Below are 57,671 nucleotides of genomic sequence, written 5' to 3' on the forward strand. Positions count from 1 at the left end.
AATGCCGGATAACCCGCGCGACCGCAACTTCTGGAAATTCATCCAGCAATACGAAATTCCAGTAGAAACCTATGATTACGTGTTTTACATCGTCTCGGCGGCGGTGATAGGCGAAGACCCTAAGCATTTCGGTTTCGACTTCAGCCCGCCACTTCTACAGCTAACTCAGGCCGTCAATTGAGTTTCTGTTTTTGTTCCAGCGCAACGCCCTATGATTTTGCATAGCCTAATGAACAGGCACTAAAGCGGAAATTTTTGCCAAGCTGTTTTATCATGGTGCCGACAAGGATGTGTTCGCTCCCGAGCTGGTCTCGGGTGTTTTTGACCGACAAGGATTTGCGATGCCTCCCTGCGCTGTATTCATTCGGCTGTTTTCGGCCTCTACTTGGTTCATTTTTCCCTGTCTGCTGGCAATAGCCGTTCCCGGTGCGAGCCAGGCCGGATTAAATGACGCAACTCATAATCTCCCCATTAATCTCACGCCGCAGCATCCGGCCTTCTTGCTTGAGTTGGGCAGTGCGCCTTCTGCACTATCTCATCTCCTGCCCAGTGTCCAGATCGTGCCAGGCCAAGCGCTGCCGGAACCGCAAGCCAGCGTCAGTTGGCAAATCGAGCCTGATGCCGTCAACGTGCTGCATGCCGGGTTTGGCGCATGGCCGGTGGTGTTTCGTTTCAACCTAACTCAGTCTGTTTCTGGCGATTTTAAATTTTGGGCGCGCTGGCGGCAGGGCGGCGATCCGAATGTTTGTGTACAGACTTTTGAAGTCTGGGCGGGACCGGATGCCGGCCGGTTGACGTTGCGCGGCAGCTTTGCGCTGAAACCCAGCGGCTGGGAATACGCCTGGATGACCGGTGATAAGCCGGTGCCGCTGAAAGCCGGTGATAATGTGATCGAAATTCGCAACAGCGGCAATGGTCACGACGCCAAAGTGTTCGATGCGTTTTTGTTGGCGTCGCCGTGGGCGGCGTTGCCCTGGGAGGGGCGAGCGGATCAACCGGCAGTATTGTTGGAATTAGGCAAGGCGCCAATCTTGGCGGCGTTGCCCAAGCCGCGCTATCTCGACGTTGTGACTGGTAGCGCCACGGCGGGCCGCAATACCGGCGCACTGAGCACCGAGCAGGATGAAGCATTACTGTTTCATCAGGGATTTGGCGATTGGGGCGGTAGTTTTCGTTTTGCATTGCCGACAGCCCTTAAGCCCGGGGAATATCGATTGCTGGCCCGCTATAAAAGCGGCGGCGAAGTGTCTCAGGTCAAACAACACTTTATCGTCAAGGCCGGTGCAAAACCTGAAGAACTGGCGGCTCGCAGCGAGTTTGCGCTGACTAACAACACCCCATGGGAATACCAATGGTTGCTGGCACCTGCCGGCGTGACATTGTTGCCTGGCGACCGCTGGCTGGACATCGAAAATAGCGGCAAGGCCGACGGGGCCAAGGTTTTCGACGCATTTTTATTGATACTTAGTAAGCCGCTTGGCGAGTGGATGTCCGCCGAGCAGGCGCAGGCCAGAAATCGTTTCCTGGCGTTGACTAAACCTGCCGCCGCAGGCCCGCGACGCCTTTATCTGTTGGATGGCAAGGGCGAATATGCCGAGATGTTATTTGGCGGCTTGGCTGCGGATGCGGCTCGACCGGTCTATGAAAATTTGCCGGTCACTTATTTGCTCGGCCCCGCAGCCGAAGCGATGGCCGGGCAATTAAATATTAAGACTCTGCCCGCCGCGGTAATCGCCGACGACCATTTCACAGTGCTCGGCGTCTTGACTCAACCGGCCGCAGCAGCGGAGGTGCTCAAGTTTCTGGCTGATCCCGGCAAATTTGGCACTATGCCGATACCCGCCCAAGTGAATCCCCTGCCGCCGACACCGTTGCAAAACGGTGTGCCAATGGCTTGGCTGGTCGGAGGTTTGCAAGACGGCCAAGCCGGCGTATCGGTGTTTGGCCTGGATACGGAAACTATCTTACGGCCCAATCCTGAGCAAGCCTATCTGAGCCTGGAAATGATGGGCGGCAAAATGCGCGATTGGCGCATCGCAGCAACCCAAGCCAACGGTGACGCCGACATTGAAGCCAGCACGGCACATGCTTATGGTTGGTCGCGCGGCACCGGCTATGCGCAGCTTTACATCCACGCCCAGCAAGCAACGCCAACGCTGTTACATCTACGGCAATCCGGTATCAAATCCGCCGGCTGGCTGGATGGTCAATCTATTACGTTTAGCGATGATCCAAGCCCACCCGCCGGCTTTGCCAAATCGATGGGTGCTCAAGCCAAAACGCTATTGCATGGCTTGACCACGGAAGGCTTGCTGGTCACCGCTTCCGCCGAGCGCATGCAGTCCCCGCAAGTGGTGGCGCTAAACTTGACGCCCGGCTGGCATAGCCTGCTGCTGAAACTGGTAATGCAACATGAGAAAGGGCAGCGCTTTTATTTCTCCGGGGCATTCACCGATCCGGCCGGACAGACATCGGCAGGCTTGACAACCCAAGTTAGCGATCCCGATGCGGATCTGGCTTTACATCGGATTGCCTCAAAGTTAAGGCCCACAGTATTTGTTGATGCGCCTGCCAACCTGCTGCATCCAGGGGATGCGCTGAAGTTAAAAGTGGATTTACGCTGGCAGCCGATTTTGGAAGAAACGACTTTAGCGGCGCCGCTACTGCGCTTCCCGGCAAAATGCCGTCTGCGCCTGGTAGATTACAGCGGCAAACAAATCGCCGAACGGGAAGTCAGCGATACCTTTCCCGGTCAGATTGAAGTCGATTTTGGCAAGCTTCTTGAGCCGGGTTATTACGCGGTCTATCCGTCCTTGTATACGACCGACGGCCGCTTGATCATGCATTATCCGGCCGACGGTTTTAGTGTGGTCGGCGGCAATGCCGCCCAAAAGCAACGGCTGGTGCAAAAGAAACTCTGGAACAACGATTACTACGCGCTGGCCGACGGGGACAAAAGTTTCAGGCAATCTGGCGGCTATTTTGCTTGGCTGGAACGGATGGGGATTTTCAGAAGCTACGGCAGCTATCCGGGGTTTGCTCCCGACTATAAGCCGCTGTGGGAACAAGCCAAACAGCGCGGTTTGCAGTTATTTGCTGATTCCTCAGGCGACAGCAATTGGTTGAACGACAAACCTGCTGACGGCCAAAACTTTATCCAATCGGCGGCGGCTTACACTCGCTATTTTAAAGCCACGAACGAAATAGATATTCGCCATGAAGCCGATTGGCAAGCGCTGCGCGAGCCGGCGCATTGGGTCGAACGAGCGAAATGGGAATATCAACAAGCCCATCAAGCCCGCAGCGATGCGCATTACGTCGGCGGAAGCTTGGTCAGGCCGGGCGAGGGCGATTGGTTTAAACAGGTATTGCAATTGGGTTTGGATAACTACCACGACGCTTGGGACGTGCACGCCTATCCGCAGCAGCCGCCGCGTTTTGGCGGGCCGATTGGTAATGGTTCCAACGAAGATGAGCGGGGCGTGTTGGCAAGCTATGCCAGCCTGGGCCGCAGCAACAAATTGCCGTTCTGGCTTGGCGAAACCGGTGCCAAGGCCATGCACGGTTTCAGCGGCCGGCGCTGGCAGGCCGAGCAGGTAGCGAAAATCATCGCCTGGGTCAACAGCCGTCCGGATTATCTGGGTTTAGCGTTTTGCATCGCCCACGAATATGACCTGGCTTACGGCCGAATCTGGGACTATTCCTTAGGCCATAAGCCCGGCGAAGCGGCCATGTATACCGCCGGCGCGCTGATCGACGGCTGGCCTTATCGAGCCGTCGATACCCACGACGATAAGGTCCAGGCCGCTTATTTTGGCGAGACTTTGATGATCTGGCGAACAGATGACGCCCGCAGTGACTGGCCAATACGGCTGGACCCGAGCAAAGCCTGGGTGGCGGTGGATGTCGTCGGGCAAGCGCAGGAACTGGCCGTCGATAATGTGGGCCAGGCCATCGTCTCAATTTCCTCCAGCCCCATGTATGTATTATCGCGGGCGCATTATCTCCAGGCGATTGCCGATTGACGGACTGCGGAATGGCCGTGTTGGTGGAACGCAACACTGCTTTTTCGAAAATTGCCAAACGATATTGCGTGCGGCATTAATGCTAAATACCTTGGTTTGGCCGCACTGCGCGGCTAGACTTGCACCATTACTAATCCACACGGGATGTCCAGGTGAATAGTTCAAAGCAAACCCCCTTATACGATTTACATCGGCAACTAGGTGCCAAGATGACCACGTTTGCCGGTTACCAGATGCCGGTGCAATACAAAAACGGCATCATTCACGAGCATTTGCATTGCCGCAGCCAGGCCGGTTTCTTCGATATTTCCCATATGGGCCAGTGCCGAATATTGGGCGAGGGCGCGGCAGAGGCCTTAGAAAAACTCACGCCCGGCGGCATCGTCGATTTAAAGTGCGGCGCGCAGAAATATACCGTCTTGACCAACGCCGACGGCGGCGTTATCGACGACATCATCGTCACCCGCATCGAATCCGGCTTATCCCTCATCGTCAATGCCGGTTGCAAGGACAAGGATTTTGCTTATCTGCGCAGCCAATTACCGGCCGATTACGTATTCGAAGCGTTAGCTGAGTTAGCCCTGTTTGCCTTACAAGGGCCGGCTGCGGCAGCGGTGCTGGCCAAGTTTACGGCGGAGGTCGGCGAGCTGAAATTTATGCAAGCGTGCGCCACCGAGATTGCCGGAACCCTATGCCACATCAGCCGTAGCGGCTACACTGGCGAAGACGGCTTTGAAATATCCTTGCCGCAAGCCGACGCGGAGCGCATTGCGCGTTTGCTGTTGGCGGAAGAGGGCGTTGAACCGATTGGCCTGGGGGCTCGCGATACGCTGCGCTTGGAAGCCGGTTTGTGCCTGTATGGTCACGAGCTTAACGAATCGATTACGCCTATCGAAGCGGGTTTGCAGTGGATATTCAAAAAAGGCCACAGCGATTTTCCCGGCGCGGAAAAAATTCTGCAGCAACGGCAGGATGGCGTGGAGCGAGTGCGCGTCGGCTTACTGGTGGATGGCCGTATTCCAGTTCGGGACGGCTGTGAGATTGTGCATCAAGACCAGCCAATCGGCACGGTGACCAGCGGCAGTTTTTCACCCACTCTAAATCGGCCGGTGGCGATGGCGCTGCTGGCTCGCCGATTTGCCGAGCCGAGTACCGGATTAACCGCGCTGGTGCGGAACTCTGCTATTTCGGTGACGGTCACTTCGCTACCTTTCGTTCCGCACCGTTACCGGAGAACATAAAGCCATGTCTGCAAAAAACGCCCGTCTCGACCAACTGGAAATGCGCGGTAATTTCATTCAACGCCACATCGGTCCCAATGCTCAACAGACTCAGGAGATGCTGGCCGAGCTGGGCTTGAGCGATCTGGAACAGATTGTCGGCCAAGTGATTCCGGCCAATATTTTGAATCACGAACCGCTGAAACTTACCAATACCATCAGCGAACGCGCGGTGATCAAATACTTGCGCAAAATGCGCGAGCGCAACAAGGTGTTGGTATCGATGATAGGCATGGGTTACTACGACACCATCATGCCGGCGGTGATCAAGCGCAACGTCCTGGAAAACCCCGGCTGGTATACCGCTTACACGCCGTATCAAGCCGAAGTGGGGCAGGGACGGCTGGAGGCTTTGCTGAATTTTCAGCAAATGATCATCGATTTGACCGGTATGGACATCGCCAACGCCTCGCTGCTGGACGAAGCCACTGCGGCGGCGGAAGCCATGACCATGTCGCGGCGGCTAGCAAAAAGCCCGTCCAACACGGTGTTGATCGATAAAGATTGTCACCCGCAGACCATCGCGGTGGTGCAGACCCGGGCCGGTTCCTTGGGCTACAACGTGGTGGTCGCCGATCCGTTCGACAATCTGGCGCAACACGATTTCTTTGCCTTGATTCTGCAATATCCGGGCTCCAGCGGCGAAATCCGCGATCTGACCGAGGCGGCCGCGATTGCTCATGGCAAACAAGCATTGGTCACGGTAGCGGCTGATTTACTGAGTTTGGTTCTGCTTAAACCGCCCGCAGCCTTCGATGTGGACATCGCGGTAGGCAGCGCTCAGAGGTTTGGTGTGCCTATGGGTTACGGCGGTCCGCACGCGGCGTTTTTTGCCACCCGCGACGAATTCAAGCGTTCGATGCCTGGGCGCTTGATTGGTGTGTCCAAGGACAGTCATGGTCAGATAGCCTTGCGGATGGCCTTGCAGACCCGGGAACAACACATTCGCCGCGACAAGGCCACCAGTAATATCTGTACGTCGCAGGTGTTATTGGCGGTGATTGCCGGGTTTTACGCGGTCTATCACGGCGCTGAAGGTCTGCGGCTGATCGCCGGCCGGGTGCATCGCTATGCGCAGATTCTGGCAGCGGGTTTGGTGCAAGGCGGCCATCAAGTGCTGAGCCAATGTTATTTCGATACCGTGGTGGTCAGCGTGCCGAATCGCGCCCGCCGCATCGCCGCTCAGGCGGCTGATGTGAATATCAATCTGCGGGTTATCGATGCCGATACGCTGGGGATTGCCCTGGACGAAACCACCAACCGCGAGCATTTACGCACCTTATGGCAGGTGTTCGCTTCGCCGATTGCCGAATTGCCGGATATCGCCGCGCTGGATGCGACGCTGGGCGAATGCATCCCGGATACGCTATTGCGCGACGACGCAATTCTGAGCCATCCAGTGTTCAGTCTGTACCATTCGGAAACCGAGATGATGCGCTACATGCGCCGGCTGGCGCGCCGCGATATTGCCTTGGACCGGGCGATGATCCCGCTGGGTTCGTGCACGATGAAACTCAATGCCGCTACCGAAATGCAGGCGATTTCGTTCTACGAATTCAATGCCATGCATCCGTTTGCGCCGCTATATCAAGCCCAAGGGTATCAGCAATTATTCGCCGAGCTGGAGGACATGCTCTGCGATTTAACCGGCTTCGATGCCTTTTCCTTGCAGCCCAATGCCGGTTCGCAAGGCGAATACACCGGCCTGCTGGTGATCCGCAAATACCACCAGGTCAACGGCCAGGGTCAACGCAACATCTGCCTGATTCCGGCCTCGGCGCATGGCACCAACCCGGCCAGCGCGACCTTGGCCGGGTTGCAGGTTGTGGTGGTGGCCTGCGATGACCACGGCAACGTCGATGTCGCCGATCTGCGCGCCAAGGCCGAGCAGTACCGCGACACCTTGGCGGCGTTGATGATTACCTATCCGTCCACCCACGGCGTTTACGAACAAGCGTTTCGGGATATCTGCGACATCGTCCATCAATACGGTGGCCAAGTGTATATGGATGGCGCTAATTTCAACGCCTTGGTCGGTCTATGTCGGCCCGGCAAGATTGGCGCGGACGTGGCGCATTTGAATTTGCACAAGACGTTTTGCATCCCGCACGGCGGCGGCGGTCCCGGCGTAGGGCCTATAGGCGTGGGTGCGCATCTGGCGCCGTACTTGCCGGATCACCCACTCGTGGAAGGCGTCAATCCCGCCAAAGGCGAACACGGCACGGTCGGTACCGTATCGGCGGCGCCGTGGGGCTCTGCGAGCATTCTCACCATTTCCTGGGCCTACATCGCGATGATGGGCGCTACCGGCCTGCGCCGGGCCACGCTAACCGCGATCATGAATGCCAATTACATCGCCCGCCGGCTGGCGCCGCATTACCCGATTCTGTACACCGACGCCAACGGCTGGGTCGCGCACGAATGCATCATCGATTGCCACGCCTTTAAAAAAACCGCCAATGTCACCGTCGAGGACATCGCCAAACGCCTGATCGATTACGGTTTCCATGCCCCGACCGTGTCGTTTCCGGTGCCGGATACCTTGATGATCGAGCCGACAGAAAGCGAGAACAAAACCGAAATCGACCGCTTCTGCGCGGCGATGATCGCGATTCGCGAGGAAATCCGCGAGATCGAGACCGGCACAGCCGACCCGGAGCACAACGTCTTGCACAACGCGCCGCATACCCATCGCCTGTTGCTGGAGGATTGGCATTTGCCGTATTCCCGCCAAAAAGCCTTCTTCCCGGATAGCCATCAGCACGACGACAAATACTGGCCGCCGGTCGGACGTATCGACAGCGTCTACGGCGACCGCCACGTGTTTTGCAGTTGCCCGCTGGACTGGGCACAAACCGCCACGGAGTGCGATGCTGAAGCACGTTAACCAACCGCTGGCCTTCGTCGACCTGGAAACCACCGGCGCCACCGCCACCAAAGACCGCATCACCGAAATCGGTATCGTGCTGGTCGATGAAGACGGTGTGCGGGAGTGGAACCAACTGGTCAACCCGCAAACCCGGATTCCGTTGTTCATCGAACAAATGACCGGCATCAGCAATGAAATGGTGGCGCAGATGCCCAGCTTTGCCCAAGTGGCCGGCGAGGTGGCGGAATTGCTGGAAGGGCGCTTGTTCATTGCTCACAACGCCCGTTTTGACTACGGGTTTTTGAAGAACGAATTCAGCCGGTTGGACATGAGCTTTCGGCCGCAAGTGTTATGTACCGTCAAACTGTCGCGGGCTTTGTATCCGCAGTACCACAGGCATAATCTGGACAGCCTGATCGAACGGCATGGCCTGCATGCCAAAGACCGGCATCGGGCTTTGGCCGATGCCCAATTGATTCACCAATTCTGGACCCAGGCTTGCGAGCAGTTTTCCGAAGCGGTGGTCGATCAAGCCGCCCAGCGTCTGGTCGGCCGCTCCAGCCTACCGTCCAACATCGACCCAAACTTGATCCACGATTTGCCGGAAACCCCCGGCGTTTACCTGTTTTACGGTGAGAACGACCTGCCGTTGTACATCGGCAAGAGTGTCAACATCCGCAACCGGGTGCTGGCGCATTTCGGCGCCGATCACAAGAACAGCAAGGAAATGAGTCTGGCCCAGCAACTGCGGCGCATCGACTGGATAGAAACCGCCGGTGAGTTGGGCGCGCTGTTGCTGGAAGCGCGCCTGATTAAGGAAAAAACGCCGGTGCATAACCAGCGCCTGCGCCGCAAAAACGCCTTGTGCGCCTGGCAATTGCAACAACAGGGCGAACATCTCAAGCCGGTGTTGAGTTGGGCCGGCGAACTGGATTTCGGTGCTCAGAATAATTTGTACGGCCTGTATCACAGTCAGCGAGACGCCCAGAAAGCCTTACGCGGCGTCGCCGAGCAGCACGGCCTGTGTTTGAGCGTGTTGGGCCTGGAGAAAACCGCCGCCGGCCGGCCCTGCTTTGGCCACCAGATCAAAAAATGCCGCGGCGCCTGCGTCGGTTTAGAAGCACCGTTGGCGCACGCGGCGCGGCTGTTGATCGCCATGCAAAAACTCAAACTCGCGGTCTGGCCGTATCCGGGCGCGATTGGCGTGCGCGAAGGCGCGGAACTGCATGTGATTGATCGCTGGTGTTATCTGGGGACTGCGAAAAACGAAGCGGACATCGCGGAGCTGTTGCAGAGCGGTCGGCCGACTTTTGATCGGGATACTTATATGTTGCTGAGCAAGTCGTTGAAAAAGGCGGAGGTTGTAGTGTTGTCGCGAATGTTGGAAATGGTAGGTAAATGACTATTTTCCGCCGTTAACACTTTCCCAATTGAAAGGCGCATTAAAAATAGGATTCTGTTGTGGCTATTGTTTTACTAATGGTGTTTATCGGAATTGGGCTTGTTGTTTTGGGGTGGCGCTCTTTACTGGTATCCATAATCGCTATGATTTTTATCGTTCAAATATTACATGTTGTGAACGTAGGAAGCGGGGGGGCCGGAGGGGCAGCAGGAATCGGGGCAATTGTTATCGTTTTTGCCGTTGGTTTGGTTCTAGGTACAATCTTTCGCGTAGTAATATTTGGGCTGAATAAATTTAAAAAAAGCCGCAAGGCGCAATAACCAGCCCGTAGCCAGTAGCGTGTGGTGAGGCAACGAACCGCACAGAACGTATGTCAGTCAATTCGCGGTCGAGGGCGTGTGATAAACCACCCCAAAATGTTCGGCCTGTCTCGCCAATCGTTTTTCCAGCGTCCATAACTTTGCGCCAGACGTCATCAATACCGATGCCAACCGTTGCAAATCAATCAGAGCCATAGCGTGTGTTGAACAAAGTGACGCGCACAGATTTTCTCGTTCCCACGCGCTGCGTGGGGATGTCGGGCTTGGCCGCGCTGCGGAATGCGTGACCGCAGCGCGGAACATTTTGGTTCCCACGCAGCGCGTGGGAACCAGATAACAATAAAAAACCAGATATTGACCGCATTGAGTAACTCAACAGGTGCACCTTCTAACATCAGCACATCAGATTTAGCGCACCCTATCGCGTCAATGGGGAGCCAAGAAAAATTGACTAAGCTTTAGCCGTTCATCGGGAGGCCGTTTGTCCGTTAAATGGAGGATAGGGCTTTGCGCATCCGCCCAATGATGCGTTCGATGCTTTCTTGAATTTCTTGTTCGGATCGTTGCGAGAGAAATTCCGGCTGGACCGTGCTTTGCCCGTTGGCGAACGGCCAAGCTTGGGCGCCATAGCATGCTTGCTAAGCATTCTTTCGCGTCAATGCCATGCCTGTAAAGCTTGCCGGGTATTTATCGCTAGCCAAAATCCAGTGTTTTTCAGTTCCGCTTCACGGGAATGCTGCTATTATCAAGCTCACACGACAGACTGTTAACTTCACTGCGCGATTCCACACCAGCTGATGTCCGAAAACACCATCAAATACGCCCAACTTGTCGATCTTGCCAGTCTGCAAACGCTGATGGACGATTTGTACCGGGTGATCGGCATACCTAACGCCATTATCGATACCGACGGCGTTGTTATCACCAACGCCGGCTGGCAAGAGGCCTGCGTAAAATTTCATCGGGTCAACCACAACACCTGCAGTAACTGCATAGAAAGCGATACGGCATTGGTTGAAAGCATGTTGAAGGGAGAGCGGTTTGCGATCTACAAATGCCTGAACGGGTTGGTGGATTCGGCTATGCCGATTATCGTCGAGGGCCAGCATGTCGCCAATATTTTTACCGGTCAATGTTTTATTGATCCTCCGGATCTGGAATTCTTCCGCAGCCAGGCCAGGCGATATGGATTCGAGGAAGCTAGTTATCTGCAAAGCATCAGCAAGGTGCCGGTCATTGCCAAGCAGCGGCTGGAAATCATCACGGAAATGTACGCGCAACTCGCGCAAGCCTTTGCCAAACACGGTGCGGACCGGTTGCAGCAAAAACTGGCGGCGGCGGAACTGGCGGAGCTTAATAACGAATTGAATCGGCGCGTCGAGGAAAGAACCGAGCAACTGTTTCAAAACAATCAGCAGTTGCTGCTGGAAAAACGCGCCCTGGCCGCCAGCGAAGCACGCTTATCGGCATTATTCAAACACATGAGTAGCGGCGTGGCGGTATACCGGGCCAGTGAGGACGGCCGGGATTTCATTATCATCGGCTTTAACAAGGCTGCCGAGCAGATCGAAAAAATCACCCGCAAAGAATTGATCGGTAAAAAACTGACCGAGATGTTTCCGGGGGTATTCGAATTCGGGCTGTTGGATGTGTTGCGGCGGGTCGCCAAAACCGGGACGCCGGAGGCTTTTCCACCCTCGTATTACCGTGATGAGCGGATTCAGGGTTGGCGGGAAAATTATGTGTATAAATTGCCCGGCGGCGAAATTGTCTCGATTTACAACGATGTGACCGAACGCAAGCTGGCGGAAAAGGCTTTGCATCTGACGCAGTTTTCGGTGGATAGAGCCACTGAATGTTTGTACTGGATAACCGCTGACGCCAGATTCCAATTTGTAAACAACACCGCCTGCCAAGTATTGGGCTATAGCCGCGAGGAGTTGCTGACATTTTCGGTAATGGATATCGACAAGGATTTAACGGCGGAAAATTGGCCCGCGCATTGGCAGGAAGTCAAACAAAAAGGCGCGTTAAAAATGGAAGCTATCCATCGCTGTAAAGACGGTCGGGAAATTCCGGTGGAAGTGGCCGCGAATTATCTGGTTTTCGAAGGTCTGGAATATAACTGTGCGTTCGTGCGCGACATCAGCGAGCGCAAAGCCCTGCAAGCGGAACTGGAGCGCCAGGCGCGTATCGATTATCTAACCGGCATCGCCAATCGCCGCTATTTCATGGAGCAGGGTGAAGCGGAGCTGGCGCGCAGTGATCGTTACGGCAACCCGTTGTCGGTACTGATGCTGGATATCGACTATTTTAAAGCCGTCAACGACAACTACGGCCATGCCGCCGGCGATCAGGCCTTGCAAAAACTGGGCTGCATTTTGGTGGAAGTTTTACGGGAAATCGACATCCCCGGGCGCATGGGCGGCGAGGAATTTGCGATCTTGTTACCGGAAACCGGCTTGCTCAAAGCCCTTGAGGTGGCGGAGCGACTCAGAAGCGTGGTGGCGGAGAGCGTGATTCCGGTTGAATCGGGGTTGGAATTGCAATTTACCGTATCCATTGGTGTGGCTACCCTGACGGATAAAAACAGCAGCATCGGCGATTTGCTGAATTTGGCCGATAAGGGTTTGTATCAAGCTAAACATAGCGGCCGGAATAAGGTCTGTCGTTTTTCGCCTCAGCATTAGGTTGCATCGACTCGTCAAAACCCTCTCAACTCCGCGCCGCTTCGATAAATTGCGCCAAGGCTGCCACGGAACCGAAGATTTTCACCACGTCGTCCTGCTCGGCATCAATTTTTACCTGATATTTTTTACGTATCGCCAATCCCAGTTCCAGCGCGTCTATAGAGTCCAGGCCCAGGCCGTCATTGAACAAAGCGGCGTGGCTATCGATGTCCGCTACATCGACATCTTCCAGCGCCAGCGTGTCGATAATCAGGTGTTTTAATTCAGTTTCCATCTCGCTCATGGCGTTCTCGTTGTTGAGTAAAATAATCCTGTAAATACTGCGTTAAACGCCGCACCGCTATCGAGCGTGGTTGCAGCTCCCGGAAAGGCTGCAATTCCACATCCTCGCCGACGATCATTTGCAAATGAAAACGCCGCTGCGGGATTTGGTACCAGGCTTGAGTTTTGGTGAGGGTGCTGGGTTTACAGGTCAGCGTTACCGGCGTGATTATACTATCGGCTTGTAAAGCAATGGCTGCGGCACCGCGTTGAAAACGATAAGGCCGGCCCGGCACCGAGCGGGTGCCTTCCGGAAAAATGATCATGGTGCCGCCGTTTTGCAGCCAAGCGGCGCAATCGTTGACCATCGTTTCAGAATCGGCGTTGCTGATATAACCGGCATTCAAGATTGGGCCGCGCATCGCCGGGTTGTGCCACAGGCTGGCCTTGACGATGCAGTTGGCTTGTTTGATTCGGCTGATTAAAAACACCACATCCACCAGCGTCGGGTGGTTGGCGACAATCAGCTGGCGGGGACGGTTGAGTTTTTCCAGGCCGATCACTTCATAGCTCATGACGCCCAGTCTGTGCATCAAGCCTATAAACATATAAAAACTCAGATGCACCGTGTATTGGCCGCGGCCGGCTTTTTCGGCGCGGCTGCCCGGCCATATTGCCAAGAGCGGAAACACCAGCAGCCACAGCATTACGCCGCCGATTCCGAAGCTGGTAAAGCTGATCGCCGTGGCCAGTAAACGCCAGCCGTAATCGATTTTTTGAATTAGAGTTTGTGCCATCGCCAGCTGCGGTTCTGATCGCCGAACTGCAACATGGCTGGGTCGGCGGGCAGGAATTGGATTAGGGTCGGCAATTGTAGCGGTTACTGGCTATTGTGACGAGTTATCGACGATAAACCTGAAAATCCGTTGCGGCGTTTGTAAACCGTGCATGGATGCGATAGGTAGAGCACTCTGGGGTAGTTTCTGAGCAGAACCCCACCCTGCCTCAGGGCGAACGGGATTGGATATGCCCAACATAAATGAAGCCGCTTGGAACTATGATCTGTGTGCCATAGCCCCAAGTTAGGATGAAGCGTGGACGTTATATGCAGCCCGGCAGCGGACGGGAATCCTCTTTGCTGAACTGCGGCAAGGTGGCGAAGGCTTCTTTCAGCTTTTCGTGCCACATCTTGCGGATTTTGCTTAAGTATTCGTTGTCTTCCTGGAAGCAATAGTACTCGTCCAGCGTCAGCGTATCTCGGTGATAAATCAACAGCTCCACCGGCGCGCCGACGCTGGCATTACTGCGCATCGTTGAGTCCATCGAAATTAAGCAGCAACGCCCGGCTTCGTGCAGTGCGGTATCGATTTTTAAAAACCGGTCCAGCACCGGTTTGCCGTATTTGTTTTCGCCGATTTGCAGATAAGGGGTCTGCCGCGAGGTAGTGATGCAATTGCCTTCCGGGTAAATTAAATAAGCGCCGTGCGGCTCCTGGCCGATTTGCCCCGCCAAAATAAAAGTGGCGGACGGATTGAAGCTGTTTTGTCCGGCATCCACATGACGGCGCTGCTTTTCGACGCTGATCCGCCCCAGATAGGCGGCGGCTTCCGACAGATAGTTGACCGTGTCCAGATTCACTTCGGTCTCTTCCTTCATATCGCGTTTCAGCTGGTCGATCACAGCCTGCGTGGTAGCCAGATTGCCGGCGCTGAGCAGCACAATCTTCCGATCAGATGCGGTACAAAATGGATGCATTTTGCCGTAAATACTGACATTGTCGATGCCGGCGTTGGTTCTGGAATCCGACGTTAATACCAGTCCGTCTTTTAGAGAGACAGCAATACAATAAGTCATACGCTCTGCGCCTGAAAAATAAGGTTGCCCGCAGTGTACTAAAGAAGCTGCGTAAAGGCCAAGGACAGTATCGATTAACTGGCGGGGTAAGTTGTTAGATGCATCTCAGGCTCGGCTTTCAGTATACTGAGCCGACACGTTTAAATCAGCGGCGGGTAATTCATAGATGATTAGTAAACCAGGCCTGTATCTCGTTGGGGGAGTAGCTGCCGTTGTGCTGGTCGCCAGCGGTTTTTATCTGAAGGAGGGAAATCGGCATACCGATGCCTTGATCCTGTACGGCAACATGGATATTCGCCAGGTGGAACTGAGTTTTCACGATCCGGAGCGCGTCGAGCAGATCCTGGTTCAGGAAGGCGAGCGGGTCAAACGCGGTCAATTGCTGGCGACGCAGGCTTTGGAGCGCTTTCAATATAGCCGCGATCAGGCCGCAGCCAAAGTGGATGTGCAACAACATCAGCTGGATAAACTGTTGCACGGTTCGCGGCCGCAAGAAATCGGTAAGGCCGGCAATGATGTCAAAGCGGCGGAAGCGGCGGTGGTACTGGCTAAGAAAGAGTTGGTCCGTTTTCAGGCGCTGGTCAAACGCAAACTAAGCTCCGCCGAGTCCCTGGATCGGGCGCAAGCCCAATACGACGCGGCCAGGGAGAGTCTGCAAGCATTGAAACAGCAATATGCGCTGACTGAAATCGGCCCGCGCCGGGAAGACATCCAGGCGGCTCAGGCGCAATTGAAAGCCGATCAGGCCGCCTTAAAGCTGGCTGATAAAGTCCTAGCCGATGCACGCTTGTATGCGCCGCAGGATGGCGTGGTCCAGAACCGCATCCTGGAGCCCGGCGACATGGCCAATGCCCAAAAGCCGGTATTGACGCTGGCCTTACGCGAGCCGTTGTGGGCTAGAACTTATGTGTCGGAAGCTGATTTGGGACGACTGCGTTATGGTCTGCCGGCTAGTTTGGCCAGCGACAGCTTTCCGGATAAAAGCTATCGGGGTTGGGTAGGGTACATGTCGCCGACGGCCGAATTTACGCCTAAAACGGTGGAAACCACCGAGCTGCGCACCAGCCTGGTCTATCAAGTACGGATCTACGCCTGTGACCCGGACGATCAATTGCGGCAGGGGATGCCGGTCACCGTGAGGATAGATACCCAGCAAGCACCGTTGGCACAACCGAGCTGCGAACCCGCGCTGTGATTGCCATAGAGGCCGATGCCGCACCGGCGCCATTGACCTTCAGGTCGGTAAGCAAACGCTTTACCGCCGGTGAACGGGTCGTGCCGGCCTTGCGGGATGTTTCCTTGCGGCTGTCGCTCGGCCAAGTCACGGCCTTGGTTGGCCCGGACGGTGCCGGTAAAACTACCTTATTACGCTTGGCGGCCGGCTTGTTGTTGCCCAATAGCGGCAGCATAAGCAGTTTTGGTTTGGATACGGCCGCCGCCGGTGCCCAATTGCACCAAATAATCGGCTATATGCCCCAGCGTTTCGGTCTTTATGAGGACTTGAGCGTGCTGGAAAATCTCAATCTTTACGCCGACCTTTACGGCATTTCCCGGCAGGACAGGCAACAGCGCTTCGCCGAGCTGATGCGCATGACCAATCTGCAAAAATTCAATCAGCGTCTGGCCGGCCAGCTATCCGGCGGTATGAAGCAAAAATTGGGTTTGGCCTGCACCTTGTTGAATCGGCCAAAATTATTGCTGCTTGACGAGCCGTCGGTTGGCGTCGATCCCTTGTCGCGCCGCGAGTTGTGGCAAATTATCGAGTCGCTGGTGGCGGAGTTCGGCACCACCGTCTTACTTAGCACGGCGTACATGGATGAAGCCGAGCGTTGCCAGCAGGTGGTATTGCTGGATAGTGGCGAAATTCTGCATCAGGATGCACCGTCCGGCTTTCATCGTCTGGCGGAGGCTTGCAGTTACCAGTTGTCCAGTCCGGTACTGGGTAAACGCATGCTGCAACAACGTTTGCAGATGCATGCCGATCTAATCGACTCGGTGGTACAGGGGGACGCGGTGCGGGCCGTGGCGCGTCCCAATTGCCAGCCGGATTGGACGGCGATATTTGGTAATGCCGAGCAAGTGCGGATTACGCCGGTGCCGCCGCGTTTAGAGGATGCTTTTATCATGCTGTTGCTGGCCCGGCACGAGGAAAAGTCGCCAGTGGAAACCGCGTGTTTTGTACCCGGCAATGGTTCGCGGTTTTTGGCGACGGAGCACGCAGCAGTGATTGAAGTCGAGCAAGTTGATCGCTGGTTCGGCAATTTTCAGGCGGTTAAAAAACTGTCTTTCGAGGTGCGGCACGGCGAGATTTTCGGTTTGCTTGGTGCCAACGGCGCCGGTAAGACCACGACATTCAGAATGTTATGCGGCTTGCTGCCGGCCAGCAACGGCCGCTTGCGGGTGGCCGGCCTGGATTTGCGCAATGCGGCAGCCCAGGCCAGGGCCAGACTGGGCTATATGTCGCAGAAGTTTTCCTTATATGGACAATTGTCGGTCAAACAAAATCTACAGTTTTTCAGCCATGCCTACGGTTTACGCCATAAGCGGCGAACAGAGCGTATAGCCTGGGCGCTTCAAGAGTTTGACCTGACTGAGTTTGCCGACACCAATAGCGTCGATCTGCCGTTGGGTTACAAACAACGTCTGGCGCTGGCTTGCGCGTTGATGCACGAGCCCGAGATTCTGTTTCTCGACGAACCGACTTCCGGCATTGATCCGCTGGCGCGCCGCGAGTTTTGGAATCGCATCAACAGCCTGGCGGCGCAAGGCGTGACGATATTGGTCACTACGCATTTCATGGAAGAAGCCGAATATTGCGACCGGCTGTTGATCATGCGCGAGGGCGACATCCTGGCCGCCGGCACGCCGGCCGAGATTCGCAGCCGTAGTCAAACCGCCGAGCAAGCGCCGGCCGAGACCATGGAAGAAGCTTTCATCCGCTTGCTGGAACTCACAGAGGAGTCGGCCGGATGAGTACCGCCAGCCAGCGCCTGCTGGGCTTGATTCGCAAGGAGTTTTTACAAGTGCTGCGCGACCCCAGCAGCCTGGCGATTGCCTTTGCGATGCCGGTGTTCTTGCTGTTGTTGTTCGGTTACGGGGTGTCGCTGGATGCGCGTCGCGTGCCGATAGGTCTGGTAATCGAGCACGTCTCGCCGGAGTCGCGCAGTTTTAGCGCCGGCTTCGATTATTCGGACTATTTTCAAGCCCATTACTTCCGCGACCTGCGTGAGGCCCGGCAGGCCTTGCTGACCCGAAAAATCAACGCCATCGTGCATTTGCAGGCGGATTTCGACCAGCGCTTGACCGGCAGCGAACCGGCGCCGATTCAGGTTATCGTCAATGGCGTCGATGCCAATACCGCCCGCCTGACCAGCGGCTATGTGCAAGGCGTTTTTGAAACCTGGCTCAATGCTCGCGCCGCTTGGCAGGGACAGGAAGCGCCGCAGCCGGTGCAATTGGCCGCCCGGGTTTGGTACAACAGCGCCTTGCGTAGCCGTAATTTTCTGGTGCCGGGCTTGATCGCCGTGATCATGACCTTGATCGGCGCCTTATTAACCGCTTTGGTGATGGCCCGCGAATGGGAGCGCGGCACGATGGAGGCCTTGATTTCGACGCCGGTCAGCGTCCGCGAAGTGCTGCTCGGCAAATTGATTCCGTATTACCTGCTGGGCATGGGCGGCATGTTGCTGTCGATAGGCATGGCGGTATTTTTGTTTCAGGTGCCGCTGGTCGGTTCTTTGTGGGTGTTGCTGGTAGCGGGCACATTATTTTTGCTGGCGGCACTGGGGATGGGGTTGTTGATTTCGATAGCCGCCAAAAATCAGTTTGTCGCCGGGCAAATCGCGATTGTCGTCACCTTCCTGCCGGCCTTTATCCTGTCCGGATTCATTTTTAATATCGACAGCATGCCGTGGGCGGTGCAACTGTTTACCCATCTGGTGGCGGCTCGTTATTTCGTGGCGATTTTGCAGACCGTATTCCTGGCCGGCGATATTTGGGAAGTGATATTGCCCAACGCATTGGCCTTGTTCTTGATGGCGGCGGCGTTTTTGGCCTTGGCCCTGTGGCGAGCGCCGCGCCGCCTGGAGTGACGAGTATGTGGTGGCGCATCCAGGCTTTATTGATCAAGGAATTCCTCAGCCTGCTGAAGGATAAAAAAAGCCGCTTTGTATTGATCGTGCCGCCGCTGGTGCAGTTATTTTTGCTCAGCTATGCCGCTACTTACGATCTAAACCAACTGCCGATCGCGATTTACAACGAAGACCGTGGCAGCGCCGCCCGCGATTTGATTGCCCGCTTCAACGGCGCGCCGGCTTTTCGGGAAGTGTTGCGCATCGAGCGCCAGGCGCAAATCGCCGCTGCGCTGGACAGCAAGCAGGTGTTGATGGTGTTGCATATCGGCCAAACATTCAGCCGCGATTTGCTGGGTGGCCGGCAATCGGCGCCGGTGCAGATATTACTGGACGGCCGCGATTCCAATACGGCCCAGATTGCCTTGGGCTATGCCCGTAACGTGATCAGTCAGTTCAACAGCGATTGGGCGCGCCAGCACAACCAAACCGGGCCGCCGGCGGAATTGCGCATCAGGGCCTGGTTTAATCCCAATCTGGAAAGCAGTTGGTTTATCGTGCCCGGTATCGTCGGCTTGCTGACCTTGGTGGTGACGATGACGGTGGCTGCATTATCGGTGGCGCGCGAACGCGAACAGGGCACGTTCGACCAACTGCTGGTGACGCCGTTCACGCCGGCGGAAATTCTGATCGGCAAAGCCATTCCCGGCCTGATCATCGGTGTAGCTGAAGCCTCGTTCAGTATCTTCATGGTGGTATTTTGGTTTCAGGTGCCGTTGTTGGGCAGCCTGGCCGCGCTGTACATCGGCATCGTGTTGTATGTGTTTTCGGTAATCGGCGCCGGTTTGATGATTTCCTCGTTATCGGTCACCCAACAACAGGGTCTGCTGGGTGGCTTTCTGGTGATTGTCCCGGGCGTAATCTTGTCCGGCTACGCTACGCCCATCGAGAACATGCCGGAATTGGTGCAGCAGCTGACGTTCGTCAATCCGCTACGTTATTTTTTGATCATTATCCGCGGGGTATTTCTGGAAGGCTTGGGGATTGCCGATTTAATCGACCAATACTGGCCGCTGGCGCTGATCGGTCTGTTCTGTTTGAGTTGCGCCGGCTGGCTATTTCGCAAGCGTATGTACTGAACGATGCCTGGCGTCTGAGTTGTCTCTGAAATTGCCTGCTTTCAGGCCTTTGGGGCTTTGTCCAAATCCTGACAATCGGCCGGCGGGGATTGTGCCGTTACAAACATTAGGCGGCCGTATATTGGGGTGTTTGGTAGTTTATCTTAAAAAAGAATTTATATATCAGTAAGTTAAATTGATTTCATAACTGGCATGGCCTGTGCTTTCTCACTGCATAACCAATCAAGTGAGGTGAAGAATATGGAACTGCCAGTAATCAACGAAACTCCAGCAGCCAGCGCAGGCGGCTGCTCCTCCCATTCTTGCGGCACAAGTGATGATCAACTCGGGCATTTGTCCGACGAGATTCGCTCCAAGGTGGAAAATCATCCTTGTTACTCGGAAGACGCGCACCACTATTTTGCCCGCATGCACGTGGCAGTGGCGCCGGCTTGTAACATCCAATGCCACTATTGCAACCGCAAATACGATTGCTCCAACGAGTCGCGTCCCGGCGTGGTGTCCGAGTTGCTGACGCCTGATCAAGCCGTGAAAAAAACCATGGCGGTGGCGGCCAACATTCCGCAAATGACCGTGCTGGGTATCGCCGGCCCTGGTGATCCATTGGCCAATCCGGAGCGCACCTTCGAAACCTTCCGCCGTTTGAGCGCTGAAGCGCCGGACATCAAGCTTTGTGTATCCACCAACGGTCTGGCTTTGCCGGAATCGGTCGAGGAACTGGCTAAGCACAACATCGATCACGTCACGATCACGATCAACTGTGTTGATCCGGAAATCGGCGCGCAAATCTATCCGTGGATTTTCTGGGAAAACAAGCGCATCAAGGGTGTGAAAGGCGCGAAGATCCTGATCGAGCAGCAACAAAAAGGCCTGGAAATGCTGACTGCCAGAGGCATTTTGGTCAAAGTCAATTCGGTAATGATCCCCGGCGTCAACGACAAGCATTTGGCGGAAGTCAGCAAAATCGTCAAAGCCAAGGGCGCTTTCCTGCACAACGTGATGCCGTTAATCGCCGAAGCCGAGCACGGCACCTTCTACGGCGTGATGGGTCAACGCGGTCCGACTCAGGACGAGTTGATGGATCTGCAAGACTCCTGCTCCGGCGACATGAACATGATGCGCCACTGCCGGCAGTGCCGGGCCGACGCGGTTGGCCTATTGGGCGAAGACCGTGGCGACGAGTTCACCATGGACAAAATCGAGGCGATGGAAATCGATTACCAATCGGCAATGGAAAAACGCAAAGTGATCCACGAAGCGATTGCCGAGGAAATGCACAGCAAGCGCGCCGCGAAAGCGGAAAAAGCTGCCGGCCACGCTGACGAGCCCAAGCTGAATACCCGTCCGGTGTTGATGGCTATCGCCACCAGCGGTCAAGGCGTGATCAATATGCACTTCGGGCATGCCAAAGAGTTTCTTATCTACGAAGCCTCCCCGAACGGCGTGCGTTTCATGAGTCATCGCAAAACTGATTTGTATTGCGGCGGCGACGATACCTGCGGCGACGGCGAGAGCGTGTTGCAACAAACCATTCGTTCCCTGGCCGGCTGTGAAGCGGTGTTGTGTTCCAAAATCGGTTACGAGCCATGGGACTTGCTGGAAAAAGCCGGCATCGTGCCTAACGGCGAGCATGCGATGGAGCCTATCGAAGAAGCGGTGATGGCGGTTTATAAGGAAATGGCCGCTGCCGGCAAGTTGGACGAGGCTGCGCCGCAAGAAGAGCGAGCGACGGCATAGCCCAATATTTCCTCTCCGGCCGGAGAGGGTAGGGTGAGGTGAATCAAAAAGCTTTTGCTTATTCAATTCTCCTCACCCCAGCCCTCTCCATCTGGCGAGGGAGATTGTTAGAACTGATTAACCATCGAATACAAAGGTAACGTCATGGCCTTACAAATCATCGAATCCTGCGTCAACTGTTATGCCTGCGAGCCGTTGTGCCCCAGCAAAGCCATCTACATGTCGGAAAAAGCCGGGCACTTCAGGATCAACCCGAAAAAATGCACCGAATGCGAGGGCGATTATAAAGACACGCAATGCGCCAGCATTTGCCCGATTGAAGGCGCGATTCTCGACGCACTGGGTGTGCCTATCAACCCGCCCGGCTCGCTGACCGGTATCCCGCCCGAAAAAATGGCCGAGGCGATGGCGGAACTACAAGCCCATTAACGGCTATGGCCACCGTGCATTTCTATGAAAAGCCGGGCTGCTTGAACAATACCCGGCAAAAGCAATTGCTGAGTGCCGCCGGCCATTTGCTGGTGGTCTACGATCTATTGCAACAGCCGTGGGGCAGGGAACCGGGCAAGTTGCGCTCGTTTTTCGGCGACATGCCGGTCGCGGATTGGTTTAACCGCAGCGCACCGGCTGTCAAACAAGGGTTGGTCGATCCGAACGCCGTCAGCGCAGACGAAGCAATCGCGCTGATGGTCGCGCAGCCGTTGTTGATCCGTAGGCCTTTGATGGAGGTCAACGAACAGCGCGTCTGCGGTTTCGACCAACAACAGGTCGATGCCTGGTTGGGCTTGGCTGCCTTAGCTTCGCAAAAGGATTTGGAAACCTGTCCCAAGCAGTCGCGCTCTGAGGCCTGCAAGCCATGAACAGCGTCAGATTGGAGAGTGAAGACGGCGTACCGCTGGCGGTGGCCTTGTCGGAGCGCGTGCATTGGGTCGGTGCGCTGGATCCGAATCTGCGTACCTTCGACATCATCCTGAAGACCGCCAACGGCACTAGCTACAACGCTTACGTGATTCGCGGCAGCGAAGGCGTGGCGGTGATCGATACCGTCAAGGAAGGCTTTGCCAACGCCTTTTTCGCCCGCCTGGAAAGCGTCGCAGACTATTCGGAAATCAAAGTCATCGTCCTCAATCATTTGGAACCCGATCATACCGGCGCCTTGCCGGAGTTGATGAAACGGGCGCCGCACGCGCAGCTGTTCATTTCCCAAAAAGCTCAGTCCATGCTCAAAGGCTTGCTGAAGCAGGACGAGTTGAGCTTTACCCCAGTGCTGACCGGCGACAAGGTCTCGCTGGGCGACCGTAGCCTGGAGTTTTTGCACACCCCGTATTTGCATTGGCCGGACACGCAATGCACCTACGCGCCGGAAGAAGCGATGCTGTTTTCCGGCGACGTGTTTGGCTGCCATTTTTGCGATAACCGCTTGTACAACGACAAAGTCGGCGATTTCCGCTTTTCCTTCGAATATTACTACGCCCACATCATGCGGCCGTTCAAGGAATACGTGGTCAGGGCCTTGGAGTTGATCGAACCCTTGCCGTTGAAATTGATTGCACCCACCCACGGGCCAATCTTGCGCGACCGCCCGCAGCATTACATCCAGCGTTATCGGCAGTTATCCAGCCCTGCTTTGCATAACGAACTGCGGCCCAATCAAAAAACCCTGCTGATTTTTTACATTAGCTCTTACGGCAATACCCGGCGCATGGCGGAAGCGATATATCAAGGCGCGATGCAAGTCGAGGATGTGCGCGTATCGCTTTACGACCTGGAAGGCGGGGAAGTGGCGCCGTTTGTCGATTTGATCGAGGAAGCCGACGGTTTGGTGTTGGGTACGCCGACCATCAACGGCGATGCGGTCAAGCCGATTTGGGATCTGTTGTCTTCGCTGGCGGTGGTCAATCTAAAAAACAAACTCGGCGGCGTGTTCGGTTCTTACGGCTGGACCGGCGAAGGCGTGCGCCTAGTGGAAGACCGCTTGCGCGGCTTGAAACTGCGGGTACCGATTCAAGGCCTGCGCGTGAAGCTGATTCCTACCGACGACGAGATACACGAGTGTAAGGCCTTTGGCTTGGAGCTGGCTCAGGAGCTGACCGGGGCCAGAGAATCACGGGTGATTAATTTTGCGGACCTGTAAACCGGATTAAACAGACGCTTGCTATTGAGTCTACAGCGGTATTCGTAGGCTAAACCGATTCACGGACGGATCGGTGACCTCATCGGCTGTAAGGCCGGTGAAAATCAGGAATCGTTTCGATTCCAAACCGGTTGGTCCTCAGATTAGAGGCTGCCGAGATGACTTTTAATACCTTATGGAGTTTTTACAATGGCCAAAGCGACCATTACATTTGAAGATATAAACGTGACGGTTACCGTCCCCGCCGGCACCCGGGTGATTGAGGTGTCCGAGAAAGTAGGTTCCGGCATTACTTACGGTTGCCGGGAAGGCGATTGCGGAACCTGCATCATGAAAGTGACTGCCGGTTGGAACAACTTGACCGAGCCGTCCGTACTGGAAGACAAAATTTTGCGGGAAAACATGGCCGGCAAACACAACCGTCTGGCTTGCCAAGCGCAAGTATTGGGCGGCGAAATTTCCCTTAAACCAGTTTAAAACGCAAAAGGAGTAACACATGGCATTAGTCACATTTACCAGTCCCGAATACCGGGATAAAACCGTTTACGCCGTTGCCGGCAGTCACACCCAGACTATTTTGAAGCTGGCTCTGGAAAACAAGATCCCCATCAATTTCGAATGCGAAGATGGCGAATGCGGCACTTGCGTGGTCCGCGTCACCAGCATCGATAAAAAGCTGGAGCGCATGGGTGGCACGATGACTGAGAAGGAAAAAGCCCTGCTGAAACAAATCGGTAAAGTCACTACCGAACAGTTGGAGCAAATGATCGTCGACGACTTGCCGCCAGAATGGCGTTTGGCTTGTCAGATGATCGTGAGAGATGAAGATATTCGCGTTGAGTATTAATCGTCTGCGTCATCGTTAAATAGGCCGGAGAATTGAGTATGAGTTGCACACTTAGCATGGCATCGAATGATAGGGTAGAGCCCTTGGTTATGAAGTCGCGGCAACACATTTATGAGGATCTGCTGGCCTGTGCCGACCAGTCGCCCAACAGCGTCTGGTTGGCGCAAATCATCGCCAGTTGGTGTGTCGGCGATGGCGTGCTTCCCGATAGATTGGGCTTGAACCCAATACAATTTGAACAGCTTATCGACCGCTACTTTCCCGGCTATTCCTTGGCGCCGAAAGCCTTTTCCGGTAGCAGTCTGGATTACAGCCGCATGTTGGAAAAACAGGATTTGGAAATCCTGCTGGGGCAATTTGCCACCAATCCCGGCGCGGAAACCGAATGGCTGATCGCGCTAATCGTTGCCGCCTGTTTGGGTAGCGATCATTTGTGGCAGGATTTGGGCTTGTGGTCTCGCACTGATTTATCGGCCATGCTGGGCTACAACTTTCCGGAATTGCTGGTGCGCAACAGCAAAGACATGAAATGGAAAAAGTTTTTGTACAAACAACTGTGCGAAGCGGAAGGCTTATACGTTTGCCGGGCGCCGTCCTGTGAGGTCTGTAAAGATTATCAGCAGTGTTTCGGGCCGGAAGATTGAAGCGTTTTCGTTTGTTGGCATCCCCCCGTTTTGATGTCAGTCAGCTTGGTTTCCTTGAGCCGATGGTTTTAGATCACATCAAACCCAAAATCCGATAAGCCCCTTTCGTATTTAAAACCACAGTAACCGGCGCGCTGGATTTGTTTTCCCAATACCAGCCGTGCGAGCCTTCAAAGGGCGCGCTTAACGAGCCACTGGATTGGCTGTCGGTCGTTTCCTTATAGCTTTTGAAATAGCCGGTTTTATCGCCTTGCGGCTCGCCGTGAAAATCAAAATACAGCGCCGCGCCGTTGGTGGACCACGAATATTCCAGGTTCGCGCCTTTGGCGAGATGAAATTTGTATTCCAGTCCTTCGCCGGCCGGCACCACGATTTTTACCGTATCCTGCCATTGCGAAGCCGCTGCCGGTTGCGCGGCGCTCACCGCCTGCACCGGCTCCGAGCAAGCGCTGCCTGTTTCACTTGGCGACGCCAAGCTAGTTAAACCGGTCATTTGCCCAAACCCGGTCGGATCTATGCCGTATTCAGCGGGCAACACCGCAGTGATCAGCACAACGCCAGCCAATAGCGTTGCCGACAGGCTGGCGATGGTCAGCGATTTAATTGATTGAACTGGCGGGTTGTTGTCTTGCATCGAATTATCCATTGATGATGTACCCCGTGATTTGGTAGCCGAACAGAATCAAGCCTCCGGACATTAACAGGGTGTTGGTGGCCGTGGAAAAGGTGTAATAACTGCGGTGGCGGCGCCAAAAGTCCAGCGCGATCAAGATAAACAGCAGGGCCAGAAATTGGCCGATTTCCACGCCCACATTAAACGCCAACAAGTTTTTCCAGAGCCCGGCTGCGGGTAGTGAAAAATCCTGCAATTTGGTCGCCAGGCCAAAGCCGTGAAACAGGCCAAAAATCATCACTGCCCATTTGGTATTGGGCTGAAACCCCAATAGGCGTTGAAAACCGCCCAGGTTGTCGAAGCCTTTATACACAATCGACAAGCCGATAATGGCGTCGATCAGAAACGGATTGACCGAGATGCTGCTTAACACGCCGAATAGCAGCGTCAAGCTATGTCCCAAGGTAAACAGGCTGACATAGACCAGCACGTCGCGAGTGCGGAATAAGAAGAAAATCACCCCCACCAAAAACAACAAATGATCGTAGCCGGTGACCATATGTTTGGCGCCGATTTACAAAAACGGGCCGATGGCGACGCCTTGGTTGGCCAGCAAAAACCGTTCGGTATTGGCATCGACGCCGTGGGCGTAGACGGCGGGGCTGAGCAGCGTCAATAACGATAAACAGCCGATAACACAAGCATTACGTGATATTGCGGAAAACATGTTTAAAGGGTTGGGTTTAATGTGGCAATGATTGTGAGCTGATAGATACCAGCGCGAAGGCGGCAGAATACCCCGATTAAGCCGCTCGTGGAAAGGGGCGGCCGCTAAGATTAACGTTACTTCTTGGGTATGGCCGGATGCCGATTGCCCAAGTGATCAATGTCGTCCAAGCTCATAATAGGCGAATACATCAGATCGTTAATGTCGCTGGAGCGCTCCCATCCTAAAACCATTTGACCGATGGCGCGTTTGGTCATTTTCACGAAGCGCGATTCGAGATGCTGGCGGCTACCGGGCGAATTTTCCGGTTCCGGGTGCATGCGCGCGGCGGAAACCACCGAACAGCGGCAGACTTTGTCGTGATAAGAAAACTGGAAACGAAAATTCCGGGCCCGGCTGTTGATGTCGCGGTTGGTTAGAAAAATGAAATAGGTGTTGCTGTCCGCTTCCGGCAAACGCTGCATCACGGTTTTAGCTTGTTCGAAGATGTCTTCCGCCGCGAATTGTTGTGTGCCCTGCATGGGCATCAGGCCTTGCATGCCCATCGCCACTGTGCCCTTAACCCACAGCCCGAATTCCTTAGTCAAATCTCTGCCGATTTGCGCCGCAACATCTTCCGAGAAATCGTTTAAAGGAATCAGGTAGACATTCACCGGACCGGTTTTTTCAGCCGCTGCTGGCGGGTAGAGCGAGGCGGTCGATAGGGATTTTGGCGTTGGAGCCCGGTCGGCTACGGCTAATGGCTGGGTATATCGAGAGCTTGTTGTGCAGCCGGCCAGGGTGGCCAATAAAACAATCATCAGTGACAAATATTTCATTCGGGTTGTCCTTAAGTTTACATATCTGAATTGTCGGGGTTGGAGAAGGTGCTTCTTCAGTGATGTTTGTGGCGATGTAAATGCAGTTATTGGTATCAGGCAAATAGCAATTTTTCATTACAGGGTCTTGCGTTCCTGGGGCACGGTATCTTCACGGCCATCATTCATAAAATCGTCGGGTAATGCGGCCAAGGCGTCGAATATTGTGGCAGCGCTGGCGGGCGTTTCTCGTAAGACGATCTCATCATCCCGGTGAAATATTTCCACCTTGTTGGTATTGAAACGAAATTTATTGGGTAGTCAGTACCGTTTGGCTTGCTGGATTGAAAAACTCGGGTGTAGGCCATCTAGTTCTTCTAATGGATTGTTAAGCGAAGTATATAAGTTTTGAGGCATGCGTAATTATTGCGTGCGAATAGGATGTCAATCTGATGAAGCCAGAAGAACAGCTGCTCATGTCATTGTTGAATGGCGTGATTTATTACACGCCTCGCTAGTATCCGGCCGCAATACCCGCTAGTATCGGTCCAACAAAGTAACAGGTGGATTTGAATATGACTATTGCCGAACTACATCAGCTACCCGCCATCGAAAAACTCAAGATCATCGAAGCGCTTTGGAACGACTTAGCCGAAGACGAGAACAATCTTCCGCCTCCGGCGTGGCACGAAGCCGAGCTAAAACAGACTGAAGCCGAGTTTTTGTCCAGAGACATTGAGGCTGTGGATTGGCGGCAAGCAAAAAAAGAATTGCGCTCGCGGTTTGAATTAATGTGAGAGTTCTATGTTCGACAATCGGATAAAACATTGCAGCCTATGGGCATTTAGTGGTTTATTAGGTTTTGTACACTGCATGGCGGCAATTTGATCGTCGATGAAATCACCGGCCTGTTATAGTTAATACACGCCAATAATTAGCATGCAAATAAACAAAATAAAGTCGCCGGAAAAGTCAGAAATCATTATGGTTTTAGGTTCAACCATTAATTCGGAAGGTAAGCTATCCGAAATAGCGGTTGGTAGACTCGAAAAATGTATAGAGGTTGTAAAAAATAAAGACGACTACTTGATCGTTTTAACAGGTGGGTTTGGCAGTCATTTCAATACAACCAACAGAATGTATTCATTGTATGCATATGAATATTTAATAAATAATGGTATCGATACAGATAGAATATCTGCGCTAATTCCAAGTGTGGATACTGTAGAGGATGCCACCCTTAGCTATCGAGTTATAAAGCATCTTAATCCGTTAAAGGTTGTAATTATTACGTCAGAATTTCATCAAGAAAGGGTTAAGTATATTTTTGGTAAAGTATATAAAGATTTCAAGTTGGAATATGTTAGTTCGGCTTATATGGCTGACAATGAAACCATGCGGCAACTAGCACTAACTGAGGAAAGAGAGCTAAAGCAATTGAAAGAAACTAATAGATCAAGCATTGGTTCATCCCTGGATTGATTTTTCTTTTCTTATCTCAGTGAATAGTTTGCAAATATTTGACAAAATTTCCGGCGATTACCATAAATATCGCCAGCCCAAAAGGCTGGTGGTCAAACGCCTTCAGGCTCTAATAGCTGAGTTCGGCAATCAGAACTCAATAGTTTTAGATATAGGATGCGGTACAGGTAGCTATTTGAAAGAACTAAAATCCATTGAACCAATGAATAAAGTTGGAATGGACTTGTCCTTGAATATGCATTAATCAATGCAGAGCACCCAAAGAGGACTCGTTGCTTGTTCAAGCGGATTTTAATGCATTATTTCCGTTTGGTGACAATAGCTTTGATCTTATAATCGCGGTAGATTGCCTACATTTTTCAAAAGATTTGTCGTTAATGTTGAATGAGATTCGCCGCGTACTAAAGAGAAATGGAATATTCATAGCAGCTTTACATACGCCGGAAGACATTAAGCGACAAACTCTATCCAAGTACTTTCCGCAAGCCGAGTTATTTGACTTACAAGAAGCAAACCGACTAATACGTTTGTGTTCTATCGCAAATAGTTTAGGTATGGAATGTATTCGAACATATAATGAATTAGAAGAATTTAAGCCTGACAGTCGCTTTGTCGGAGTTTTTGAAAGAAAATGTGCTTCAGTATTAAGTAAAATTGATAACGAGGGTTTTGAGGTGGGTTTGAAAAACCTGAAATCTGACTTTGCAAATGCAAGCCTAGTTGGAGTTGAGAGTTACACAATATATTTATTTAATTGTAAAAATGGATAATCTACATAATTTAATTAGTTTGTTTTATAGTAAGCTTCCTGGCTTGTGGTCAGGGTTGTTAGACGACTTTTCTAAAGATATATTTAAATATATTGGTGGTGTATTTATTGATCGAGTCTACCTGTATATTAAGAAAAAATTTCAGCCCCAGCTGCAGCTTATTGGTGCAGATCCAGGCGATAAATGGACGGTGTATTTTGGAAATATCCCGCTGGTTGATTTTAAGCAACGAGTTGTCGCGTCTGAGGAGTCTGGAAGTAAGCAGTATATATATGGAGATATTGAGTCTACATTATTAGTTAGCGAGATATTTTGTTCTTGGTTTGATACGGCTCCAAAATATAGTAGATTTTTTCCATCCCCAGATAAACTGGAAAATGTTGTTATATCAGTTGGTGGGCCAAAATGGAACAGAATAACCGAATACCTAATCGGAGCTCTAGGATCTCCAGTGTATTTTAAGGATAGAGTAGAGAATAAGGGAACGTTTTTAAAAATTAAGGGCTTTGAAAATAAAATAGAATATAAGGAAGCTGAAGTAAATAATGTAAAATATATATCGGATGTTGGAGTGATAATCATTGGCAAAGGTGCTTCTCTGAAGGATAAAAATTCAGCTAAATCGGTCTGTGTACTGACAGGGTATTCTGTATACGGAGTAAGGTTAGCGGCAGAGTATCTTAAAAAGATCAAGTTAGAGCCAAAAAAATACGGTATAAACAAAATAAAAGAACATTCTAAAATTTGCTTATTGATTAAGGGAAATATTTCAATCGATGAAAATGGTGAGGTTATATCACCTCTAGCAGGCTGGTGAAAAACTCGAAAAGCCAAGTAAGCTAAGGCATAGATGAGCCGCCAACTGTTAAAATAGGCTACCTAAATTTGGAGCCTTTCAATGCGCGGACACGATGCCATCCAAAACAACTGGTTCAGCTACATCAACCTGGAAGACCGCATTCCCAAGCAGCATCCGTTGCGCCGTTTACGGCTGTTGGTCGATGGCGTACTGGCCTCGATGGATGCCGTCTTTGCCGCGCGTTACTCGCACACTGGCCGTCCCTCGATTGCCCCCGAAAAACTGCTGCGCGCCTTGCTGTTACAAGTCCTGTATACGGTCCGTAGCGAGCGTCAGTTGATGGAACAACTGGACTACAACCTGTTGTTTCGCTGGTTTGTTGGTTTGGGTATCGACGATGCTGTCTGGGAGCGCAGCGTGTTCAGCGCCAACCGCGAACGCCTGCTGTCCGAAGCCCTGAGTCGCGAATTTTTTGAGCGGGTACTGGCCATAGCCGAATGGCAAAATCTGGTGTCCGACGAACACTTCAGCGTCGACGGTAGCCTCATTGAAGCCTGGGCCTCGCATAAAAGCTTCGTTAAAAAAGACGGCAGCGGCCCGGACAAACCCGCCGGCCGCAATCCCGAGGTCGACTTCAGCGGCGAAAAGCGCAGCAACGCCACCCACCACAGTACGACCGATCCCGAAGCCCGGCTTTACAAGAAAGGCGAATACACCGAGGCCAAACTGCGTTACATCACCCATGCCTTGTCCGAGAATCGCAACGGCCTGATTGTCGATGTCGAAACCACTCAAGCCACCGGCACCGCCGAAATCGAAGCCGCGCAAAAAATGATCAAACGCCGCGTGCCCAAAGGCGGCAGCGTCGGTGCCGACAAAGGCTACGACCAAGCGGCGTTCGTCAACGGACTCGAGTCCCGTGACATCAAAGCCCATGTGGCCCGCAAAAAGACCGGCAGTGCCGTCGATGGCCGCACCGCGCGCGGCAAAGGTTACGCCCAAAGTCTCAAGCGCCGCAAAATCGTCGAAGAAGCCTTTGGCTGGGTCAAAACGGTCGGCGGCCTGCGCAAAACTCGTCACATCGGCTTAGCCAAAGTCGCGGGTCAGGCCTTGTTTTGCTTTGCCGCCTACAACCTGACGCGCATGCTCAACCTATTGGTGTTCACGCCGAAACCGGCGTGGAGTGCGCCCGCCTAGGGTGAAGTTCGCCTGAAAACCGTCCACAGACGGCTTCAGGCGAATAAAAAGCCCTTGAAACCGGGGCAAAACGCTTGAAACTCGATGTCATGACCGATTTCAACTCGAAAAAATCACTTACATCGTGGGTAAGGGGAAATATCGGCGGGTTTTTCACCAGCCTGCTAAGGCATAGATGAGCCGCCAACTGTTAAAATAGGCTACCTAAATTTGGAGCCTTTCAATGCGCGGACACGATGCTATCCAAAACAACTGGTTCAGCTACATCAACCTGGAAGACCGCATTCCCAAGCAGCATCCGTTGCGCCGTTTACGGCTGTTGGTCGATGGCGTACTGGCCTCGATGGATGCCGTCTTTGCCGCGCGTTACTCGCACACTGGCCGTCCCTCGATTGCCCCCGAAAAACTGCTGCGCGCCTTGCTGTTACAAGTCCTGTATACGGTCCGTAGCGAGCGTCAGTTGATGGAACAACTGGACTACAACCTGTTGTTTCGCTGGTTTGTTGGTTTGGGTATCGACGATGCTGTCTGGGAGCGCAGCGTGTTCAGCGCCAACCGCGAACGCCTGCTGTCCGAAGCCCTGAGTCGCGAATTTTTTGAGCGGGTACTGGCCATAGCCGAATGGCAAAATCTGGTGTCCGACGAACACTTCAGCGTCGACGGTAGCCTCATTGAAGCCTGGGCCTCGCATAAAAGCTTCGTTAAAAAAGACGGCAGCGGCCCGGACAAACCCGCCGGCCGCAATCCCGAGGTCGACTTCAGCGGCGAAAAGCGCAGCAACGCCACCCACCACAGTACGACCGATCCCGAAGCCCGGCTTTACAAGAAAGGCGAATACACCGAGGCCAAACTGCGTTACATCACCCATGCCTTGTCCGAGAATCGCAACGGCCTGATTGTCGATGTCGAAACCACTCAAGCCACCGGCACCGCCGAAATCGAAGCCGCGCAAAACATGATCAAACGCCGCGTGCCCCAAGGCGGCAGCGTCGGTGCCGACAAAGGCTACGACCAAGCGGCGTTCGTCAACGGACTCGAGTCCCGTGACATCAAAGCCCATGTGGCCCGCAAAAAGACCGGCAGTGCCGTCGATGGCCGCACCGCGCGCGGCAAAGGTTACGCCCAAAGTCTCAAGCGCCGCAAAATCGTCGAAGAAGCCTTTGGCTGGGTCAAAACGGTCGGCGGCCTGCGCAAAACTCGTCACATCGGCTTAGCCAAAGTCGCGGGTCAGGCCTTGTTTTGCTTTGCCGCCTACAACCTGACGCGCATGCTCAACCTATTGGTGTTCACGCCGAAACCGGCGTGGAGTGCACCCGCCTAGGGTGAAGTTCGCCTGAAAACCGTCCACAGACGGCTTCAGGCGAATAAAAAGCCCTTGAAACCGGGGCAAAACGCTTGAAACTCGATGTCATGACCGATTTCAACTCGAAAAAATCACGAACATCGTGGGTAAGGGGAAATATCGGCGGGTTTTTCACCAGCCTGCTAGTAATTAATCCGGATAATATAGAAATAATCTATGAAAATGATTTCTTAGATCCATATCCTTATAGATATTGAAATGAAAAATGGTTCAGAATGCCCATTCTGTAGTTCGTCGTTAAATGATAGAAAATTAACTGATTCAGAGCATTCCCTCGCCGTGTTAGCTAAACACGCGGTAAATAATGCTCAAGCCTTAGTCATCCCAAAACGCCACTTCACCGACATTACTGAAATACCAGCTATTGAGCTGTCCGATTTAATTAATTTAGCGAAGCGAACTGTTGCCTTATTAAAAAAAATTGATGTTGCAGATGATTTCAACCTAATTGCGAATAATGGAGCTCTGGCGGGTCAGTCTATAGAGCATTTCCATTTTCATATCATTCCAAGAAAAGAAGGAGATTGCCCGGAGCCGAAATACTGGCTTTCAGAGCATCTTTTCAACAAGCTTAGGGAAATACCAATGACCGAGCTAGTGAAAAGCTCTGAATTGTTGAGGAAAAAAATAGCTGATCTTATAGAAAATAAAGCATCTACTTGCGCTGACGAAACTTGGCTAAAGATAGCGCCTTCTTGCATGATCGAGGGCGGAGTAGTATTTGGAAATACAAATTACAAAGACGTGGAGTCCGATAAGTCGATTTTTATAGGCAATAATGCGATTATTCGATCTGGCACTGTCATGTACCACAACACGAAAGCCGGATGCAATTTTGATTGTGGGCATAATGTTTTGATACGAGAAGGCTCAAGAATCGGCGACAATGTTTATGTATATTCAGGCACGCAAATAAATAGAGATGTAATAATTGGCGATAACTGCATAATATCCGGTTATTTAGGCAATGGCTCTGTGGTTGAGTCGAATGTCAAAATGTTTGGCGATTTAATCCATAAACATGAAAATAGATTTTCGTCAGAACATGAACCCGCCCCGGTGATTAAATCAGGTGCTTTTGTTGGTTGGGGAGCTAAAGTTATTGGTGGCGTTGAAATTGGAGAAAATGCGACCGTTGGGGCGGGTGCAGTTGTTGTTGGCGACGTACCGCCTGAAACTACAGTTGTTGGCGTGCCTGCAAAACCGATTAATTCAAGGTCCTAAAGCACAATAACCAGCGGGCATCAAGCCGTATGCAACATAATTCTATTCAGGCGTGATGCTACCAGGACCTTAAGCCTTGGTAGGTACTCATTCAGCCGGCTAATAAACTCTCGTATGGTATCGCCAAGCCGTCGTGTAAGCGCTTGATCATCCTTAAGCTTAAGGGGCGTTTGCGGTTAAGGACTTCCGATACGCGGCCGCTGCTGCCGATATAGGTTTCCAGGTCTTTTGCGCTAAGGTTTTGCTGCTCCATACGGAATTTGATAGCCTCGATAGGGTCTGGCGGGGCGATGGCGTAATGTTTGTTTTCGTAAGCCTCGATCAAGGTAACCCATACCTCCATTTCATCGGCCTCCGGCGTATCCGGTTCGGCTTGGAATATGGCTTCCAGTCGTTGAAAGGCGGCTTTTAATTCATCGTCGTTTCGGATTGGCTTAATAGTCATTGACCGTCTCCACGTCAATTAGGTCGTATTGGGCATGCGTGCCAACAAACTTTATCCAGGCAATGCCGGCGCGATATTGCATTTCTACTACTAGACGGTATTTGTTGCCACCTATGTTAAATACCACGCGATTATTATTGCAGATGCTGGCATTGCGATACTGATTCTTGATTGCTTGCGGTGAGGACCAATGGGCTTTCAAGGCTTCTTCGTACCAACTTTCAAGTGGGCCTTTTGCATCGCGATGCGAGGGCTGTTCCCAAAATTTTTTGATAGTGCTTTTTGCTATGACCCGCATGGTTATAGAGTTTTATCTCCCTAATTGGGAGCAGTGTAAGCGGTGCCGTTATTCTTCGCAAGGTACAAATATTCGATTTGCAAGGTGCCTAGATTAACTGAGCATAGCGTATGTAGCTTGCCACTTGAATTGGCGCAACTAGGAATACGCCGACTGTAGCCCGGCGCATCCATTCCCAAACAACGCTACTCGTCGTCCTGGCAGCCAAAATGATATTGGTAATCCGCCATCGCGCGTCTGATGACCTCATGAGCTTCCTCGCGGCCGTAGACGTGGGTGATTTCGCAGATACTTTTTTCGCTGGGTAGGTGTTTGTAAGTCAGGAAGTAGTGTTTCAAGCGATTGATGTACGATTCCGGGCAGTCGGAGACGTCGCGCCATTGCCGGTAGAATTCGTCGCCTTTCATCACTGCGATGATCTTGTCGTCGGCCTCGCCGCCGTCCAGTAAACGGAAGCCGCCGATGGGAATGGCTTGTAACAGGATGTCGCCGTGGGTGACGCTGCGTTCGCTCAATACACAAATATCCAATGGGTCGCCGTCGCCCTTGCTGACCGGTTTGCCGGATCGCGCGGCAGCGTATTCGGCGATTTTTTCTGCGCAATAACTGCGCGGAATGAAACCGTAGAGCGTCGGAATCATGTTGGAGAATTTCTGCGGGCGGTCGATTTTTAGGTAGCCGCTGTCTTTGTCGATTTCGTATTTCACCGTGTCGGATGGCACGATTTCTATGAAGGCTGTGACGATGTCCGGGGTATTGTCGCCGGGCGAGATACCATGCCAGGGGTGGGCTTTGTGTTTTATATTCATCTAAGATTCAGTAGCTTTGGGGAATAAGGTTATAGGGATATTTACCAGGATGGGGGCAATCCGCAAGACAATCAAGCTTAATACTAGTATCTGATTGGGCTTGCGCTACACGCCGTTGCATGTGTTTGTCGACATTACTCTTCGCTGGCCACTGCCGCAGGTTTGAGTTTCATGTCTTTATTCAGCCGTTGCAGGCGCTTGATCATTTCTTTTTTCATCTGTTCGCGGCCTATCGAGTGCTTCAGGCTACTGCCCATGCCCGCAACTTGATCGGTGGAGCTGCGGATTGAGTAAAACACCAGCGTGCCGTCTTTATAAGGTAGGCCGCCGGCGACCACGTGGCTGGAGTTGTAGGAGTGGCCGACGTAAAATTGCCGGGAAACGATAAGGCCGCCGCCTTCGCTGATGGCGATGACGCGATGATTAAGTATGGCGGTGGGGCGGTCTTCCACGCGCCGATTCAACCACAAAAACTGTTCACTGGCATTGGCCGGCAACGCGGCCGGGTAGTTTAACCAGGCTTGTTGCAATTCCGGAAAGTAACGCGCCCAGGCTTTGCTGTTCACGGCGTCGTTGCGCAGTTCCGCGGCCGGGTCGGCTGTGCCGCCGTCGCGGCTGTAAGGGGCAATCCCGGCCAAGCCGCTTTTTTTATAGGCTTGCAGGCGTTGCAGCAAAAATTCGCGGTACTTTTGATTGGCGGTTTTCAGCAAGGTTTTGTTGTCGGCATCCTCCAGCCCGGCTTGCAGGCTTTTCAAGCTGTCCAGTTCGGCTTTGGAGAGGTTGAATTCGTCACCCGGCTCCGCTTCCAGAAAGGCCTTGGCTTCGTCCAGTTGCTTTTCGGTAAACGCAAACTTCTTAAAACTATCTACGCTGGCGTTATCGCCCAGCATGCCGGTGGCGACGATGTCGCTCTCGCCGGCGTTGAGTTTGCCCTTTTTGATGTAGTCGGCCAGTTGCGGTAAGCCTACCGGTATGATCATCGCTACGCCAATCGCGAGTTCTTTTTGGCTGGTTTCGCTGACGTCGTAACCGACGATTTCGCCGCGTTCCAATGGCGGGATTTGCGCGGCGCTGATGCCGAAGTTCTGTAGCGCTTGCTGTGGGCTGGGGCCGTCTTGAGCGCATGCCGGTTGCTGAATTAGCGCAGCGGCGCTCAGTAAAATAATCGGAAAAGACAGTTTGTGGATCAACATAAAAACTCCGTTTCAAATAGGTATTCTGATAAAAGTATGAGGCTTTCGGCCGCAGATTGCCGAAAGCGTTCATTCTGAAAACGTGTGTGCATCGCCGCCTGCCGTTTATTTGTCCGAACCGAACAATTTAGAAATACTGGAATCGCCGCGTCCGGCTGGTTTTGCCGGTGTTGTTGCCCTTGAGGCGGACGCCGGCTGCTGATTTTTCGTATCGAACAGCCGCACAAACTCAGCAGCAGGCAGTGGTTTGGAAAACAGATAGCCTTGGCCGTAGTCGCAGCCGGCGGCAGTCAGCAACTCCAGTTGCTGCGCGGTTTCGATGCCTTCGGCTATCACTTTCAAGCCCAGTTTATGCGCCATCACAATAATCGCTTCGCACAGCGCCAGGTCGCTGGAATCGGCTTCCAGATTGCGTACGAAACTTTGGTCTATCTTCAGATAATCGATGTCGAATTTTTTTAGATAAGACAGTGACGAATAGCCGGTGCCGAAATCGTCAATAGCCACCTGGATGCCGGCATCTCGGTAAGCAAATAAATGGTCGCGGACAATATTGTCGACATCCAGCAATAGGCTTTCAGTAATTTCGATGACGACACATTGGCCGGATAAGCCCAGCTCATGCAAATAGTCTATCCATTTGCTGTCGCCCAGATTGCTGCGGGTAAATTGCACCGGCGATTTGTTAATACCCAGTTGCAAATCCGGGAGAAATTGGGCACGCCATTCGGCAACCTGTTTTGCCGCCATCCGAAATACCCAGTCGCCAATCTCCACTATCAGGCCGGTCTCTTCCGCCAACGGAATAAATTCCGCCGGGCTGATCATCCCGCGCGTGGGATGTTGCCAGCGGATCAGTGCTTCGGCTTTATGCATTTTGCGGCTGCTCAGTTCGATTATCGGTTGATAGAACAGGCAAAACTCTTGATTGGTCAGCGCTTGGCGCAGGTCGCTGGTCAGGCGCATCCGGTTTTGCGCGGTTTGCTCCATCTCGCTGGTGAAGAAATTGTAGCGGTTGCGGCCTTGTTGCTTGGCGGAATACATGGCCTGATCGGCATTTTTGATTAATTGTTCGGCTTCCTGTGCGTCTTGCGGATAGAAGGTGATGCCGATGCTGACCGAAATGTAAGCTAATTCCTCGCCTAAACGAAATGGTTCGGCAAGCTGGTGCAGGATGGCTTGCGCGACCCGGTCTATATTGGTTTCCGAGTCCAACTCGCCCAGGATGATGGTGAACTCGTCGCCACCGAGCCGAGCCACTGTATCCACATTGCGTACGCAAGCCAAAATGCGCCGCGCCGTTTCCTGCAGCAAAATGTCGCCCATGCCGTGGCCCAGGGTATCGTTAATTTCCTTGAAACGGTCCAGATCCAGCAGCATGACCGCCAGACTGTTTTTGTCGCGCTGGGCTTTTTTGATTTCCTGGTTCAATCGATCCTGGAACATGCGCCGGTTGGCCAAATCGGTAAGCGGGTCGAAATTGGCTTGGCGCCAGATGGTTTGTTCGACATGTTTTTGCTCGGTAATTTCCGAAAACATCGCCACCCGGCGCTCTACTTCGCCGTGTTCGCCGTAGATGGTGTTGATCACTAGCCATTCTTGGTAAATATCGCCGTTTTTGCGTTTATTCCAAATTTCGCCTTGCCAGTGGCCGGTTTGTAACAGCGAGTGCCACATGGTCTGATAAAAATCCGGATCGTGGCGGCCCGATTTCAGAATGTCGGTGGACTTCCCTATCGCGTCTTCCGCGGTATAGCCGGTCAGGCGGGTAAACGCTTCGTTAATCGCGATGATGCGGTTGTCGGTGTCCGCGACCATCACCGCTTCGCCGATGGCTTGGTAAATCATCGCCATCAACTGCATTTCATGTTCTAGCCGCTTGCGTTCGCTGATGTCCAAAACGGATACGAGTATGTAACGCCGGTTGTCTATATCGATAGGTGTCAAACTGATTTCGACCGGAAATTCCGTGCCGTCGCCGCGTATTGCGGTTAGGGAGCGGCTGGCGCTCATCGGCCGGGCTTTATTCTCTTGTAAAAATCGCGCGCGCTGTTCCGGGTGTTTGGCGCGGGCCCGTTCCGGTACCAGCGCTTCGACACTCAGACCTATCAACTCATCCAGCGTGTAGATAAATGCTTTCGCGGCGGGCGGGTTGGCGAGTTTGATGAGGCCGTTTTCGCCAACTAAAAACGTGGCTTCCGGCGAACCATCGACAATCTTGGACAATTGCAGCCATTGCAGCTGTTTGCGTTCGGTAATGTCGGTTTGGGTGCCGATCATGCGCAAAGCCTTGCCCTGGGCATCGCGGCTGATCACTAGGCCGCGCGTTAAAATCCAGCGCCATTGGTTATCGCCGTGCTTTACGCGGTGTTCGTTGCTGAAGCGTGAGCTGCGATTTTCCAGATGCGTTTGCAAGTCGGCCATCATCCGGGCGCTGTCTTCCGGGTGTATCGTGGCTTCCCAATTCCGGTAATCGTTGTCTCTGTCTTGTTCGCTGAAATTCAGAATCTCCATGCAGCGTGGCGACAGAAACACTTTACCGTTGGTCAAATCCCAATCCCAGACGCCGTCACCGCCGCTTTCCAGCGCAAATTTCCAGCGCAATTCGCTTTCCTGCAATAATTTTTCCGATAGCTTGCGCTCGCTGATGTCCGTGGAAATGCCGCATACCGCGTAGATTTCGCCTTGCCCATTACGTAGCGGAAACTTATGCGACAAATACGTATGAATATTACCGTCATGATGGGTGATCTTTTCTTCAAAAATCTGTGCTTGGCCGCTATTGGCGACCTCTAAATCGTTTTTCCACAGGAGTTCGGTGTCGTCGCCCGGAAATAAGTCGATATCCCGTTTGCCTCTGACAGTCTTATTGTCAACCGCGAACAGTTTTTCAAATTGGCGGTTGATCAGCAGGTATTGGCCTTGCAGATCTTTGCTGTAAATCACCGTGGGGGTATTGTCCAGGATGCTTTGAAACCGCAATTCGCTGACCGACAGGGATTTGCCGAACTCGACGTTTAAGGATTCGTCTTTGACCAGTTCGATAACGCCGACAATCCGCTCTTGGTCGTCGCGTATGGGCATTTGCATCGAACTGATCCAGCGGCCGTCGCCTGCGGTAAACGGGGTTTGATAGACCGTTTCGCCTTGCAACGCCTTTTGAATGCCGTCAGGAATTGGTGTTTGCGCCAGCCAGGGAAATATTTCAACAGGGTATTTTCCCAGGCAAACGGCTTGCGGCCATCCCGTCAGGGTTTCCATATAACGGTTCCAGAGTTCGATACGGCCCTGTAGATCGTAAACAATCACGCCTTCCTGAACTGAACGCAGAATGTGTTTGTTGAAATCGCCTAGGGCTTTGCTGAATTGTTCTGAGCGCTGGTAGCGCTCGATAGCCAGCGCCAGGGAAATGCCGACGCTGGACAGCACCAGCAAAAACGACCATTGCAGCAATAGCCCGGTCTCACTGCTGTCGGCTGCAAAAAAGCCTACCTGAAAAATCGCCCCGAATATGCTTTGCAGCATGACCATGCTGATTAGTAACAAGGTGCCATGCAAGCCAAAGTAGAGTGCGCCGTAAACCAGAAAAGCGAACATATAAAATGCTTTGCCGTAGTGGCCAAGATGCCACGGCCACTCCAGGAAAATCATTTGTCCCGCCAGAAACGCCGTTGTGACATAAAGCAACGCGCGCCAAACTTGATACGGGTTCCAGTCAAAACTTGGCGGCTGCCGCCAGACCAAAATAAGCGGCGTGACAATCGCAATACCCAAGACGTCGCCCATCCACCAATGCGCTAGACTGATCGGCCATTGCTGCGCCGTTATGGCGTCGAAATGTAACAGAATTAAGGAGCCCGCCATGGCCGAAACGACCGAAGCCAAGGCGCCGGCAAACAGGATGCGTAAGTAGTCTTGCGGCTGTTGCAGTTTGCGAATCTCGCCCAGCAGATAGCAGCCGACAAGTGCTTCCACGGTATTGCCGAAAGCGATAGGCAAGGCCTGCTCCAGCGGATTGCCTGCCCACAGATTGCCAAGTAATGCGCCCAGGAATACGCCGGGCCACAGTTTTTTACCGCCGAGCAGCAAGGCTGCCAGTGCGATGCCGCCAGGTGGCCAGATGACGGATATTACGTAATTGGTGGCGAAAAACATCAACACCAGTTTGGCAACCAGTGCGTAGGCGATAGCCAAGCCGAAAAGGTGGACTAGTTCTGCGGTGGAAAAGGTCGAAAAACGGCGCAAGAGATTACCTTGATGTATTGAAAGCAGGTGAAGGGACAAGCCCAATATCTTGGTTTATCTCACGAAATGCAAGGTTTTGTCACGGGCTAAGTACGGGGATTTTCGGGCATTCCTAACGGATGAAACGTGGTTTTATGCGGGTGATTTTCTTCGGTATCCGCTTAGGGTTACGCGCCCAGGTTTTCCACTTCCACCGCCACTTTCAATTCGTGGTTCTGGCCGCCGAAAATCACCCCTTTCAATGGCGTAACATCGCTATAGTCCCGGCCCCAGGCGACGATGATGTGCCTGTCCCCCGGCAATTGGTTGTTGGTAGGGTCAAAGTCCATCCAGCCCAGATCCGGTAAATACACCGAGAACCAGGCGTGCGAGGCGTCGGCGCCCACCAGTTTTTTCTTGCCGGGCGGCGGCAGGGTTTCGATATAACCGCTGACGTAGCGGGCCGCCAGGCCTTGCGAGCGGATGCAGCCTATGGCCAGATGGGCGAAATCCTGGCAGACGCCGCGCCGATGTTCCAGTACGGTGGTCAGCGGGGTGGCCAGGTTGGTGAATTCCGGGTCGAAGGTAAAATCGCGGTGAATGCGTTGCATCAGATCGTGTATCGCTTCAATCAACGCTTTGCCGGGTGTGAACGAGGCTTGCGCGTAAGCGGCCAGCTCGGCGTCGGCGGCGATGAACGGCGAATCCAAGGCAAATTGCCGTGCCTCCAGTAGTGGTTCGCTTCTGTCGTTCCAGAGCGCTTCCTTCACCAATTCCCAGCTCATGCCGTGGCTGAAATCCAACTGCACCGGTTGCGGAAAAATCTGTACTTCGCTGCTGGCGGTGACCACAAACTCCCGATGCGGCTCCCTAATCGAAAACCAGGCCACTTGATTGCCGAAAAAATCGGTACGGGTCCGATAGTCGCAGGGCAAGGGGGTGATTTTCAGTTGCGAGCTGAGCAGTTGTTGATTCGGGCAGGGGCGCGGCTGCATCCGCACTTCGTTGTAAGACAATCCCACCGGTTGTTGGTAGCGGTAGGTAGTGGTATGGGTAACCCGATAACGCATGGTGACTCCCTTAGGACAGCGATTGCGGCGCGTCCCCGTGGCGGAAATAATTGGCGGTCAAAGTATCGGACAGCGCGGCCAATAGGGCGTAAATCTTGCTGAGCTGTTGGTCCAGCGCTTCGCGAATCCCGGATTCCGAGACGTTCAATAAGTCGTCGATATTGGCGATATTCAACAGACAACTAGCCTCTAATAGCAAGCGCTCTTCGGCGCTAATCCGGCGGGTACTGGGTTCGCGCGGCAGTTTGCCGACATGCTCCTGCAAACGAGCGATTTGATAAGCTAGTGATCGGGGATTGTTGGGGTCCATCAGCAGCAGTTCCAAAAACGAGGCTAACTCCAGGTTGCTACGATAATGTTGGCGGTAGCAAATCAGGTTGTCGCTGGTATCCAGCAGGGATTCCAGCAAGCGGGTTTCCGCTGCTTCGCTTTGCGGCATCGCAAACGCTGTTCTCAATACCGATACCAACTGCAAGCCGCGCTCCAGGCGCCGGCCGATGTCCAGAAACAGCCAGCCGTTGCCGCGCGTCATGCTCTCCATCACCAGACCGCTGAATGCTGAGAGCGTGGTGATCAGCTGATCCATTTGCTCCTGCATCGACCACAAACCGATTTTGCCCAGGCGGCGCGCTTCGGAAACCTGTTCCTCGATTTCGTCAATGACCCGCCAGGTATCCGACGACCATAAATCGCGTACCGCGTAACCGGATTGGGTCATTCTGTTTACCGTGTTGGCCAGGCTGCCTGCCCGGCTTTCGTCGGCGACCACTGCCAGTAATTCGGCTTCCGGCGACTGCAACAAACTTTCGTTATCCTCGGCAAAAAAACCGGGGTAGGTACCGGTCATGCTGGTGACGCAACGCAGCAGGGTTTCCAGGCTCAGCTGATAGTCCGGGCTATCGCGGTCAGGGTTGCTGAACAGCTTCTTGATCGTGGCGCGCAACAAGCGTACGCCGCCTTCCGCGCGTTCAGCGTTGCGGCCCACCCAAAAAATATTGTCTGCCGCGCGGCTGGGAAGGGCATTGCCGTGGCCTGCCAAACTGGCGCTGCGCTTGGCCGGAATGGCCGGATGTTGGGGCTCGGTAGCGACCACCCAGGTATCTTTACTGATGCCACCGGTTTGATTGCTGATCATCATATTGCCGTATTGCGGTGCGCTACGACTCAAACCGCCAGGCATCAGCGTATAACCGTCCGCCCGCGCCACCATGAAGCAGCGCAGCACGGTTTGGCGCGGTTCGTAGCCGCCCGCCACCAGCGCCGGCACGGTGGAAAAGCTCTCGTATTCCTGGCCGACGTAAAGCGCCGGACGAGCCTTGATGCGCGCGCGCCAATCAGCGAGTTGTGCACGGCTCAGCTGATGGCCGAACACCGAACGTTCGCCGGGTTTGCGGTAGATCGGCTTGATGACCAGGCGTTCCAGATTGGCGAGGACGTAATTTAACTCGCGGGCTTGGCCGCACCACCAGGTGGCGATCGAATTTAGCTTTAGGGTTTGACCCAGGAAGTATTTGGCGATGCCCGGCAGGAACGGCATGATGCCGGGATTTTCCAATATGCCGCTACCTAGCGGGTTGGCAATCGCCACATTGCCGCGCCTGACCACTTCCAACAGGCCGGGGACGCCTAGCCGCGAGTCTTCGCGCAGTTCCAGCGGGTCGCAGTAATTGTCGTCAACCCGACGCAAGATCACATCCACCCGCTGCAAGCCGACCAGCGATTTAAGCCAGACATAGCCGTCGCGAATCGTCAGGTCGTCGCCCTGTACCAGCGGATAACCCAGATAGGAGGCCAAATAGGCGTGTTCGAAGAAGGTTTCGTTCAGTGGGCCGGGGGTCAGGACCACTACACGCGGGGTGTCGGCGTCGCCGGGGGCGACGGCATTCAGGCCGGCGCGCAGGGATTGAAAGAAACGCGCCAAACGATGGACATGAGTGTCGCGGAACAAGCTGGGCAACACCCGTGACATGGCCAAGCGGTTTTCCAACGCATAACCGGCGCCGGATGGGGCTTGCGTACGATCACCCAGCACCCACATTTTTTTGTCCGGGCCGCGGGCCAGGTCGGCGGCGCACAATACCAACTGATGCTGGCCGGGCAAGCTTACTTGATCACAAACGCGCAGAAAGCCGCCGTGGTTGTAGATCAGTTCCAGCGGCAGCAGGTTTTTCTTGATGAGCTGGCGCGGGCCGTACAGGTCGGCCAAAATCAGATTCAACAGTTCGGCGCGTTGCAGCAGTCCTGCCTCAATGTCGAACCACTCGTCGCCGGAAAGCAATAGCGGTATCGGGTCGAGTTGCCAAGGGCGGTTAATACCGTCCGGGTCGTCATAAACGTTGTAGGTGACGCCGTTTTCGCGCAGCAGTCTTAGCGCTTCCTGGTGGCGTTCGCCGACTTCGCGGGGGCCAAGCTGTTGCAACGCTTGCATCAGGTGGGCCCAATGCGGTCTAACCCGGCCCGTCTCGTCCAGCATTTCGTCGTGGGCCCCCTTATCGAGGCGGTATCCCGGCGCGAAAGCTTCTGGTGTGCTTAAGGTTTTCATAGGTTTAGTTTGCCGGTTTACCGGGTATAGCGCAATTGATCAAAGCTAATCTCGTTTTTTTTATGTTTTCTAAGCTGGTTTTTATTGCAGATGCCGATTCTGACGAGACTTTGGATAATGCGTAGTCTAAGAAACTCGCAAAAAGCATGCCGTTACGATCAGAAAGAGCGGAGTGCGGCATAGATCTTTTGGATTCGGTAGCTCTGCCTAGAGTCGTCCAATATAAAGCATTGGCTTGGCTTTAAGCTTCTGAACTAAAGGGTATTTGCCAGTGCTAAGGCACGATAAGTGGGTCACGGCCGTCCGAGTGATGGCCGTAGGCGCGCAACTTGGCATTGCTATTGCTTTATATCGGGTAAATCATTAGAACCGGTTTGCGTTGAAATGGTGCGGTCGTTTTTGCACCAATTTAGCGCGGACTTGCACCATAAAAGCAAATATCACGGATGCATACAGCATGGTTACTTCGACAATTTGGGCGGATTACAGCGCCGATAAGGCTTACGACGAGATGATTGCTGCGGGCGGCAAGCCGCGTGATACCTGCGCCAGTTTGAGTCAATACTTACAATCTTTGGGCATGGATGCAATTAAGGGCCGGTTGTCGGCGGCGGAGGCGGCCATCATGGAGATGGGCATTACCTTCACCGTCTACAGCGACGAAGGCAATATCGACCGGGCTTGGCCTTTCGACATCATTCCCAGGCTGATCGATTTTCAGGAATGGCAAGCCGTGGAAGCAGGTCTGAAACAGCGTCTGAAAGCTTTGAATTGCTTTATCAACGATGTTTATAACCAGCAGCAGATTATAAAAGACGGTTTGGTGCCGGCTGATCTGATCAACAGTTCCAGCAATTTTCGTAAGGAATGTTTGGGCATGCAGCCCAAATTCGGCACATGGGCCAATATCTGCGGCAGCGATCTGGTGCGGGCTGGCGACGGCAAGCTGTATGTGCTGGAAGACAATTTGCGGGTGCCATCCGGCGTGTCGTACATGATCGAAAACCGGGTAATTACCAAACGGATCTTTCCGGAGTTGTTGGAAAATCTGAATATTCTGCCGGTGGACGATTATCCGACCCAGTTGTTCGAAATGCTGGCGTCACTGGCACCGAATGCCGACGACACCCCGCAAATTGCCGTCTTGACGCCCGGTATCTATAACTCGGCCTATTTCGAACATGCGTTCCTGGCGCAGCAAATGGGTGCGGAATTGGTGGAAGGCGGCGACTTGCTGGTCAAGGACGACGATTGCGTTTATATGCGTACCATCAAGGGTCTGGAAAAAGTCGATGTGATTTACCGGCGCATCGACGATCTGTTTCTCGATCCTGAAGTCTTTCATAAGGATTCGGTATTGGGCGTGAAGGGCTTGATGCGGGCCTGGAAAGCCGGCAATGTGGCGCTGGCTAATGCGCCAGGCGCCGGGGTAGCGGACGACAAAGTGGTGTATGCCTATGTGCCTGAAATGATTCGGTATTATCTGAACGAAGAGCCGATTTTGCCGAACGTGCCGACTTATCTCTGTAGCGACCCTGAACAATGCGCCTACGTGCTGGCGCATTTGCCGGAGCTGGTGGTAAAGCCGGCCAACGAGTCCGGCGGCTATGGCATGTTGGTCGGCCCGCACGCCAGCCAAAAGGAAATCAAGCAATTTCATAAGCTGATTAAAAACAATCCGCGTAATTACATCGCCCAGCCAACTTTGGCTTTATCAACCTGCCCGACTTTGTGCGGTGATAGTCTGGAGCCCAGGCACATCGACTTGCGCCCCTTCATCCTGCAAGGTGAGAACAGCTTTGTCACCGCTGGCGGCTTGACCCGCGTGGCGCTCAGGGCCGGTTCGCTGGTGGTGAATTCATCGCAGGGCGGCGGCAGTAAAGACACTTGGATTATCAACAGGGAGCAATAAGATGTTATCGCGATCCGCCGAACGTTTGTACTGGATGGCCCGTTATCTGGAGCGCACCGAAAACACCGCCCGCCTGATCAGCGCCACGATGCATTTGATCTACGACTTGCCGTATGGTGTGGAATTAGGCTGGCGCAATTTACTAAATATTTGCGGCGTCGAAGAGGCGTTTTATCAACGCTTTAAAAATCCCAGCGAGCAGAACACCACCCGGTTTTTATTAGCCGATATGAGCAATCCCGGCTCCTTATTGGCGTCCTTGTCGTTTGCCCGTGAGAATATCCGCACCAGCCGCGAACTGATGCCCGACGAAGCCTGGCAGCAAGTCAACGAAATGTATCTGTATGCGAATAACAATCTGGATAGCTTGTCCAATCGGCGGGGGCGTGCGCTGTTCTTGCAGGAAATCATGGCTGGGTGCCAGCGCTTTACCGGCTTTATGGCCGGGTCTATGAGCCGCAGCGACAGTGCCCGGTTTATTTGTATTGGCCGCAACCTGGAACGCGCTGACATGACCAGCCGGATCATGGATTTCGGCACCGTTTTGTTGGCGGAAAATCGCAGCACCAAAATGCGCGAGTACGAGACCATCCTGTGGATCAACGTTTTGAAGTCCTTGAGTGCGGTCTTGATGTATCGCAAGCATGTGCGTAACCGAATTAGAGGTGAGGATGTTTTGAACTATCTGTTAAAAAACCCGGATTTTCCCAGAGCCGTGCTGCATTGCATTGAGGAGATTACGCATTGCATCAAACGCTTGCCGCATGCTGTCGAACTATTCCCGCAGTTGGAGCAATTGGAGCAGCAGGTACTGGCCATTGAGATTAAGCAGACTACACCGGAGCAATTGCATCAGGTGCTGGACGGCTTGCAAGCGAAGTTCGACCATTTACACCAGCAAATCGCGGCCATGTGGTTTTTAAACAATCTTGGCGAGGCCGAAGCCGAGAAAAATTGAAACTATTGCCGACAGGAAGATTTTCACTAGTCAGCCAGGCCTCTGCAGCGCTGAGCACCCGCTTGGTTGAGCGCAATCGCTCTGGGTCGAGGGCGCGCTGCTTGGATTGCTACTGACCCAAACCCCAAGTTTGCTATATCATGGAAGTATCGTTTTCTAAAACTAAAGGGGGAGGATTATGGATAAGCTAAGGGCGCTGGGTCTGGGGTCGGTGGGGCAAGACGAGCAAGCTGTTAAGCAACAGTTGCATCTTTATATCAATCTGAAACTGGCTTCATGCGGGCAGCCGACTTGTATCGATACCGAGTCGGCGCAGTTTATGGATACCGCTCAGGACTTGCTGAATAGCTATCTGGAAAAAAGCCGCTTGTTGGCCAGTTCCTCCCTTTATCCTGCGGATAGACGGATTCAAGATTTCCTGGAGCGCTATTGCGCGGATCTGGGCTTTGCCAAAATCCCCAGTTTGCCGACGATGACTTTCGAGTTGGATAAGCACGGCGTGGCGCGCGAATTATCGTTGCCTTTGGGCGAAGATGAATTTCGTTCCGAAATCGTCTCCAGTTTTCGGGTGAAGCAAGGCATTTTGCACAATCCAGCCAGCGACCGGCGTACCACGCAAGGCTCGTTTCATGTGGCCGAGGGTGGATTGCCGGTGCCCGGCGACAAGAAGCAGGTCCCCAAGCTGACGTTTGCTTTGATGCTGGGTGAGGCGTTAAATCCGCCTGATGATTTGATGGTCCTACCGTTTACCGCCCACCAACCCAAGCCGGCACGCATGTTTGCATCATTATTGATGCGGCCGGTAGTCTGTCCGGAAATCCCGGGTGTTGCAGCCGAAAAATCCATGGAAATCCGCTTTTTTGCGCCGGGCAATCTGGTCAGCAATCTGGATTTTGTTGAGAGCATCTTCGGCAACGGCGGCAATCCTGCTTTGCCGGAATGCGATGCGGCCCTGGATGTCGAACATTGGTCCGGCCACAGCGGTTGCGTGATTCTGGCGCCGCATTTAACCAAGCTCACTAAAAAACAGTTGGGTCTGCCGCATTGGGATGAAGCCACCGAACGTCAACGCGCCGATGGCATGTGCTGGCAAAATCCCGAGGAACTTTATAACGACGGTCAGGCGTTTAAACTGACTGCGCGTGACACCAGCGGTGTCATTGTCACCTTGTTGGCCGACAACTACTACGGTTATTGCAAGAAGGAAGTCAAAACCCAAATCAGCTATGCCGCCAATTTGTTCGGTTTGGCAGAAGAGGAGCATGCCGGCGGCGCGTTGGCATTTCGTCGTGTCAATCACGGTGATGAATTTGGCATTGGCAGTCTGACCCGCGAGCCGGGCTACGATTTCGACGAGATGACCTATCACTACGGCGCGATTATGGATGTGCATCCGGAAGGTTATGCGGTGGACAGGCATTTTCCGGAGATTATTTATGTGCCGCAGGATTTGCGGATGAGTCTGGCAACGCAGAAAATTACCTGGATCAGAAACGGCCAAAGCCATAGCATTCGCTTGCAACCGGGCAAAATTTACGTGCAGCCCAACGGTTATAAAATCGAGATGTGCAAGCACCCCGGTGCGCCGTCCTGGCGTTTGATCGGCACCGTCGCGGAAGGCACGTTTTGTCATAAGCCCTGTACGGTGTCCGGCGGCGGCAAATCGGAAATTTCCAAATCCATAGAGGACGCGGCAATCTACGGGCCTCTGTTCGTAGACGATTTGCAGCACGATCTGGATCGGGTTCAGGCGATTTTCGATAAAGACTACACCGGCCGCTTCTTGCCGGGCTTCGAGCGCGACGATCGCGGGCCTAGCCGGACCGTGCTCAGTTCGGAGCGCAGCCTGGGTTCCGTGATCAAGCTATTGACGCCTTCTCCCAACCATGTGCCGGAATTTAACGATTGGCTGCGGTCCATTCCGCCCAGCATTCTGGCTTTGGTGTTTTTGATCAAGCGCTTTTACCGGCCGGAATGGGGCAACAATTGGCGCGACAATTTGTCGGTGGATATTATCGACGGCGCGCCCGGTCACGAGTTGAAACTGAACCAGCGCAAGATCGTCGCCACTTATTTACGGGTAGGTTTTGACCTAGACGGCGGCTGGCGCACTTTCAAAGTGCGGCAAGACTATATCGCTTGCGAGAAAGTGCAGATGGAAGACGACATCAGTGCCTCGGTGGTGGTGCCGACCGCTGCGGTACGCGCATGGCTGCCGGACGATGGCTACGAAACGAGTCTGAAGCTGGTCAGCAACTGCGAATACCGGCTGTTTCAACGTCCGGACGATGCGATTATTCCTGGTTACGACAAACAAACCGAGCTGAACATGTCCGGGCCGGGTAACTTCATGGCCAATTTCGAGCCTTTGGATCACGAGCAGTTATCGGCGGTGGTCGAAGATGTGATGACTTTTTCCAAATTCACCGCGCCCATGCAAAAGCTATTGAGCGATGCTTACCAGGACGGGAAAGGCTATGTGGTGTGTTCCGCGCATCCGCGTTTGGTGAACGGCAAACCGTCGAAAAATCCGCGCTACCTGGAAACTCGCGTGGACGTGGTGAAACCCTTACGGAAATACGTGGCGGAAATCGGTGCGCGTTTACATCGCAAGATTCCGCTCAATCAACCGCTCTGTCATCCGGTGGACGCGGTATTGACCGGTCGCCGCAACAATCCGCCCGAACCGGGCATCCGCGCGCTGGCGGTTTACAATCCGATTCATTATCAAGAGTTGCCGGAACTGTTCATGGATTTTGTCTGTTCCTTGACCGGCAAGTCGCCGTCTACTACCGGAGCGGGTAGTGAGGGGGCGCTGACTAAAGGGCCGTTCAATGCCTTGCGCGGTACCGCCGATTTGAACAATGCCCTGGTCTCGTTCATTTTGACCGGCTATCCCGGTTTTTCCAGTTCGGCTGGTTTTATCGGTCCGGATACCCGCGTCGATCACGATATTAGTTTGTTGATTCCGGAGATTTGGGCGCGGCTGTCGCGCGAAGAGCGCCACCCGGCATTTTTGTTGGAACATGGCTATCTGGAACCGTTAACCGATTTTGAACACAAGGGCCAAATTGTCTTGGCCAGCCGTTTGGGTTATCGCATCACCAGTCATTTCGTGCACGGCTTGATGGGTAAGATCTTCGATAACCCGTATGCGGTTTTTACCGACGAGATTTTGCAGCCCGAGCGCCAGGATCTGGAGGTGTTTGTCGACGGCATCAATAATATCGTCGAAACCCAGCAGCGCGTGGCCCAGCAATATATCGAGGACGGCAGCATAGAAGATGCCTGTCCGCCGCTGTATGCGCTGCTGCATATTATGGCCGATGGTCATTATCAGGGTAAGGATGCGCATCATCCGGAGATACGGGCGATGTTTACCCGCGATTACTTGTTGGCTTCGGATTGGTATCAGGAACGGCTGCGGATCAAGCAGCAGCGCGACATCGCGTTATGGCAACGGCATGTCGATTATTTGGGCAGGTTCTTGCACGAAAGCAGTCACCAGACTTTGATCGACGAGCTGAAGTTGGTCGAACGGCATAGGCAGGCGCAACAGAAACTGGTGGAACTGGCCTCGCCGGAATATTTGCAGTCTTTGGTGGGTACTTTGGGCGCCGACCCTTTAGGGCCATACTCCGCGGGCGCAGTTTAGATTCGGCTATACCTAAAAAAACAGGGATACCGGTCTTGTGGCCGGTATCCCTGTTTTTATATGGGGCAAGCCCGCTTGATTTAACCTTTGCGTTTGGCTTTGGTCTTGCCTTTGGGATTTTCGTGGGCGATCAGCGAACGGGCTAGCTTCCGCAAGCCGTTGGAGGATACTTCCAGCCCAAGTGGCGAGCCTATCGATTCCAACTCGTACATCAAGTCCGTCGCGGCAATCAACGTCACATAGCGCAGGCTGCTATTACCCGGTAACTGGGTTGAAGCGTCACGTAGTAGAGGGGCTAGCACGTCCCAGGAACTGTTGAAGAACTTGCGCACCGGATCGTTTTCCGCCACATATTCCGCCGTCAGACCTTGTTCAAAGGCGACGCCGGCTTTTTGCAGGACATCGCGCAAGCTTGCCCGGCTGGCGTCAGCGTTGGTGGCGATAGGGGCTTTCTCAATATTCTTTTCCAAAGACATCTGCCAACCTTGCCAGAGCTTGCGCCATTGGTTCAATTCCGCTTCGTTCAATACCGGGGCCGCTTTTAAGCCGCCGGCATTTTGGTTGGTAGCGGTGTAGCCCACGTTGATTAAAATACCTTTCTCATCGGCTTTGACCTGATTGAAGCGCAGGCTGTTGATGGTGTCGTGCAACTCCTCGCTATCGTCGGCGGCGATGAAGGGGAGCAGGGTTTTCGTAATGTCCGGGCGGGATTGGTTTAAGTCGATTTTCAGGGCGGCCAGTTTGGGCTCGGCGGCTTTTTTGATCAGCGATTGCAATTGGGCGATATTCAACGGCTGGCCGTTGCGATCAAACGCATTCAGTTGGGTGACCGGGAAGCTCAGCACATTACCGGAGGCGTCCAATGTCGGCTGTTGCAGGGTTTGCAAAATACCTGACCATTCGATCAAGGTCATGCATTTGCCGCCCAGTGCGGTACCCACGCGGGCTTGTACATTGTTCTGAATTTTGACCTGGCCTTGCTCGCCGCTGATTTGCGGATGATCCAGATCCAAAAAGCTGCATTGCTTGCCGTCTTTCCAGGCTCTTACCGATTCATTCGGGCCGTCGTAGAGTTCGCTGACCAGCACACTTTTGATTAAACCGTACTCCATGGGCACCGGAATATTAATTTCGCGGGCCATACCGGTCTGTGCAGTCAGCAGCAGGCCGGTGGTAAGTAACAGGGTACGCATTTTTGACATGATTTACTCCTTAACGTTGTCGGGCGCTGGTTGATTAAGCGCGGCCGTGCCGCGATAAGCGGATGAAATAGGGTAGCGGCGGTCACGACCAAACGCTCTGGGTGTGATGCGAATGCCGGGCGGCGATTGCCGACGTTTATATTCGTTTCTATCCACCAGCGAAATCGCTCTGTGCACATCGGCAACCGTGAAGCCTTGGGCCACGATCTCGGCGGCGGATTTGTCCTGTTCCACATACAAAGTAAGTATAGGATCCAACACAGAATAAGGTGGCAGGGAATCTTCGTCCTTTTGGTCCGGCGCCAATTCCGCAGATGGTGCGCGGGTGATAACCCGTTGCGGAATGACCGGCGACAAGGTGTTGCGGTATTCGGCGAGTTGGTAGACCAATAATTTGGATACGTCTTTTAAAGGCGCAAAACCGCCGGCCATGTCGCCATAAAGTGTGGCGTAGCCCACGCTCATTTCGCTTTTGTTGCCGGTTGTCAGCAGCAGTTTGCCTTGTTTATTGGAAATTGCCATCAGTAACACGCCACGGCAGCGGGCTTGGATGTTTTCTTCGGTGGTGTCTTTTTGGCTGCCGGTAAACAGCGGGGCCAGCATGCCGTTGAAGGCAGTTACCGCCGGTTCGATGGGCAACACGTGATATTTCACGCCCAAGGCTTCGGCTTCCTGGATCGCGTCCTGGTTGCTCATGTCTTGGGTATAGCGCGATGGCATCAACACGGCTTCGACATGATCGGCGCCCAGCGCATCCACCGCCAACGCCAATACCAGTGCGGAGTCGATACCGCCGGACAAACCCAGAATCGCGCCTTGAAAGCCGTTTTTGCGCACGTAGTCTTGAATACCCAAGACCAGCGCTTTGTATTCGCTGACCACGGGTTGATACAAGGCGGCGATGGTGGATATTTGCGGCTCATGATCGACAAACTTGACGATGCTCAGTTGCTCCGCAAATTCGGCTGCACGAAATACCACCTCACCGTTACGATCGGCGACAAATGAAGCGCCGTCGAAGATCAGCTCGTCCTGGCCGCCGATTTGGTTCACGTAAACCAGTGGAATCCCGGCTTCTTTGACCTGCGAGCAGATAATGTCCTCGCGCTGCTGCATCTTACCCGCATGAAACGGCGAGGCGTTCAGGGTCAGGATAATGTCCGCCCCGGCAGCGCGGTTTTTAGCAATGATGCCGGGCTGCCAGATGTCTTCGCAAATCGTCAACGCCAACTGGCTGTCTCTAACCGTAAACAGACAGGTTTGGTCGCCGGCGCTGAAGTAACGCTGTTCGTCGAATACCCCGTAGTTGGGCAGGGCTTGTTTACGGTACGCGGCAAGGATTTCGCCGTCGCGTAATGCCACGGCCGTGTTATATAGCCGGCCATCCTGTTGCATCGGGTAACCGATCACAAGCGTGATGCCGGCAATCTTCTTGGCAATTTCGGCAACCGCTTGTTGCGCCTGGTGAATAAAATCCGGTCGAAACAGTAGGTCTTCAGGTGGATAACCGGTGACACATAGCTCCGGGAACACCACCAAATCGGCCTGCCGCTGTTTGGCTTGTTCAGCGGCGGCCAGAATTTTGCCGGTGTTGGTTTGAATATCGGCAACTGTTAAGTTCAGTTGGGCTAGCGCTATTTTTATCGACATTATGTTTTGGAAAAACAATCCCGCATCGCGACGCCTATATCCGAAGGCGAACTGACCATGCTGACGCCGGCCGCTTGCATCGCCGCAATTTTGCCCGCCGCAGTACCCGCGCCGCCGGTGACAATCGCACCCGCATGGCCCATGCGTTTACCTGCCGGTGCGGTCTGGCCGGCGATATAGCCTACCACCGGTTTGCTGACATGGGCCTTGATAAACTCAGCCGCTTGCTCTTCGTCGCTACCACCGATTTCACCGACCATGACGATGCCGTGGGTGTCCGGGTCGTCTTGGAAACGGCTCAGCACGTCGATGAAATTCATGCCATGGATCGGATCGCCGCCGATGCCGACGCAGGTGCTTTGCCCCAAGTCTTCGCGGGTGGTTTGATGCACGGCTTCGTAGGTCAGGGTGCCGGAACGGGAAACAATGCCGATTTTGCCGGGTAGATGAATATGGCCGGGCATGATGCCGATCTTGCACTGCCCCGGCGTGATCACGCCAGGGCAGTTGGGGCCGACCAGTAATGAGCTCGTGCCTTGCATGGCCGCTTTAACCTTGAGCATTTGCAACACCGGGATGCCTTCTGTGATGCAGACGATCAGCTCGATGCCGGCGTCGACCGCTTCCAAAATCGCGTCGGCGGCAAAAAACGGCGGTACGTAGATCATCGTCGCCGTGGCGCCGGTGGCTGTTACGGCTTGTTCGACGGTGTCGAATACCGGTAAATCCAGATGCTTGGAGCCGCCGCGTCCCGGAGTGACGCCGCCAACTAATTGCGTGCCATAAGCGAGTGCTTGTTCGGAGTGAAATGTACCCTGTTTGCCGGTGAAGCCTTGGCAAATGACTTTAGTCTGTTTGTCGATCAAAATAGACATTAAGCTACCTCTTGCGCCAGTTTTACCGCCAATTCGGCAGCATGATTTAGATTATCCGCAGCTACCAGGCCCAGTCCCGATTGGCTTAGCATGGCTTTGCCCTGTTCGACGTTAGTCCCTTCCAGGCGCACCACGACCGGTATCGTTAAGTGCATTTCCTCGACGGCCGCCAGGATGCCTGCGGCGATTACATCGCATTTGACGATGCCGCCGAAAATATTCACCAGCACTGCTTTGGTGGTGCCGTCGGACAAAATCAATTTAAACGCGGCTTTGACTTTGTCTTTATTGGTGCCGCCGCCCACATCCAGAAAATTGGCCGGCGCACCGCCTTTCAACTTCACCATGTCCATCGTCGCCATGGCCAGGCCGGCGCCATTGACCATGCAACCGATATTGCCGTCCAGCGTGATGTAGTTAAGATCGAACTGTTTGGCTTCCGCTTCCTTGGCGTCTTCTTGCGATGCATCGCGCATCGCGGCTATGTCAGGATGCAAGGCGATGGCGTTGTCGTCGAAATTGATCTTGCCGTCCAGTGCCACCAGTTTGCCGTCATCGGTTTGGATCAGTGGATTGATTTCGATTTGGCTGGCATCCTTGGTCAAAAACAGTTGATACAGGCCGCTCATAATGCTCTGCAGCTGGCTTTGCTGTTCTTTGCCCAAGCCTAGTGCAGCGGCTACTTGGCGACATTGATAAGGTTGTAAACCTGCTGCGGGGTGCACCGGCACCTTGACTATTTTTTCAGGTGTTTCAGCGGCCACCGCTTCGATGTCCATACCGCCGGCGGCGGAAGCAATAAATATCAGCCGTTCACTTTCCCGGTCGAGCAACAGGCTCAAATAATATTCTTGATTGATTGCCGAAGCCTCTTCCACCCAAACGCTATTGACCGGCAGGCCGGCGGCATCGGTTTGATGCGTTACTAAACGTGTACCCAGCATCGCCGCGCTGTAAGCCTTTACTTCCTCCAGGGTCCGGGCAACTTTTACGCCGCCGGCTTTACCTCGGGCGCCGGCATGAATTTGCGCCTTTACCACCCAGGCAGAGCTGCTTAAGGACTGTGCGGCTTGCTGCGCTTGTTCGGCTGTGGTCGCCACGGCGCCCTGTGGCGCGGGGATCGAAAACGCTTTAAAGAGTTGTTTCGCCTGGTATTCGTGAATATTCATTTAGTGCTCCATGGATGGCTTAAATCGCGTCTCAAGTTGGTGCTATGATTGAACTGACAAACATTCTAACTAACTCTGCATAAAAACTCGGGCAATGCTTTCTTCATCGGTCGATACTATTTATCCCTGCCCTTTTTCCAAGGGGTACGGCATTCCCGTTCGGCAAGCATGGTTGATGTTGAAGATTTTCGCCCTCTATCGGTTTGTTACCGCCTGCCTGTTTGTGATGCTGTTTTATTTGCGCTTTGGGCCGTCGTTATTAGGTTCCTACGACGCATCATTGTACCAGTTCACCAGTGTTGCCTATCTGGGGATTTCGCTGATTGCCGCGCCGGTCGCATTTAGACCGCGTTGGGCTTATGCCAGTCTGGCACAGTTATTTATTTTCACTGATATTGTCTTCATTACCTTGCTGATGCACGCCAGCGGTGGGATTGGCAGCGGCATTGGCATCTTGCTGGCTATCTCGATAGCGGCGGGTGGTTTGCTGATTGGTGGGCGCTGCGCGATGTTGTTTGCGGCCTTGGCTAGTCTGGCAATTCTTGCTGAAGAGGTGTATGCGATAGAAACGCATGCCTTCGAAAATACTACCTTGACTTATGCCGGGATGCTGGGCGTGGCTTTTTTTTCGATAGCGTTTTTATCGGTAATCCTGGCACAGCGTGCCGAACAATCAGCGGTGTTGGCCAGACGGCACGAGCATACTATCGCCAGGCTGGAGAGTCTTAACCGCTATATCATCCAGCATTTGCAATCGGGCATCATGATCGTCGATGAGCGGCAGGTGACTCAACTGTCCAATCAATCGGCGTTGCGTTTGCTGGGCTTGGTCCTGCATCCGGAGGAACTGGCCGAGGTGGCGCCGGAGCTGAGGCAGGCTTTTGAGTTGTGGCGCGCCAATCGGGATCAGGATTTTGCCATTATCCAATTAGCCAATCGCAACGAAGTGCAAGTGCGATTTTCCGAATTAAGTATGGATGACGAAGCGTTGTACATGCTGATTTTCGAGGACATTGCCTTGTATAACCAACGCCTACAACAGAGCAAGCTGGCGTCTCTGGGCCGGTTGACCGCCAGTATTGCCCACGAAATTCGCAATCCGCTCAGCGCCATTAGTCATGCCGGACAATTGCTATCCGAAGCACCGGATTTGGATATGCAAGAGCTGCGTTTGACGGAAATCATCCAGCACCATTGTCAGCGGGTAAACAGCATAATCGAGGACATTCTCAAGTTGTCTCGGCGCAACCCGTCGCAAAAACAAAAAATCGCTTTGGACCAGTGGTTGCCGGCCTACCTTGACGAGCAGAAATTGAATCTGGGCGAGCGGGCGGAGTGTTTTAAATTGATTTTTAAAGCGCAAGGCTTGAATGCCTGTATTGATAGTGGCCACTTGAAGCAAATTCTCGACAATCTCTGCGCCAA

General features: G+C 53.5%; 48 protein-coding genes and 1 pseudogene (2 of these 49 only partly in view). 30 read left to right on the forward strand and 19 right to left on the reverse strand.

Annotated features, from left to right (window positions below; all coding sequences use genetic code 11):
- The 6 genes from JWZ98_RS03505 to JWZ98_RS03530 form a co-directional block, all read left to right on the forward strand.
- Positions 1–181: the 3' portion of an FHA domain-containing protein gene (locus JWZ98_RS03505; protein ID WP_205453291.1), read on the forward strand. It extends 1,508 nt beyond the left edge of the window; the window shows 181 of its 1,689 coding nt (coding positions 1,509–1,689); the start codon falls outside the window, past its left edge; the stop codon is at positions 179–181.
- 160 nt (positions 182–341) lie between these two features.
- The gene (locus JWZ98_RS03510; RefSeq protein WP_205453293.1) at positions 342–4,025 is read left to right on the forward strand and encodes a hypothetical protein; all 3,684 of its coding nucleotides are present in this window, start codon (positions 342–344) and stop codon (positions 4,023–4,025) included.
- A gap of 152 nt (positions 4,026–4,177) precedes the next feature.
- Positions 4,178–5,266 (forward strand): glycine cleavage system aminomethyltransferase GcvT, encoded by a 1,089-nt coding sequence (gene gcvT, locus JWZ98_RS03515; RefSeq protein ID WP_205453294.1) that lies wholly within the window; start codon positions 4,178–4,180, stop codon positions 5,264–5,266.
- A gap of 4 nt (positions 5,267–5,270) precedes the next feature.
- On the forward strand, positions 5,271–8,192 hold the full coding sequence (gene gcvP, locus JWZ98_RS03520; RefSeq protein WP_205453295.1) for an aminomethyl-transferring glycine dehydrogenase: 2,922 nt from the start codon (positions 5,271–5,273) through the stop codon (positions 8,190–8,192).
- Complete coding sequence (locus JWZ98_RS03525; RefSeq protein ID WP_205453296.1) at positions 8,176–9,576, forward strand: 3'-5' exonuclease family protein; 1,401 nt, start codon at positions 8,176–8,178, stop codon at positions 9,574–9,576. The genes gcvP and JWZ98_RS03525 overlap by 17 nt, the downstream gene beginning before the upstream one ends.
- Before the next feature lie 59 nt (positions 9,577–9,635).
- Positions 9,636–9,896 carry a hypothetical protein gene (locus JWZ98_RS03530; protein WP_205453297.1) on the forward strand — a complete coding sequence of 87 codons (261 nt, stop codon included), beginning with the start codon at positions 9,636–9,638 and terminating at the stop codon, positions 9,894–9,896.
- 57 nt (positions 9,897–9,953) lie between these two features.
- Here JWZ98_RS03530 and JWZ98_RS03535 read toward each other — a convergent pair whose 3' ends face one another.
- Positions 9,954–10,091, reverse strand: a complete 138-nt coding sequence (locus JWZ98_RS03535; protein WP_205453298.1) for a hypothetical protein — start codon at positions 10,089–10,091, stop codon at positions 9,954–9,956.
- A gap of 602 nt (positions 10,092–10,693) precedes the next feature.
- Here JWZ98_RS03535 and JWZ98_RS03540 point away from each other — a divergent pair.
- Complete coding sequence (locus tag JWZ98_RS03540) at positions 10,694–12,586, forward strand: diguanylate cyclase (protein WP_205453299.1); 1,893 nt, start codon at positions 10,694–10,696, stop codon at positions 12,584–12,586.
- 25 nt (positions 12,587–12,611) lie between these two features.
- On the opposite strand, the gene JWZ98_RS03545 is transcribed toward JWZ98_RS03540, so the two are convergent.
- From JWZ98_RS03545 to JWZ98_RS03555, 3 genes are all read right to left on the reverse strand, one after another.
- Positions 12,612–12,869, reverse strand: a complete 258-nt coding sequence (locus JWZ98_RS03545) for a phosphopantetheine-binding protein (RefSeq protein WP_205453300.1) — start codon at positions 12,867–12,869, stop codon at positions 12,612–12,614.
- Positions 12,850–13,644, reverse strand: a complete 795-nt coding sequence (locus JWZ98_RS03550) for a lysophospholipid acyltransferase family protein (protein WP_101052081.1) — start codon at positions 13,642–13,644, stop codon at positions 12,850–12,852. The genes JWZ98_RS03545 and JWZ98_RS03550 overlap by 20 nt, the downstream gene beginning before the upstream one ends.
- A 304-nt stretch (positions 13,645–13,948) precedes the next feature.
- The gene (locus tag JWZ98_RS03555; RefSeq protein WP_205453301.1) at positions 13,949–14,701 is read right to left on the reverse strand and encodes a peptidase; all 753 of its coding nucleotides are present in this window, start codon (positions 14,699–14,701) and stop codon (positions 13,949–13,951) included.
- A 166-nt stretch (positions 14,702–14,867) separates the two neighbouring features.
- Here JWZ98_RS03555 and JWZ98_RS03560 point away from each other — a divergent pair, with 166 nt between their 5' ends.
- The 11 genes from JWZ98_RS03560 (at position 14,868) to JWZ98_RS03610 (ending at position 25,272) form a co-directional block, all read left to right on the forward strand.
- Complete coding sequence (locus tag JWZ98_RS03560) at positions 14,868–15,896, forward strand: efflux RND transporter periplasmic adaptor subunit (protein ID WP_205453302.1); 1,029 nt, start codon at positions 14,868–14,870, stop codon at positions 15,894–15,896.
- A complete protein-coding gene (locus JWZ98_RS03565; protein WP_205453303.1) occupies positions 15,893–17,674 on the forward strand; it encodes an ATP-binding cassette domain-containing protein in 1,782 nt (593 codons plus the stop codon). Before JWZ98_RS03560 ends, JWZ98_RS03565 begins: the two co-directional genes overlap by 4 nt.
- Positions 17,671–18,792, forward strand: coding sequence for an ABC transporter permease (locus JWZ98_RS03570; RefSeq protein ID WP_205453304.1), 1,122 nt, complete (start codon positions 17,671–17,673; stop codon positions 18,790–18,792). The genes JWZ98_RS03565 and JWZ98_RS03570 overlap by 4 nt, the downstream gene beginning before the upstream one ends.
- Before the next feature lie 5 nt (positions 18,793–18,797).
- The gene (locus JWZ98_RS03575; RefSeq protein WP_205453305.1) at positions 18,798–19,910 is read left to right on the forward strand and encodes an ABC transporter permease; all 1,113 of its coding nucleotides are present in this window, start codon (positions 18,798–18,800) and stop codon (positions 19,908–19,910) included.
- A 240-nt stretch (positions 19,911–20,150) separates the two neighbouring features.
- Positions 20,151–21,647, forward strand: a complete 1,497-nt coding sequence (nifB, locus tag JWZ98_RS03580; RefSeq protein WP_171696544.1) for a nitrogenase cofactor biosynthesis protein NifB — start codon at positions 20,151–20,153, stop codon at positions 21,645–21,647.
- Between the two features lie 144 nt (positions 21,648–21,791).
- On the forward strand, positions 21,792–22,076 hold the full coding sequence (locus tag JWZ98_RS03585) for a 4Fe-4S dicluster domain-containing protein (RefSeq protein WP_020484742.1): 285 nt from the start codon (positions 21,792–21,794) through the stop codon (positions 22,074–22,076).
- Between the two features lie 5 nt (positions 22,077–22,081).
- Positions 22,082–22,507, forward strand: coding sequence for an ArsC/Spx/MgsR family protein (locus tag JWZ98_RS03590; RefSeq protein WP_033156078.1), 426 nt, complete (start codon positions 22,082–22,084; stop codon positions 22,505–22,507).
- A complete protein-coding gene (locus JWZ98_RS03595; RefSeq protein ID WP_033156079.1) occupies positions 22,504–23,781 on the forward strand; it encodes an FprA family A-type flavoprotein in 1,278 nt (425 codons plus the stop codon). The genes JWZ98_RS03590 and JWZ98_RS03595 overlap by 4 nt, the downstream gene beginning before the upstream one ends.
- Before the next feature lie 189 nt (positions 23,782–23,970).
- Complete coding sequence (locus JWZ98_RS03600; RefSeq protein WP_020484745.1) at positions 23,971–24,258, forward strand: 2Fe-2S iron-sulfur cluster binding domain-containing protein; 288 nt, start codon at positions 23,971–23,973, stop codon at positions 24,256–24,258.
- A gap of 19 nt (positions 24,259–24,277) precedes the next feature.
- Complete coding sequence (locus JWZ98_RS03605) at positions 24,278–24,628, forward strand: 2Fe-2S iron-sulfur cluster binding domain-containing protein (RefSeq protein ID WP_033156080.1); 351 nt, start codon at positions 24,278–24,280, stop codon at positions 24,626–24,628.
- Positions 24,629–24,666: 38 nt separating this feature from the next.
- Positions 24,667–25,272: a nitrogen fixation protein NifQ gene (locus JWZ98_RS03610; RefSeq protein ID WP_205453306.1), complete on the forward strand. Its 606-nt coding sequence runs from the start codon at positions 24,667–24,669 to the stop codon at positions 25,270–25,272.
- A gap of 73 nt (positions 25,273–25,345) precedes the next feature.
- Here the strand turns inward: JWZ98_RS03610 and JWZ98_RS03615 are convergent, their stop codons facing one another.
- From JWZ98_RS03615 to JWZ98_RS03630, 4 genes and pseudogenes are all read right to left on the reverse strand, one after another.
- Entirely contained in the window at positions 25,346–25,906 is a 561-nt protein-coding gene (locus JWZ98_RS03615) for a hypothetical protein (protein ID WP_205453307.1), read from the reverse strand.
- Between the two features lie 4 nt (positions 25,907–25,910).
- A pseudogene (locus JWZ98_RS03620) lies at positions 25,911–26,612 on the reverse strand (HupE/UreJ family protein).
- A gap of 116 nt (positions 26,613–26,728) precedes the next feature.
- Complete coding sequence (locus JWZ98_RS03625) at positions 26,729–27,430, reverse strand: hypothetical protein (RefSeq protein ID WP_205453309.1); 702 nt, start codon at positions 27,428–27,430, stop codon at positions 26,729–26,731.
- 117 nt (positions 27,431–27,547) lie between these two features.
- Positions 27,548–27,697 carry a hypothetical protein gene (locus JWZ98_RS03630; protein ID WP_205453311.1) on the reverse strand — a complete coding sequence of 50 codons (150 nt, stop codon included), beginning with the start codon at positions 27,695–27,697 and terminating at the stop codon, positions 27,548–27,550.
- 287 nt (positions 27,698–27,984) lie between these two features.
- On the opposite strand from JWZ98_RS03630, the gene JWZ98_RS03635 reads away from it, so the two are divergent.
- From JWZ98_RS03635 to JWZ98_RS03670, 8 genes are all read left to right on the forward strand, one after another.
- The gene (locus JWZ98_RS03635) at positions 27,985–28,206 is read left to right on the forward strand and encodes an addiction module protein (protein ID WP_205453313.1); all 222 of its coding nucleotides are present in this window, start codon (positions 27,985–27,987) and stop codon (positions 28,204–28,206) included.
- A gap of 142 nt (positions 28,207–28,348) precedes the next feature.
- Entirely contained in the window at positions 28,349–28,891 is a 543-nt protein-coding gene (locus JWZ98_RS03640) for a YdcF family protein (protein ID WP_205453314.1), read from the forward strand.
- A gap of 19 nt (positions 28,892–28,910) precedes the next feature.
- The gene (locus JWZ98_RS03645; protein ID WP_205453316.1) at positions 28,911–29,135 is read left to right on the forward strand and encodes a methyltransferase domain-containing protein; all 225 of its coding nucleotides are present in this window, start codon (positions 28,911–28,913) and stop codon (positions 29,133–29,135) included.
- Positions 29,136–29,163: 28 nt separating this feature from the next.
- Positions 29,164–29,661, forward strand: coding sequence for a class I SAM-dependent methyltransferase (locus JWZ98_RS03650; RefSeq protein WP_205453318.1), 498 nt, complete (start codon positions 29,164–29,166; stop codon positions 29,659–29,661).
- A complete protein-coding gene (locus tag JWZ98_RS03655; RefSeq protein WP_205453320.1) occupies positions 29,654–30,478 on the forward strand; it encodes a hypothetical protein in 825 nt (274 codons plus the stop codon). The genes JWZ98_RS03650 and JWZ98_RS03655 overlap by 8 nt, the downstream gene beginning before the upstream one ends.
- 81 nt (positions 30,479–30,559) lie before the next feature.
- Entirely contained in the window at positions 30,560–31,657 is a 1,098-nt protein-coding gene (locus JWZ98_RS03660; protein ID WP_205451286.1) for an IS5 family transposase, read from the forward strand.
- Between the two features lie 223 nt (positions 31,658–31,880).
- On the forward strand, positions 31,881–32,978 hold the full coding sequence (locus tag JWZ98_RS03665; protein ID WP_205450272.1) for an IS5 family transposase: 1,098 nt from the start codon (positions 31,881–31,883) through the stop codon (positions 32,976–32,978).
- 240 nt (positions 32,979–33,218) lie between these two features.
- A complete protein-coding gene (locus JWZ98_RS03670; protein ID WP_205453322.1) occupies positions 33,219–34,244 on the forward strand; it encodes an HIT domain-containing protein in 1,026 nt (341 codons plus the stop codon).
- Positions 34,245–34,335: 91 nt separating this feature from the next.
- Here JWZ98_RS03670 and JWZ98_RS03675 read toward each other — a convergent pair whose 3' ends face one another.
- The 7 genes from JWZ98_RS03675 to JWZ98_RS03705 all read right to left on the reverse strand — a co-directional run bounded on the left by JWZ98_RS03675 (position 34,336) and on the right by JWZ98_RS03705 (position 44,825).
- Positions 34,336–34,689, reverse strand: a complete 354-nt coding sequence (locus JWZ98_RS03675) for a transcriptional regulator (protein ID WP_205453323.1) — start codon at positions 34,687–34,689, stop codon at positions 34,336–34,338.
- Positions 34,679–34,987: a type II toxin-antitoxin system HigB family toxin gene (locus JWZ98_RS03680; RefSeq protein WP_205453325.1), complete on the reverse strand. Its 309-nt coding sequence runs from the start codon at positions 34,985–34,987 to the stop codon at positions 34,679–34,681. The genes JWZ98_RS03675 and JWZ98_RS03680 overlap by 11 nt, the downstream gene beginning before the upstream one ends.
- Before the next feature lie 185 nt (positions 34,988–35,172).
- Complete coding sequence (locus tag JWZ98_RS03685; RefSeq protein ID WP_205453327.1) at positions 35,173–35,796, reverse strand: inorganic pyrophosphatase; 624 nt, start codon at positions 35,794–35,796, stop codon at positions 35,173–35,175.
- A 134-nt stretch (positions 35,797–35,930) separates the two neighbouring features.
- Complete coding sequence (locus JWZ98_RS03690) at positions 35,931–36,989, reverse strand: hypothetical protein (RefSeq protein ID WP_205453329.1); 1,059 nt, start codon at positions 36,987–36,989, stop codon at positions 35,931–35,933.
- A gap of 105 nt (positions 36,990–37,094) precedes the next feature.
- Entirely contained in the window at positions 37,095–41,234 is a 4,140-nt protein-coding gene (locus JWZ98_RS03695) for an EAL domain-containing protein (protein ID WP_205453330.1), read from the reverse strand.
- A 167-nt stretch (positions 41,235–41,401) separates the two neighbouring features.
- Positions 41,402–42,283, reverse strand: coding sequence for a transglutaminase family protein (locus JWZ98_RS03700; RefSeq protein WP_033156089.1), 882 nt, complete (start codon positions 42,281–42,283; stop codon positions 41,402–41,404).
- Positions 42,284–42,293: 10 nt separating this feature from the next.
- Complete coding sequence (locus tag JWZ98_RS03705) at positions 42,294–44,825, reverse strand: circularly permuted type 2 ATP-grasp protein (protein ID WP_205453331.1); 2,532 nt, start codon at positions 44,823–44,825, stop codon at positions 42,294–42,296.
- A gap of 457 nt (positions 44,826–45,282) precedes the next feature.
- Here JWZ98_RS03705 and JWZ98_RS03710 point away from each other — a divergent pair, with 457 nt between their 5' ends.
- The 3 genes from JWZ98_RS03710 to JWZ98_RS03720 all read left to right on the forward strand — a co-directional run bounded on the left by JWZ98_RS03710 (position 45,283) and on the right by JWZ98_RS03720 (position 51,350).
- Complete coding sequence (locus JWZ98_RS03710) at positions 45,283–46,737, forward strand: circularly permuted type 2 ATP-grasp protein (protein WP_205453332.1); 1,455 nt, start codon at positions 45,283–45,285, stop codon at positions 46,735–46,737.
- A 1-nt stretch (position 46,738) separates the two neighbouring features.
- Positions 46,739–47,695, forward strand: a complete 957-nt coding sequence (locus tag JWZ98_RS03715; protein WP_205453333.1) for an alpha-E domain-containing protein — start codon at positions 46,739–46,741, stop codon at positions 47,693–47,695.
- A gap of 178 nt (positions 47,696–47,873) precedes the next feature.
- Positions 47,874–51,350, forward strand: coding sequence for a hypothetical protein (locus JWZ98_RS03720; protein WP_205453334.1), 3,477 nt, complete (start codon positions 47,874–47,876; stop codon positions 51,348–51,350).
- A gap of 80 nt (positions 51,351–51,430) precedes the next feature.
- On the opposite strand, the gene JWZ98_RS03725 is transcribed toward JWZ98_RS03720, so the two are convergent.
- The 4 genes from JWZ98_RS03725 to sucC are packed head-to-tail and all read right to left on the reverse strand — an operon-like array spanning position 51,431 to position 56,246.
- Positions 51,431–52,552: a hypothetical protein gene (locus tag JWZ98_RS03725; RefSeq protein WP_205453335.1), complete on the reverse strand. Its 1,122-nt coding sequence runs from the start codon at positions 52,550–52,552 to the stop codon at positions 51,431–51,433.
- Positions 52,553–52,555: 3 nt separating this feature from the next.
- The gene (locus JWZ98_RS03730) at positions 52,556–54,202 is read right to left on the reverse strand and encodes an NAD+ synthase (protein ID WP_205453336.1); all 1,647 of its coding nucleotides are present in this window, start codon (positions 54,200–54,202) and stop codon (positions 52,556–52,558) included.
- Positions 54,202–55,077, reverse strand: coding sequence for a succinate--CoA ligase subunit alpha (sucD, locus tag JWZ98_RS03735; protein ID WP_205453337.1), 876 nt, complete (start codon positions 55,075–55,077; stop codon positions 54,202–54,204). Before sucD ends, JWZ98_RS03730 begins: the two co-directional genes overlap by 1 nt.
- A complete protein-coding gene (gene sucC / locus JWZ98_RS03740) occupies positions 55,077–56,246 on the reverse strand; it encodes an ADP-forming succinate--CoA ligase subunit beta (RefSeq protein WP_205453338.1) in 1,170 nt (389 codons plus the stop codon). The genes sucD and sucC overlap by 1 nt, the downstream gene beginning before the upstream one ends.
- 175 nt (positions 56,247–56,421) lie before the next feature.
- Between sucC and JWZ98_RS03745 the strand changes: the two genes are divergently transcribed.
- Positions 56,422–57,671 carry the 5' portion of an ATP-binding protein gene (locus JWZ98_RS03745; protein WP_240348203.1) on the forward strand. Its footprint extends 295 nt past the window's final position, so only the first 1,250 of its 1,545 coding nucleotides appear in the window; the start codon lies at positions 56,422–56,424; its stop codon lies beyond the right edge, outside the window.

It is taken from the genome of Methylomonas sp. EFPC1 (assembly GCF_016925515.1).
Lineage (GTDB): Bacteria > Pseudomonadota > Gammaproteobacteria > Methylococcales > Methylomonadaceae > Methylomonas > Methylomonas defluvii.

What these genes read in the sequence shown, in the direction of transcription:
- JWZ98_RS03510 (WP_205453293.1), top strand. Translation starts at nt 342, where the DNA reads ATGCCTCCCTGCGCTGTATTCATTCGGCTGTTTTCGGCCTCTACTTGG.
- gcvP (WP_205453295.1), top strand. Translation starts at nt 5,271, where the DNA reads ATGTCTGCAAAAAACGCCCGTCTCGACCAACTGGAAATGCGCGGTAAT.
- JWZ98_RS03525 (WP_205453296.1), top strand. Translation starts at nt 8,176, where the DNA reads ATGCTGAAGCACGTTAACCAACCGCTGGCCTTCGTCGACCTGGAAACC.
- JWZ98_RS03535 (WP_205453298.1), bottom strand. Translation starts at nt 10,091, where the DNA reads ATGGCTCTGATTGATTTGCAACGGTTGGCATCGGTATTGATGACGTCT.
- JWZ98_RS03540 (WP_205453299.1), top strand. Translation starts at nt 10,694, where the DNA reads ATGTCCGAAAACACCATCAAATACGCCCAACTTGTCGATCTTGCCAGT.
- JWZ98_RS03545 (WP_205453300.1), bottom strand. Translation starts at nt 12,869, where the DNA reads ATGAGCGAGATGGAAACTGAATTAAAACACCTGATTATCGACACGCTG.
- JWZ98_RS03550 (WP_101052081.1), bottom strand. Translation starts at nt 13,644, where the DNA reads ATGGCACAAACTCTAATTCAAAAAATCGATTACGGCTGGCGTTTACTG.
- JWZ98_RS03555 (WP_205453301.1), bottom strand. Translation starts at nt 14,701, where the DNA reads ATGACTTATTGTATTGCTGTCTCTCTAAAAGACGGACTGGTATTAACG.
- JWZ98_RS03560 (WP_205453302.1), top strand. Translation starts at nt 14,868, where the DNA reads ATGATTAGTAAACCAGGCCTGTATCTCGTTGGGGGAGTAGCTGCCGTT.
- JWZ98_RS03570 (WP_205453304.1), top strand. Translation starts at nt 17,671, where the DNA reads ATGAGTACCGCCAGCCAGCGCCTGCTGGGCTTGATTCGCAAGGAGTTT.
- JWZ98_RS03575 (WP_205453305.1), top strand. Translation starts at nt 18,798, where the DNA reads ATGTGGTGGCGCATCCAGGCTTTATTGATCAAGGAATTCCTCAGCCTG.
- nifB (WP_171696544.1), top strand. Translation starts at nt 20,151, where the DNA reads ATGGAACTGCCAGTAATCAACGAAACTCCAGCAGCCAGCGCAGGCGGC.
- JWZ98_RS03585 (WP_020484742.1), top strand. Translation starts at nt 21,792, where the DNA reads ATGGCCTTACAAATCATCGAATCCTGCGTCAACTGTTATGCCTGCGAG.
- JWZ98_RS03590 (WP_033156078.1), top strand. Translation starts at nt 22,082, where the DNA reads ATGGCCACCGTGCATTTCTATGAAAAGCCGGGCTGCTTGAACAATACC.
- JWZ98_RS03595 (WP_033156079.1), top strand. Translation starts at nt 22,504, where the DNA reads ATGAACAGCGTCAGATTGGAGAGTGAAGACGGCGTACCGCTGGCGGTG.
- JWZ98_RS03600 (WP_020484745.1), top strand. Translation starts at nt 23,971, where the DNA reads ATGGCCAAAGCGACCATTACATTTGAAGATATAAACGTGACGGTTACC.
- JWZ98_RS03605 (WP_033156080.1), top strand. Translation starts at nt 24,278, where the DNA reads ATGGCATTAGTCACATTTACCAGTCCCGAATACCGGGATAAAACCGTT.
- JWZ98_RS03610 (WP_205453306.1), top strand. Translation starts at nt 24,667, where the DNA reads ATGAGTTGCACACTTAGCATGGCATCGAATGATAGGGTAGAGCCCTTG.
- JWZ98_RS03615 (WP_205453307.1), bottom strand. Translation starts at nt 25,906, where the DNA reads ATGCAAGACAACAACCCGCCAGTTCAATCAATTAAATCGCTGACCATC.
- JWZ98_RS03625 (WP_205453309.1), bottom strand. Translation starts at nt 27,430, where the DNA reads ATGAAATATTTGTCACTGATGATTGTTTTATTGGCCACCCTGGCCGGC.
- JWZ98_RS03635 (WP_205453313.1), top strand. Translation starts at nt 27,985, where the DNA reads ATGACTATTGCCGAACTACATCAGCTACCCGCCATCGAAAAACTCAAG.
- JWZ98_RS03640 (WP_205453314.1), top strand. Translation starts at nt 28,349, where the DNA reads ATGCAAATAAACAAAATAAAGTCGCCGGAAAAGTCAGAAATCATTATG.
- JWZ98_RS03655 (WP_205453320.1), top strand. Translation starts at nt 29,654, where the DNA reads ATGGATAATCTACATAATTTAATTAGTTTGTTTTATAGTAAGCTTCCT.
- JWZ98_RS03660 (WP_205451286.1), top strand. Translation starts at nt 30,560, where the DNA reads ATGCGCGGACACGATGCCATCCAAAACAACTGGTTCAGCTACATCAAC.
- JWZ98_RS03665 (WP_205450272.1), top strand. Translation starts at nt 31,881, where the DNA reads ATGCGCGGACACGATGCTATCCAAAACAACTGGTTCAGCTACATCAAC.
- JWZ98_RS03670 (WP_205453322.1), top strand. Translation starts at nt 33,219, where the DNA reads ATGAAAAATGGTTCAGAATGCCCATTCTGTAGTTCGTCGTTAAATGAT.
- JWZ98_RS03675 (WP_205453323.1), bottom strand. Translation starts at nt 34,689, where the DNA reads ATGACTATTAAGCCAATCCGAAACGACGATGAATTAAAAGCCGCCTTT.
- JWZ98_RS03680 (WP_205453325.1), bottom strand. Translation starts at nt 34,987, where the DNA reads ATGCGGGTCATAGCAAAAAGCACTATCAAAAAATTTTGGGAACAGCCC.
- JWZ98_RS03685 (WP_205453327.1), bottom strand. Translation starts at nt 35,796, where the DNA reads ATGAATATAAAACACAAAGCCCACCCCTGGCATGGTATCTCGCCCGGC.
- JWZ98_RS03690 (WP_205453329.1), bottom strand. Translation starts at nt 36,989, where the DNA reads ATGTTGATCCACAAACTGTCTTTTCCGATTATTTTACTGAGCGCCGCT.
- JWZ98_RS03700 (WP_033156089.1), bottom strand. Translation starts at nt 42,283, where the DNA reads ATGCGTTATCGGGTTACCCATACCACTACCTACCGCTACCAACAACCG.
- JWZ98_RS03705 (WP_205453331.1), bottom strand. Translation starts at nt 44,825, where the DNA reads ATGAAAACCTTAAGCACACCAGAAGCTTTCGCGCCGGGATACCGCCTC.
- JWZ98_RS03710 (WP_205453332.1), top strand. Translation starts at nt 45,283, where the DNA reads ATGGTTACTTCGACAATTTGGGCGGATTACAGCGCCGATAAGGCTTAC.
- JWZ98_RS03715 (WP_205453333.1), top strand. Translation starts at nt 46,739, where the DNA reads ATGTTATCGCGATCCGCCGAACGTTTGTACTGGATGGCCCGTTATCTG.
- JWZ98_RS03720 (WP_205453334.1), top strand. Translation starts at nt 47,874, where the DNA reads ATGGATAAGCTAAGGGCGCTGGGTCTGGGGTCGGTGGGGCAAGACGAG.
- JWZ98_RS03725 (WP_205453335.1), bottom strand. Translation starts at nt 52,552, where the DNA reads ATGTCAAAAATGCGTACCCTGTTACTTACCACCGGCCTGCTGCTGACT.
- JWZ98_RS03730 (WP_205453336.1), bottom strand. Translation starts at nt 54,202, where the DNA reads ATGTCGATAAAAATAGCGCTAGCCCAACTGAACTTAACAGTTGCCGAT.
- sucD (WP_205453337.1), bottom strand. Translation starts at nt 55,077, where the DNA reads ATGTCTATTTTGATCGACAAACAGACTAAAGTCATTTGCCAAGGCTTC.
- sucC (WP_205453338.1), bottom strand. Translation starts at nt 56,246, where the DNA reads ATGAATATTCACGAATACCAGGCGAAACAACTCTTTAAAGCGTTTTCG.